Origin of the sequence: Enteroscipio rubneri (genome assembly GCF_002899715.1) — a bacterium.
Taxonomy (GTDB): Bacteria; Actinomycetota; Coriobacteriia; order Coriobacteriales; family Eggerthellaceae; genus Enteroscipio; species Enteroscipio rubneri.
The window spans coordinates 576,716-632,934 of sequence record NZ_PPEK01000001.1 but is presented as its reverse complement, the minus strand read 5'-3'; the positions used below and the strand labels follow the sequence as shown (position 1 = coordinate 632,934).

Genomic DNA, 56,219 nt, shown 5'->3' with positions numbered 1-56,219 from the left:
TTTTGTCGATTCTTCACGTCGAACGGCATCGAGGGCCTCATCAATATCAACAAGACGAGCAAGGAGGTAGCCGAGGATCGGTTGGAGACTAGATTTGAAGCCTCGGTCAAGCGGCTGGGCGGCCAGGCTTCTGCGCAGTCGGACGAACCGGTCCCTTCTGACGAGGATGGGGCGCGCGTATGAGGCGCTGCAGCAAATGCGGCGTAGCCTTCACCGGCGATCTCGATCGATGCCCGCTGTGCCAAGCTGAGCTCGAAGGCGAAGCCGAACCCTCGGTATTTCCCGTGAACGCGGTCAGGAAATCAGGTGCCGTGGCGCTCGCCGTGCTGGCGTTCGTCACCGGGGCATGCCTGATCGCCCTGCCCTTTCTGGGACATCTTCTGGACATCCCGGGCGACATCGTGCTCGCCGTTTGCGTGGGGCTCGCCTTGAACTACCTATTCGTTCGGAACATTATCGTACACAACCCGGACTTTTTACGCGTGGTAGCGCGTTACTTCCTCATCCTGCTCGCCGTCGCCGCCGCCTGGTTCCTCGTAACGGGCAATCTCATCGTCACGACGTTCGTCATTCCCGGCATCTGCCTGACGGCGATCGTGTACGACGTCGTGCTCGTCGCGGTGTTCAGGGGCACGTTTGTCTCCGGGTACGCCAAGTACCTTCTATTCGATGTCGTACTGGGCGTGGCGCCGCTGGCCCTCTCGATCCTCGGTCTCACCACCTGGGACGTGCCCGCGTATGCAAGCGCGCTTTCCGCGTGCGTATTTCTTCTCGCATTGCTCGTCTTCACACGCAGGCAGCTCCTGGCCGAGATGCGCAAATTGTTCTCCGCATAACGCAAGCTGCCCTTGGATGCGCGCCCCGCATATCGTACAATCGAACGATACCGGTTTCAACGAGGGGAAAGAGGCACGATGGCGAACGAACAGATCAGACTCGGTTTCATCGGATTCGGCAACATGGCGCAGGCCATTGCGCGAGGACTCGTCGGCGCGGGGGCGCTGTCGGGCGAGCGCATCACGGCATGTGCAGCGCACTTCGACAAACTGCAGCGCACCGCCAAGGAGATTGGCGTGAACGCAGTCGAAACGGCGGCGGAGGTCGTCGAAGCGAGCGATTTCATCGTGATCGCCGTGAAGCCTTACCTGGTCGAACACGTGATCGAGCCCGTGCGCGAGGCGTTGGCTGGCAAAGTGGTGGTGTCGGTGGCGTTCGGATGCTACTTCGATTTCTTCGAGAGGATCCTCGATCCGAGCACCCACCACATCAGCACAATACCCAATACACCCATCGCCGTAGGAGCCGGCGTCGTCTCCTGCGAGCAGCGGCATTCGCTTACCGAAGAAGAGTTCGCCGCGTTCTCGGATCTGTTCGGCCAGATTGCGCTCATTGAGAGCATGGACACCAAGCTGCTCTCGGTGGCGAGCGACGTGGCCGGTTGCGGTCCCGCGTTCACGGCCCTGTACGTTGAAGCGCTCGCCGATGCGGCCGTGAAGCACGGCATGCAACGCCCGACCGCCTACCGGCTCGCCTCGCAAATGATCGTGGGCACGGGAAAGCTGCAGCTGGCGACGGGCAAGCATCCCGGCGAGCTGAAAGATGCCGTATGCTCGCCCGGCGGCACCACCATCAAAGGCGTCACGCAGCTTGAAAAGAGCGGGTTCCGTGGCGCAGTGATCGATGCCATCGATGCCATCGAAAACGCCTGACGGATCATCAGGAACGAAGAAGGGAGCGCGCAGAGGCAGCATCCCCACACATACCATGAATCGGAAGCGCAACCTGCGCTACGATCGTGATAACGAGACCCGCACCTGGTGGCAGGAGGCGGGTTTCGCTTGTCATGCTTCGCCGATGCGCGTCTCGAACAGGGCCACGGTGCACGTTGCCTTCACGAGAATCTTGCCGTCCGGGCGAGCGATCTCCACGTCCGATACCACGGAGCGCCGCCCTTTGTGGACAACTGTGCCTACCACCTCGAAGTACTCGTCGTCGACAAGCCCCGGGCGCAGGAAATTGGCCGTCAACGACATAGTCGTATTCTGGAATCCATAGGTGTCGGCCACGCCCGTACCGGCCATGTCGGCCAGCGCCAGCAGGAATCCGCCGTGCACGGTTCCGATATTGTTCGCGGAATCCGGCCCGGGGTAGGCGCGCATCTCGAAGCGGCCCTCTTCAGCGCAGATAAACTCAGAGCGCTCGAGACCGCCGATATCGGCGACGTCGCTCTTGCAGAAGTCAAGGACAAGCGGGTCCAGCATGTCGTACCTCCTCGTTCGGTGTTGAGCATGGGGCGCAGACTCGGGTCCGCGTCGACGCGTTCGCGTCGACGCGTTGCGGCACGCGACGGGATGTCAAAGGCCTGCGGGCGGGACGAAGCGCTGCAACCGGCAGCGCATGGACGCCCCCTTGCAAGCTGCAGTCCCATCATACCGTAGTTGCTGCTTCTGGCGCTCCAGCCCGGCAGCGCCGACACCCGCATGCACCAGGACACGCGCCTCACCTGCCCACCATCGAAATGATGCTACCTGCTGCGCGCTTCCCGCCTGCGCATCGCACGCGCGTAGAAGAATGCGAGCACAAGCCCTGCCGCCGCGATACCGATGGCAATGGCCAGCGTATGGGCAAAACCCGACGCATACGCCTGCGCCTTTGCCGCACCAGCCACGGTATCTCTCAGCACATCCGCCGAAAGAACCCCGACGAACAACGACGAGCCGAGCGCCGAAGCGATCTGAACAGCCGTGGAATTGATGGATGCGCCATGCGGGTATAAGTTGGACGGCAGCTGCCCGAGCGCCGTCGTCTTCGACGGGGCCACCACGAACCCGACGCCTGCATACACCGCCGCAGAGCATAGCACGACCAGCGCCGCCGCGAAGCCTTGCGCCGAGAAGAACGCGCCCGTCTGCCCGATGAGCACAAGCACGAGGCCCGCCGGGATGAGCGGCCAAGCGCCGAATTTATCGTACAGCCTGCCTCCGAAGAACGTGAACACCGCATTGACCAGAACTGGGCCCAGCAACAGCAGGCCCGAGACGAACGCCGTACGCCCCAACGCTCCTTCGTAGTACAGCGGCAGAAGAATGCTCATCGAGTAAGAGGTCAGCATGCCCACCATCACAAGGACGATTCCTGCAGCGAAGCGCGGATGGGCTAGGGGGTGTAGATTGAGCAGCGGCTCGCTCGCCGAGAACTGCCGCCAGGCGAAGAGAGCGAGGAGCACCGCTCCACCGGCCAGAGCGACAACGGACGGCAGGACGTCATGGGTGATTTCGCCGAGCCCGAACATGAGCGCGCTCAAACCCGTCAGGCCCAAGATCACGCTCAGTACGTCGGCAGAGGCGTGCCCGGGCGATGCGCCGTCGCGGATCAGGAAGGCGCCGACGACAAGCAGCGCCAGCGCCAGCGCCAACGGAACAATGAACAGCGCCGACCATCCGAAGTACGTGAGTGCAAGACCCGAGACCGTCGGGCTCACCGCCAAACCTATGGCTATCACGCCGCTGTTGAGAGCAAGGCGGGTGCCGAGCGTCCTGCGCGGCGAGTTCGTCATGATGGCGCTCGTCACCATGGGAAAGAACAGACCGGTGCCGATAGCCTGTATGAGGCGGCTGCCGAACAAGGTTGGAAAATCGGGCGACAGCAGGGCCGCTCCACTTCCAATCGCCAGCGCTCCGACGCCGACAAAGAACACCCGCCGCAAACCGAGCCGACCGAGCAAAAACGCCGACAGCATAATGGAGGTAGCCGCGACCACCATGTATCCCACAATCAGCCAGTTCGCCACAGAGAGCGTAACATCGAAACGACGTGCCACCTCGGGCAGCGCGACGTTCATCATGCTCTGGCTGAACGAACCAGCGAACGAGCAAGCAAGAAGTGCGGGCAGCATGCTACCCGATGCCCTTCCAGAAATGCCCGCTGCGCTCATCCCATCGCCTTCCGCTCGACCGATCTCCCGATCCGCCGCAACCGGCGGATCGGGTTCCAGTCTAGCGTCAGGCGGGAAGAGTCCGGCAACCGATCGAAACCCGCAATGGTCCAGTCATCAAACCGAGCGCTGTGTGTAGCCGGCAGGACGAACGGCTAGAAGCTTACAAGGCCGAAAGTTTGCGCGACGTAAGCCACAAGAATGACTATCACCAGCACAGGCGCAACGTACTTGATCATGATGGTCCACACCTTCTCGGCCTTGAAGGGGCTCGAGCGTTTCACCTCGTCAACGATCACCTTCGGCTTGATAATCCAGCCGACGAAGACGCACGTCAACAGTGCGACGATAGGCATGATAACCGAGTTTGATATGAAGTCGAAGAAGTCGAGCAGCGACGATCCTGGCCCGAGCGGCTCGATAAACGATAGACCGCTGTAGCCCATGTTCACGATAACGCCCGCGACTGTGACGACGGCAATGACCGCGATAAGCGACTTCTTGCGGCTCCACCGCGCGCCGTCCATGATAATGGATACGCACGTTTCGGTGAGCGAAATGGCACTCGTCAGCGCTGCGAACAGCACGAGCAGGAAGAACAGAAAACCGACGATCGTCGCAGCGTCGCCCATGCCTCCGAAAACGCCGGGCAACGTGATGAACATCAGGGACGGGCCGGAATTCGACGCGACCGCTTCTCCCGATCCCATGGCCACAAAGGCAGCTGGAACAATCATAAGCCCTGCGAGGAACGACACACCAATGTCAAAGCCGCCGATGCGGGTAACGCTCTGCGTAAGGCTCGACTTTTTGTCAAGATAGGAGCCGTACGTGATCATAATGCCCATAGCCAGCGACAAGCTATAGAACATCTGCCCGAGCGCCCCGATCACGAGCTCCGGCGAGAACTTGCTGAAATCGGGCACGAGATAGTACAGCACGCCGTCAAGGGCGCCCGGCATGGTCATCGTGTAGATGGCGATGCATACCGCCATGATAATGAGCGCAGGCATCATGATCAAGTTGGCTTTCTCGATGCCGCCCTTCACGCCGAGCGACACGACGATGAACACGATAGCCATGAACAAGAGCATCCAGAGAAAGCTTTCGGTGTTGCTTGTGATGAAACCTGTGAAGAAGCCTCCATCGTCTGCGAGTGCCGCAGGACCATTGATGAGGTAAGCGGCTGTATACTTCGTCACCCATCCGCCGATGATGCAGTAATACGGCGTGATGATGAAGGGGACCGTCGCTGCCAGCACACCGATAAAGGCGTACTTCTTCCCAAACGTCCGAAAAGCGCCAATGGCAGACTGCCCGGTTTTACGTCCGAGCGCCGTCTCGAGCAGCAGCAACGATACGCCGAACGTGAAGACGAGCACGAGGTACGTCAGCAAGAACGTGCCACCGCCATACTGGGCCGCCAGATAAGGAAAGCGCCACATGTTGCCGAGGCCCACCGCGGACGCCGCAGCAGCCAGAATGAACGCCCACTTGCCCGACCACGAAGAACGCGCGGGCGCACCGGATGATGCCATGGTAACCTCCAAGGTACGTCAGAATTGCAGTTGTCTCGAAGCCCCTTCGTATTCGGACAGCAAAGATCTGCACGCGAGCACGATCCGCCATCCAAATGCTGCATTATACCGGGAAATGCATGAACGATTCATCACATTGAGCGAATAGGTTCGGATGAAAGCGGCCAAAGGCTTCAAGTGCCGCAGGGAGCAGCACACGCGAAGCGAGCCCCTCCCCTGCCCGCAAGATCGGGCGTGCATGACTCGATGCGTTCTGACGGATCGACGTCACATTCCCGCATGAGCAAACGCGAAAGAAGCTCCCGCGAGATCAGGCGAGCTTCGAAGTATCAACGGCAACAAGGTGACCGTGCTCGTCCTCGAACACGCACAGGCTGCCATCCTGGCTCTCATAGAGATTGCGGAAACTTGCGAGCCGCTCGCTTGACAGCGGATGAGCCGGCCGGTCGCCCTCTCCGTCGTCTGAAAGCGCACTGTCATCCGTCCGCTGTACGTCTTCGATCTTCTCCACGTCGCACGTGAATTCCGCAGGATCCTCAACGTGAATTGGCGCGAACTCCTCGGTCGGCGACAGAACGGCGCAAGCTGCGCTCGGCGGGTCGCACGCGGGAATCTCAGACGCAGCTGGAACGCTTACCTCGAAACACGCCGACTCCGCCTGGTCGATCACAGTCTCGACGGCAGGCTCTGATACGGCATCAGTCGGGCATCCTGCATCGCAGGAGGGATCCACCGCCGGAGCTGAAGCATCGAAGGAAGACTCGGCCATCGGACCGGGAGCATCGCTCGAAGGCGCGGCCATCGGTGCATCGCAGAGAGGTTCAACCATCGGAGCAGAAGGCGCCTCGGCAGCAACGGGCTCGACGGTCGCGACGGTCGCGACGACCGATGGAAGCTCGATCACGGGAAGCTCGATACGCTGCGACCGCCTGCTCGCGTTCTGCCCTGGTGCAGAGGGGGCGTCTTGTAGCGCAGCATCGGCATAGCCCCCCTCCACGACTTCGATTCCGGAAGGCATGATGGGCCCTGTCGTAAGGGGCGCATCGATACCCAAACGGATGGCAAGAGAGAGATTCGACTGCGCGATGGTCACAAGCTCGCGTGCATAATCGGCCACCGCGTCGCCATCGGCGGGCTCTCGCAAGAGCTTGCCGATTTCAAGAACGCGACCCCACGAGAGTGCGTCGACATCCTCCTTCATAGACACGATGCGATCCACCTCGCGAGCAACCTTTTTTTCCGTCGATGTTCCGAACACACACGCCTTCTTCCTGTAAGCAAGGCGATCATTGTACCACGTCAGTAAATGACTCGCCAGAACACAAGACCCTGGGCAGGAGCATTCTCGCCCGCAGCCTGACGTTCGCGCGCCTCAAGCACCTCGGCCACCCACGAGGCGGGACGCTGGCCTCGACCTACCATAACAAGCGTGCCCACTATTGTGCGAACCATGGAGTGCAGAAACGCGTTGCCTACCACCTTGATGGCGAGGATGTTCTCCCCTAAGACGGTTTCAGGATGGAAGGATATCTCGCGTATATTGCGGTTCGTCGGCTTTCCCTCAGCCGACGCTGCCAAGCAGAAGCTCTTGAAGTCGTGTTCACCCAACAGGTACTGTGAGGCGACCTCCATTGCCGACACATCCAACCCACCGGGCACGAACCACGAGAAATCCTTCATGAAGATAGGACTCGTGCTGTCCACGCACAGATGATAGTGATATTCGCGCGCCTGGGCATCGAACCGCGCCGAGAAGCCGAGTTTTTTCGGCTCCACCTCACGCACGCTGATGGCATCGTGCGTGAGCGCATTGAGCGAGCGGCGCAGGGAAGGCAGCGAGCGTCCGCCGAGATCAACGTCGTCCACGTCAAAGCTCACCACCTGGCCGAGCGCATGCACGCCGGCGTCGGTGCGTCCGGCACACGTCGTCTCAACGTCGCGCTTGAACAGCAGGTGCAAGGCGTCTTCGAGATCACCCTGCACGGTGAGCTGCCCGGGTTGGCGGGCGAAACCGGAGAACGGAGCGCCGTTGTAGGACAGAGTAAGCGCGAGCGTGTGATCACGCACGGGCTTTTCGGCGGTTGGTGCCGCCGCTTCGCGCTGACGCGCGGATGTGGGGGTGATGGTTTGCGTATTCATAGCCGCCATGATAAACGAACCCGGCCCCGCCGCAAGCCCGAGCCGGGTTCCGCTTGCCAAATTGTTGAAATGAGACGTTAACCGTATCCCTTCGCCTCGCAAATCGTTCGCAACGTCAGCGAGAAGCGCCATGCTCCGCGTATCCCTACGAAGCCCTCCACACCTGCGCGCCGAACAGATCTTGGATCTCGGAGCGCATGATGGGGCTCGTCGAATCCACCGATACGGGCAATTCGGCGCGGAACTTATGACCGTCGTTCTGCTGAACGAACAGCACCACGCCGTCACGGCCCGGGTATGACTTCAGAATACGGTTAAGGCGCAGGGACTTAGCCTGATCGAAATCGGCCATGGGCACGCGCAGCTCGAGGTGGGAAGGGGCCGCGTCGGCGTCGGATAGCTCGATCGACTCCACTTCGAACGCCATGATTTGGTTGCCGCGATCATTGTGCTCGAATTTGCCCTTGATCTTGACAATCGCGTCCTCTTGGATAGCGTCGGCGTTTTCCTCGTACTTGAAGCAGATCGCCTCGATGTGGCCGGTCGTATCCTCGAGCGTAAACGTAGCCATCTTCGTGCCGCGCTTCGTGAGCTTCGTCACCACATTCGAGACCATGCCCACGAATACGGCTGATTTGATCTCGCTCGTGCGCTCGGCCAAATCGCCCAGCTGGTACTTCGTCATGTGCGCGATGGCGTTCTCATAGGGGCGCAGCGGATGGTCCGAGACGTAGATCTTCATGATCTCCTTCTCGTATGACAGCAGCTGGCGCTTCGGCCACTCAACTCCGTCGGGTTCCGGGATATCCTCCTCGAAGCCTGAATCGGGGTCGTCGCCGAACAGATCGAACATGGACACCTGGCCCGCATCGCGATCTTTCTGGCGCTTCGAGGCGCTTTCCAGAAGCGGCGTTTCGTCCACGAAGAACATGAGCTGCTTGCGCGTGTAACCCGTCGAATCGAATGCCCCGCCCTTGATGAGCGCCTCGAGCGTCTTGCGGTTGTAGCACTTCGCATCAAGACGGTTCACAAAGTCGTGCAGCGAGGTGAACGGACCATTAGCCTCGCGTTCAGCGATGATAGCCTCGGCCACATTCGCGCCGACGCCTCGCACGCCAACCAAGCCGAAGCGCACGCCTTCGTCCGTGGGCGTGAACTCGGCGTTGGACGAGTTGATATCCGGGGGCAGTACGGGGATCCCCGAATGGTTGCAGCTCGCGATGTAGCGGATCAGACGATCAGTATTGCCCATATAGGACGACAGCACGGCGGCCATAAAGTCGTTTGGGTAATGAGCTTTCAAATACGCGGTTCGCATCACGAGGATGGCGTAGGCTGCGGAGTGCGACTTATTGAACGCGTACTTCGCGAACTTCTCGGCATCCTCCCAGATCTGCTTTGCAATCTCGAGCGAATAGCCGTTCTCGACCGCGCCGGCGTTCCAGTCCTCCTGCAAACCGCGCATGACGTCGATCTTCTTCTTGCCCATCGCCTTGCGCAGCTTGTCGGCCTTACCTGCCGAGAATCCGCTCATAGCCATGGATATCTGCATGATCTGCTCTTGGTAGACCATGGTGCCGTACGTCTCCTCCAAGATAGGGCGGAGCCGCTCGTCGTAATAGTGGATGGAGGTCTTGCCGCTCGCAACCTTGATATAGTCCTCCACCATGCCGGACTCAAGGGGGCCCGGACGGTTGAGGGCGATGGAGGCCACGATGTCGGAGAAGCGCGTAGGGGGAAGCCGCGCGAACAGGCTTACGTACAGCGCGCCCTCCACCTGAAACAAGCCGTCCATGTTGCCCGATTGCATGAGCTTGAAGGCGGCTTCGTCGTCGATGGGAATCTCTTCTGGGACGACCTTCATGCCAAACCGCTGCTCGATGTTCTTGCAGGCGATGGTGAGCACATCGAGCGTGCGCAGGCCGAGGAAGTCCATCTTCAACAGGCCGAGCTCGGGCGTATAATGACCGTCGTATTGCGTAATGATGCCGCCGCCCTTGGTATCGCGCTTCATGGGCACGTGATCACTCATAGGATCGCGGCAGATGATGGTGGCGCAGGCATGCACGCCCTCGCCGCGCACGTGGCCCTCGATGGACTTCGCGGCGTCAAGAACGGCTTTCACGTCCTCCTCGGTCTCGTAGGCCTTCTTGAGATCCGGGTTCGTGGCAAGGGCCTTGTCGATGGTGATGCCCAGCTCGTCGCCGATCAGCTTGCATATGCGATCGCCCGTGTTGTAGGGGTAGTCCAGCACGCGCGCAGCGTCGCGCACAGCGTTCTTCGCTTGCAGCGTGCCGAACGTGATGACCTGCGATACGTGGTCCTCGCCGTACACGTCCTTGATGTGGTTGATCACCTCTTCGCGGCGACCCTGCTCGAAGTCGACGTCGATATCGGGCATCTCCACGCGTTCGGGCGACAGGAATCGCTCGAACAGCAGGCCGTTTGACAGTGGGTCAAGCGCGGTAATGTCCATGGCGTACGCAACGATGGCGCCTGCGGCCGAGCCGCGGCCCGGCCCGACGCCGATACCCTGGCTGCGCGCCCACTCGATGTACTCCTGCACGATGAGGAAGTACGCCGGGAAGCCCTGCTGGATGATGACGCCCATCTCGTAATCGGCGCGTTCCTGCGCCTCCTGCGGAACCGGGTCTCCGTAATGCTTGACCAAGCCCTCCTGCACACGACGTCGGAAGTAGCTTTCCTCCGTCTCGCCTTCGGGCAAGGGGAACCGCGGCAGGATGGAGTCGCGCTCAAGCACCACGTTCACCTTCTCGGCCAGCTCTACCGTTGTGTCGCAGGCCTCGGGGAAGTCCTTCAGCGCCTCGCGCATCTCCTCCTCGGTCTTCATGTAGAACTCGTCGTTTTCGAAGCGCATGCGCTTCTCATCGTTCACAGCCGCGCCCTGGGCGACGCACAGCATGTAATCTTGGGCCTTTGCGTCCTCGCGCGTAAGGTAGTGGAAGTCGTTCGTAGCGATGGTCTTGAGTCCGGCCGCCTTGGCAACGTCGGTGAGCATATGGTTGAGCTCGGTTTGCGTGAACCCGGCGTCGGTGCGAATGCCCTGGTTCTGCAGTTCGATGTAGAAGTCGCCCGGCTCGAAGCAGCTGGCAAAACGCTTAGCCCACTCGACAGCGTCATCGAACTGGCGATTGTCCAAGAGCTTTGGAATGATGCCTGCGATGCACGCCGATGAGCCGATGATGCCCCGACCGTACTTCTGAAGCATGCTGAACGTCGTGCGCGGCTTGTAGTAGAAGTTGTCGACGTGCGACTCGCTGACCAGCTTCACCAGGTTGTGGTAGCCCTCGTTGGTCTTTGCCAGCAGAAGCAGATGGTAGAGTTTGGGTTTGACATCCTTGCGCAGCTCTTCGTCGGTGGTGAAGTACACCTCGCAGCCGTAGATGGGCTTCACGCGCTTGCCCGTCTCCTCCTCCACCCTGTCGCACATCTCGCACAGCTGCGGCACGCCCGACATCACGCCGTGGTCGGATATGGCCACAGCCGGCATATCGAGCTCGGCGGCTCGCTTCACCATGTCGTAGATGTGTGTATGCCCGTCGAGCAGGGAGTATTCGGTATGGTTATGCAGATGGACGAATGCCATATCTTGTGCCTCGAATCGGTTGGGATGCGCGTGGTTGTGTTTTTGGCGCGAACGCGGTGTGCCACGATGCCGATACAATGATACCAGCATCGGCGAAGCCGATAGTCGAACAAACGATGGTTTTTGCGCGGAAGCGCCGCGTGGCCGGATGCCGCAGACCCTTCAGCTTGGACCGACGTCCGCAAAAAACTCGTCGGCTCCGCAGCCCAGCACAACGAAGCAGAGCCCCCATGCGGGGGCTCTGCTTCGTTTCTCGGACGCCTTGACTTTCAGTCGTTGCGTTGCCAAGCGACCTCAAGCCGCACGTCGTCCGGCATGTTCCAGCTAAGCAGCTGCCACTTTCAGCTGGGCGTCGCACCACGCCTTGTCGGCGGGGAGCGTCGTCTTGCGCGCTTCTTCGTCGGACAGGTCGGCAAGTTTGCTTTCTATGGAGGCCAGTTGCTGGCGCACCGCCTCGACGTCGATGTCGGACGACAGCAGAGCGCGATCGGCCAAAATGATGACCTTGTCGCCCGTCACCTCCACATAGCCGCCCTGCAGCGCGTAACGCTTCGTCTCGCCGTCCTCGGCACTCTTGACATGCGCCTCGCCATCGGCGAGCACGGACACGAGCGAGGCATGGCCCTTCAAGAAGCCCATTTCGCCTTCAGCGCCGGGCACGACGACGATCTCGACCTCCTCCGAGACGAGCAACGCCCGCGGCGTCACGATGTCGCACACGAACCCAGCCATGTTACGCTTCCTTCTTCATCTCTTCGTACGCAGCATACACGTCGTCGATCGAGCCTTTCATGCGGAAGCATTGCTCGGGAATATCATCGCACTTGCCGTCGAGGATGGCCGCAAAGGAGCGGATGGTGTCCTCGAGCTTCACGTACTTGCCCGGCAGGCCGGTGAACTGCTCGGCAACGTGGAAGCACTGGCCGAAGAACTGCTGCGCCTTGCGAGCGCGGTTCACCGTGAGCTTCTGCTCTTCGGAAAGCTCGTCCATGCCGAGGATGGCGATGATATCCTGGAGGTCCTTGTAGTTCTGCAGAAGCTCCTGGATGCCCGTCGCCACGCGATAGTGCTCGTCACCGACGATCTGCGGATCGAGCGCGCGGGAAGTGGACTCCAGCGGATCGACGGCCGGATAGATGCCCAGCTCGGAAATCGAACGGGACAGAACCGTCTTCGCGTCGAGGTGCGTGAACGTCGTGGCCGGCGCAGGGTCGGTCAAGTCGTCGGCGGGCACGTACACTGCCTGCACCGACGTGATTGAGCCGGTCGTGGTCGACGTGATGCGCTCCTGCAAATCACCCATCTCGGTGGCCAGCGTCGGCTGGTAGCCCACAGCGGACGGCATACGGCCGAGCAGAGCGGACACCTCGGAGCCGGCCTGCGTGAAGCGGAAGATGTTGTCCACGAACAAGAGCACGTCCTGGCCCTGGTCGCGGAAGTACTCCGCCTCGGTGAGGCCCGCCAAGCCGACGCGCAGACGCGCTCCCGGAGGCTCGTTCATCTGACCGTACACAAGGCAGGTCTTGTTGATAACGCCCGAGTCGCTCATCTCGAGGTAGAGATCGGTGCCCTCGCGGGTACGCTCGCCGACGCCCGTGAACACTGACGTGCCGCCGTGCTCCTGTGCCAGGTTGTTGATGAGCTCCTGGATGATGACGGTCTTGCCCACGCCGGCGCCGCCGAACAGGCCCGTCTTGCCGCCCTTGACGAAGGGCTCGACGAGGTCGATGGCCTTGATGCCGGTCTCGAATATCTCGGTCGTCGTTGACAGCTCGTCGTACTCCGGTGCCGGGCGGTGGATGGGCATGTACCCCTTCACCTCGGGCATCGGCTTCTCATCCACCGGTTCGCCCATCACGTTCCAGATGCGGCCCAGCGTCTCGGGGCCGACGGGCATCATGATCGGGTGGCCCGTATCGACAACCTCGAGGCCGCGGACGAGGCCGTCCGTCGAACTCATAGCCACCGAACGGACAAGGTTGCCCGGCAGGTGCGTCTCCACCTCAAGGACGAGGTGCAACTCACCCGCCAGCGTCGTAGCATCAACCGTCAGCGCGTTGTAGATCGCTGGCAGCTGATCAGGAGCGAACTCGACGTCAACAACGGGACCGACGATGCGCACGATGCGCCCAACGCCGCCTTTGCTGGCTTCAAGCTCCTCCTTTGTAAACATGTGTTCAGCCATTTAATCCTCCAAAGCCGCAGCGCCACCGACGATTTCCGATATCTCGGTCGTGATAGCGCCCTGGCGTACACGGTTATACAATCTGGTCAGCAATTCAACCATCTCGGTCGCGTTGTCGGTCGCTGCCATCATGGCGCTTCGACGCGCGGCCTGCTCGGCGGCGGCCGAGTCGATGAGCGCATGGTATAGCATGGTGCGCACGTACGCGGGCAACAGACGATCGAGAACGGCTTCGATCCCCGGTTCGAAGATCACATCGCCTTCGAGCACCGGCTCCTCATCGGCGGGCACATCGTCGGCCGCAAGCTCGCTCTCGAGCGTTGAGGTGTCGACCGGCAGCACGGTTTCTTGGCAAAGCTCCTGCTCAACGGGGTTCTTTGCATGGTTGTACACCACGATGACCTCGTCGACATCCCCATTGACGTACCCGTCGATAGCGAACGCCGCGATGGCGGCAGCCTCATCCACCGTCGGATCGGCGGATAGGTCCGCGAACGAGAGAACCGGATCCATCTTACGGTACGTGAAGTGGCCGATAGCCTTTTTGCCGCAAGCCACCACCTGGACGCTTGCGCCTTCCGCCTGCTTGTTCCTCATGAGGCGCTTCACGTGGCGCAGTACGTTGCTGTTGAAACCGCCCGCCAGCCCACGGTCCGACGTGACGACCACCACGAGCACGTTCTTGATCTCGTCATGCTTGCGCAGCAGCGCGTTCTCGGTGCCACCCACACGCTTGGCGACGCTGGCCAGCATCTCAACCATGGAGTCGGCGTACGGCGTCGCGGCCTGCACGCGCTCATTGGCACGACGGACCTTCGCTGCCGCCACCATCTGCATGGTGCGCGTAATCTGCTTCGTCGAAGTGACGGAGTTGATGCGCCGTTCTATGTCGTGAAGGTTGGGCATAGTCTACCTGCCTTACGCCGAGGGAGCGAACTGCAGCTTGAAAGTCTCAATCGCAGCGTTCAGGTCGGCTTCGATGGCATCGGTAAACTTGCGCTCCTTCTCCAACGCCTCGACGATCTCGGGCTTGGATGCATGAAGGTACACGAGCAGCTCACCACGGAAGCGCGTGACGTCCTCCAGGGGAATGTCGTCAAGGTAGCCGTGGGCGCCCGCGTAGATGGCGATAGCCTGGTCCATGACGGGCATCGGGGCGTACCGACCCTGCTTCAGCAGCTCGGTCATATGTGCACCGCGATTGAGCTGAGCCTGCGTTGCCTTGTCCAAGTCGCTGCCGAACTGCGTGAACGCCTGCAGCTCACGGTAGGACGCCAAATCGAGGCGCAGCGTGCCGGCAACCTGCTTCATGGCCTTCACCTGCGCGGAACCGCCAACGCGCGACACCGAGATGCCGACGTTGACTGCGGGGCGCTGGCCCTGGAAGAACAGGTCGGTGGACAGGAAGATCTGACCGTCGGTGATGGAGATGACGTTCGTCGGGATGTAGGCGGACACGTCGCCGGCCTGCGTCTCGATGATCGGGAGCGCCGTCAGCGAACCCGCACCGTACTCGTCGGACATCTTGACCGCGCGCTCCAGCAGACGCGAGTGCAGGTAGAAGATATCGCCCGGATAGGCCTCGCGTCCCGGCGGGCGGCGCAGCGTCAGCGACATCTGGCGGTAGGCGACAGCCTGCTTGGTCAGGTCGTCGTAGATGCACAGCGCATGGCGGCCCGGGTTGTCGGCGGAAGCCGGCTTGCCGTCCTCGCCGTTGTACATGAAGTACTCGCCGATCGCAGCGCCCGCCATGGGGGCGATATACTGCAGAGGGGCGGAATCGGACGCGGAAGCGTTCACGATAATGGTGTAATCCATCGCGCCGTGACGCTCAAGCGTCTCCACCACGCCGGCAACCGTGGAGGCCTTTTGGCCGATCGCGACGTAGATGCAGATCATGTTCTTGCCCTTTTGGTTGATGATCGCATCAACCGCAATGGCGGTCTTACCGGTCTGGCGGTCGCCGATGATGAGCTCGCGCTGTCCGCGACCGATGGGGATCATCGAGTCGATGGCCAGGATGCCGGTCTGCATCGGCTCCTCGACGGGTTGGCGCATAATAACGCCCGGAGCCTTGAACTCGATCGGACGCATGCCATCGGCCTTGATGGGACCCTTGCCGTCGATGGGCATGCCGAGCGGGTTGACCACGCGCCCGAGCATTTCTTTGCCAACCGGGATGTCGACGATCTGACCGGTCGTTTTAACCTGGTCGTTCTCCTTGATTGCGGTGACGTCACCAAGCAGCACGGCGCCGACTTCGTCCTCTTCGAGGTTCTGAGCCATACCGTACACGGTCTGGCCGTCCTTGCCCACGAACTCGAGAAGCTCGCCTGCCATGGCAGCCCTCAGACCGTCGACGCGCGCGATACCGTCTCCAATCTGGATAACGGTACCAACCTCGCGCGATTCGACGCTCGTGTTGAGCGCGTCAAGCTGCTTGCGCAGTGCATCGTCAATAGACTGTGCGGTGATTTCAGTCACTAGCATTCACCTCCATCTGTTGATAGTTTGAGCACGTTGCGAGCGCTTTCCAACTGCGACAGGACACTGGCGTCGATACGCCTGCCGCCCGCACTCATCAATATGCCGCCGATCAGGGACTTGTCGATGCGCTCGCGCAGCACCACCTTCGTGCCCAGATCGGCCTCGGTTTTCTTCGTAATAACCTCTCGCAGATGATCGTCCAGTTCGACGACGGTGACGACGTCGACGACCGTGACGTTCAGCTTGCGCTCGAGCTGCTCTCCGTAGCTTTCCCATACGCGCGACAGCAACGCAAAATCCTTGCGCTCGGCCATGACGGCCAGAATGTCAACAAGGACCGGATTGGAGTCGGCGAACACGGCGCGCGCAAGACTCCCCCTCTGCTCGGGCGTATAGGAGCTGTCTTTCAACGCATTGGAGAATTCGACGCTTCGCGTGCGAACGATGCGTATTATGAGCTCAAGCTGGTCGCGAACCTCGAGCGCAGCAGCCTGGCCGCCTTGTTCGTAGGCTCCGTCGAGCAGCGCGGCGGCATACGTCGCCACCTTCTCCTTGCGAATCTGACGATTAGTTGGCATTGAAACTACCCGCCTCGTTCACGTAGCGCTCAATGATCTTGCGATGCTCCTCGTCGCTCAAGTCGTCCCCGATGAGACGGGAGGCGACGGCGATCGAAGTGTCGGCTACCGAGCCCTGCAGCTCGGCGATGGCCGCCTTCTTTTCCGTCTCGATGGCGGCGCGCGCCTTCTCGATCATGGCAGCGGCTTCGATCTGGGCCTTCTCGGTGATGTCGGCTTTCGCCGCATCGCCGGTGCGCTTCGCCTCGGCAACGATCTGAGAAGCCTGGCTTTTCGCTTCCTCGAGCTGCCGCTTGTACTCCTCGAGCGTCCGCTCGCTTTCGATACGCGCCTGCTCGGACTTCTCGAGGGAATCCTTGATGGTCTGCTCGCGCTTCTCCAGCATGCCGTTGAATAGCGGCCAGCCGAATTTCGCGAGGATGAACCAAAGGATCAGGAAGGCGATGAGCATGGGGATGAATTCATCCATCTGCGGCAAGATGGCGTTGATGCCGCCGCTGGATTCCTCGCTGGCGAACGCCAGCGTGGGGCACAGGGCGGTGACGGCGGCAGCGGCGCACGCAAAGCTGCCGAAGCCGCGAGCCATTCTACTTGCTTTTCTGTTCAACTCGCTTCCCTCCTTTTCTTCGTACTGATGGAATACCTGTTGGTTTGTACCAGGAATCGTGCTAGCCGATGAAGAAGAGGACCAAGCCGAGCAGTGCCAGCGCCTCGGACATGGCAGCGCCGATGAAGAAGTAGCCCATGAGGGTGCCCTTCATCTCGGGCTGGCGCGCAGCGGAAACGCACAGGCCGTACGTTGCAACACCGATGCCGATGCCGGGGCCGATGGCGGCCAGGCCGTAGCCGACGACCTTCAGTGCAGCAAGCGCAATAGTAACGTCCACAATTACCTCCTTTGTCGAACCCGGAGCCTTCCTCCGGACCCTTGCTTATACCTATCAGCTGAGATTACGTACCAGCTGCAGTACCGAAATGAACGGCGGCCTTGCGACCGCCGCGCCTCATCAGTGGGGATGGGTCGCCATGCCGATGTACGAGGCGGACAGGATGGTGAACACGTAGGCTTGCAGGAACGCCACCAGGCATTCGAGGGCATACATGAGGATGAGCAGGATGAACCAGGCGACGGCGGGCAGCGCGGTGACGAAGTCCATCTGGAAGATGGCGAACTGCAGGAACACCGTCGTGGCGAGCGAGAACACGGCGAGCACCATGTGGCCGGCCAACATGTTGCCGTACAGTCGAACAGCCAGCGTGAGCACGCGAATGACCATCGAGAAGAACTCGAGGAACCAGATGACGGGAACCATGCCCAGCGGCACGCCCGACGGCACGAGGCTCTTGATGTAGCCGAACACCCCGAGCTGCTTGAGTCCGTAGAAGTTGAAGTATACGAACGAAATGGCCGCAAGCGCCCACGTGATGCTGATGGTGCCGGTGGCCGCCTTGGCGCCGGGAATGAGGCCGACCACGTTGGCCAGCAGGATGAAGAAGAACAGCGTGCACAAAAACGGCACGTGCTTCTTGAATCCGTGGCCGATGACGTCCGCGCCAATGCCGTTGCGCACGAACTCGTAGCCGTACTCAACGGTGTTCAAGAACTTGTTGGTGGGAATGAGCTGAAGCTTCTTTCCGCTGATCAGGACGATCAGGAGGACGAGGGCCAGGATGAAGAACATGTACAGCGTGTACTGGCTTATGTCCCATCCGGCGATCGAGAACACGGTTGCCGATTCGAATGTGCTCGACAGATGCTGAGCTTCCTCGACGAAAGTGTTAAGCGCGTCACCCATACTGGATTTCCAACCTTTCCGTTACTGTTTCTTGCGCGGGCCGAGACCGTTCTTGTACACCACGTACGCAGCCGTAGACACGATGAGGGCAAGCATTTCGGCTATCCCGAACGGAAGAACGAGCGGGCGTGCCACAATCGCGCACACGATTAGCTCCACAATCAGAACGACCAGGGACACAGATACGCCCGCCAAACCATAGAGCGCGGCATTGAGCGCCGTCGCTGACGCGGATCGGCGCGATAATCGCAAGGCGATGAACAGCGGAATGAAACCGAGAAGGCCCGCACCAGCCCCTATTAGAATAGCCAGAGCCATATCTCGCTTTCTTCATCCTCTGCCTGCATGTCGTCTCCGGCCGACCTCGACCGGAACACATACTAACAGAATATGCAAATTCGTCTACGAAAAGGAAACGAAATGCCTAAAATCCGGGTAAACGACCATGAACGATCGACAAGCGCCGCGAACGGTCGCTCAGCGAGGCTTCCGCCCTGCCGCTGATGCGAGCACATGCGCATGGAACGGATTCGATAGATTAATCGTCTCACCAGATCATGAATCGAAAATGCGCATCTTCATACCCGCTTCCCGCAACATGGACATGGCCAGTTCGTCAGGATACGGATTCTGGTAGACAATCTCGTCTATGCCGGCGTTGATGAGCATTTTGGCGCACACCACGCATGGCTGCGTGGTAATGTAGATGGAGGCGCCCGTGATGTTGATGCCGTAGCGCGCAGCCTGGATGATGGCATTCTGCTCGGCGTGCAGTCCGCGGCAGATCTCGTGGCGCTGCCCGCTCGGAACGCCCAGCTGCTGACGCAGGCACCCTGTCTCGGCGCAGTGGGCGAGCCCCGTCGGAACACCGTTGTAGCCGGTAGCTAGGATACGCCGGTCCTTGACGATGACGGCACCCACCGCCCGACGCAGGCAGGTCGTACGGCTGGCGACTTCGGTTGCCAGCTTCATGAAGTATTCGTCCCAGCTGGGTCGCTCAATGGACGATTCCATAGCAGCCCTCTCTACTCGGTACCGAAGATGCGATCGCCGGCGTCGCCCAAGCCGGGAAGTATGTAGGCGTTCTCATCGAGCCGCTCGTCGATGGCGCAGGCGTAGATCTCCACATCGGGATCGGAGGCAAGCACGGCCTCGACGCCCTGCGGAGCCGCGACGATCACCATCAGTCTCACGACACCCGCCACGCCCTGCTCTCGCAGGTAGGCGATAGCAGCCGCCGCCGAACCACCCGTTGCGAGCATAGGATCGACCACGATGACGACTCGCTCGGCAATATCATCGGGCAGTTTGGCATAGTACGCGACGGGGCGGTGCGTCGTTTCGTCTCGGTACATGCCAAGATGCCCCACGCGCGCAGCGGGAACGAGGTCAAGCACGCCGTCCACCATGCCAAGGCCCGCGCGCAGGATAGGCACGACGGCGACCTGTTTGGCAACGCGACGGCACGTCGCAGGCGCGAGCGGCGTCTCGACATCCACCTCAGAAAGAGGCAGATCGCGCATGGCCTCGTAGCCCTCGAACAGCGCGAGCTCGCGAACGAGTTCGCGGAACTGTTTGGAGGGTGTGGCCTTGTCGCGCAAGATGGACAGCTTGTGCTGCACCATCGGATGGTCGATCAACCGGACGCGATCGCCCCACATACTAGTAGGCCAGTTCGGGATAGAGCGGATGAGCGGCCAAGAGGGCATCTACCTTGGCGCGGATGTCGGCGAGCCTCGACTCGCTCTCGGCGTTGAACACCGTAGCGGCGATGAGCTGGCCCACCTCGTAGAAATCCTCGGCGGTGAAACCGCGTGTCGTGGCCGCAGCGCTGCCCACGCGGATGCCGCTTGTGACGAAGGGCGAGCGGGTCTCGTTGGGGATGGAGTTCTTGTTCGCCGTCAGGCCCACGCTCTCCAAAAGCTTCTCGGCGTCCTTGCCGGTGACGTCGGCGGGCGTGAGGTCCACGAGGCACAGGTGGTTGTCGGTGCCGCCGGAGACGAGGCGCAGGCCGCCGTCCATCATGCCCTGTCCCAGACGTGCGGCGTTCTCCACCACATGGCCGATGTACTCCTTATAAGAGGGCTGCGCGGCCTCGCCGAACGCGACGGCCTTACCGGCGATGACGTGCATGAGCGGGCCGCCCTGCGCGCCGGGGAACACGGCCTTGTCCACGCGCTTGGCTATGTCCTCGTCGTTCGAGAGGATGAAGCCGCCGCGCGGTCCGCGCAGGGTCTTGTGGCTGGTGGACGTGACCACGTCGGCGTGCGGCACGGGACTCGGGTGCGCGCCGGCGGCCACGAGGCCGGCAATGTGGGCCATGTCCACCATAAAGTACGCGCCCACCTCGCGCGCGATGGCGCCCATGCGCTCGAAGTCGATGATGCGGGGGTAGGCCGACGCGCCGCCCACGATGAGCTTCGGCTGCACCTCTTTGGCGATGCGCTCGACTTCGTCGTAGTCGATGGTCTCGGTCTTGGGATCCACGCCGTAGCTGGCGAAGCGGTAGTAGCGCCCCGAGAAGTTCACAGGCGAGCCGTGCGTGAGGTGTCCGCCCTGGTCCAAGCTCATGCCCAACACCGTGTCGCCCAGCTCGAGGAGCGCTGCGTAGGCGCCGAAGTTCGCATTCGCGCCGCAGTGGGGCTGTACGTTCGCATAACCTGCTCCGAACAGCGCGCATGCGCGATCACGCGCCAGATCCTCGACAATGTCCACCTTTTCGCAGCCGCCATAATAGCGTTTGCGCGGATAGCCCTCGGCGTACTTATTGGTGAGCACGCTGCCCACGGCCTCCATGACAGCGGGCGACGTGAAGTTTTCCGAAGCGATGAGCTCAATGGAGTCGCGCTCGCGAGTAAGCTCTTGGCGCAGGGCGTCGGCGACGGCAGGGTCGGAATCGGGCAGATAGGTCAAAGCCATGACGGGCATCCTTTCGAAGGCGGAGCAAGCTGTTTTGCGTCGGTCGATATGCTAGCACATCCGCAACCGCGCTGGTCTGCAGGCGGCGCAGGAGGCCAGAAAGCGCCACTCACCCCTCTTCGAGCGCCTTGATCTTCTCGACACGACCCGCGTGGCGGCCCTCGCCGAAGGGGGTGGCGAGAAACGCATCGAGAATGGCCCGGTTCACATCCACGTCGACGAAGCGACCGGAAAGCGCGACGATGTTCGCATCGTTGTGCTCGCGCGAAAGTTCGGCGAAGCGAGGGGTGACCACGTTCACGGCGCGGATGCCGCGAACCTTGTTCGCAGCCACGGCCATGCCGATGCCTGTACCGCACACGAGCACACCGCGCTCGGCCGCGCCGCCCGCCACGTCGCGCGCAACGAGCGCAGCGTAGTCGGGATAGTCGACACGCTCATCGGAGTCCGGTCCGCGATCGATCACGTCGTGGCCTTGCGCGACCAGATAGTCAACGAGCCCCTGCTTCTGCTCGAAGCCTGCATGGTCGCTTGCGATGCTGATCTTCATATCCTGTATCCTTCCTCAGACTCCCGATCCTTCTGATACGCGCAGCAGCTCGCGTTCAGGAGCACGGCCTGGACATCGTCCGGGCGACAGCGCAGGCCCAGCTTTCGAGCAGCCGTGCATGGCGCGCATCTTCCATGCACGGTTCGAACACCGCGTCCGAAGCGCGAAGCGCGCGCAGAGCGTCCGCATCCTTCCAAAAGCCCGTGAAAAGCCCCGCGAGGAACGCGGCGCCGAGCGCGGTGGTTTCCGTATTCTGCGGACGGCGCAGAGGCGTGCGCAAGATATCGCTTTGGAATTGCATGAGAAAATCGTTCGCGGACGCGCCTCCGTCCACGTTGAGCGAGCTCAAGGCCACCTGCGCATCCGCCTCCATGGCCACGCAGAGATCGTGCACCTGATAGGCCAGGGACTCGAGTGCCGCTCGCACGAGGTGGGCCCGCGTCGTGCCGCGCGTCAAGCCGTAGATGGCTCCGCGCGCCTCGGAATCCCAATGCGGGGCGCCGAGACCCGTGAACGCAGGCACGATGCATACGCCTCCGGTATCGGGGACGCTTCGGGCGATGGCCGAGGTATCGGCCACATCGTCGACAAGTCCCAGCTCGTCGCGCAGCCACTGCAAGAGCGCGCCCGCCACGAACACGCTGCCCTCGAGGGCGTATTCGGGGCAGGGCGTATCGGGCGCCGAAGCGGCGACGGTGGCGATCAGCCCGTGCTCCGAGCGGCAAGCATCGAAGCCGGTGTGCATGAGCAGGAAGCAGCCGGTGCCGTAGGTGTTCTTCGCTTGGCCCGGCTCGAAGCAACATTGGCCGAACAGGGCGGCCTGCTGATCGCCTGCGACGCCGCAGATGGGAACGCCCGGCACGATGCCGGGGTTCGCCGTGCGGCCGAACTCGCTTGATGAAGGCCGCACCTCGGGCAGCATGGATGCGGGCACATCGAACAACTCAAGTAGCCAGGGATCCCAGCGCATGTCGTGAATGTTGAACAGCATGGTGCGACTGGCATTTGTCACGTCGGTCGCATGCACCTGGCCCTGCGTGAGCGACCAGATGAGCCAGCTGTCCACGGTTCCGAACGCCAATCTGCCGGCTTGCGCCGCCTCGCGCGCGCCCTCGACGTTGTCGAGGATCCACTTCACCTTGCTCGCGGAGAAGTACGCATCGGGCACGAGCCCGGTCCGGGCCTGGATTTCGCGAGCGACGCCCGTGCGCATCGCGAGTTCCTCGATGATGGGAGCCGTGCGACGACACTGCCACACGATGGCGTTCGACACCGGCTCGCCCGTCTCGCGATCCCAGACGATCGTGGTCTCGCGCTGGTTCGTGATGCCGATGCTGTCGATGTCGTCCGGCCCGAGGTTACGAGCTACCAGCAGCTCGGTGAGAGCGCCAAGCTGCGACGTCAGGATGTCGCGCGGGTCGTGCTCCACCCAGCCAGGCCGCGGGTATATCTGAGGGAACGGGTTCTGCACCGCATCGACGACGCGACCCTGCGCGTCGACGAGCATCGCGCGCGACGAGGTGGTTCCCTGGTCGAGCGCTACGACGTAGCGTTTCGGCATGCATGCTCCTCAATCCAATCGATCACCTCAGTATAAACCCGGGTGCGGCCCGGTTCGTTGAGGATTTCGTGGCGCATGCCATCGTACAGATGCAGCTCGACATCGCGCACGCCCGCGCGCCGCATGAGCTCGGCAGCGGCTTCGACGCCCTTGCCGCACGCCCCGACAGGATCCTCGGCCCCGGCGATGAACAGCACCGGCAGATCCTTCGGCACCCGCGACGCGCACCGCGCCGTGGCGACCTCGGCCGTGAGGTCGGTAAGCGAGGCGTAGCCGCCGACGGAGAACATCGCGCCGCACAGTTCGTCGGCACGATAGGCATCCACGACGGCGGGATCCGTGCATATCCAATCATGCGGCGTGCGCGCGTTATCGATCTGGCGCGCATACGCTCCCACGCCCATGCGATCGAGCAGCGGGCTTCGGTAAGAGCACCCCTTGCGCTTTGCCAAGAAGCGGGCGAGCGCGTTACCCGCCTTCGACAACGCGAGCGGCTGCTGGCCCGTCCCGCAGAGCACCGCGCCGGAAAGCCCCTCGCCATGACGAGCCAGGTAGGCGCGCACAATGAAGCTGCCCATCGAATGGCCGAACAGGATGCAGGGCGTCTGGCGCGAATAGCGCGCCGTCACCGTCTTGCGCAGTTCATGCACATCCTCGATGAGTATCTCCTTGCCTTCGACGGGCAGGCAGCCCAGATCGTCGAGCGACGAGACGCTTTTTCCATGACCGATATGGTCGGCGGCGCACACCACGAATCCGCGCTGCGCCAAGAAGCGGGCGAATTCGTCATAGCGCCCCACATGCTCGACCATGCCGTGAACGATCTGCACGACACCGCGCGGCGCGGCGCGCTTTCTTCCCCTGACCTCGGCTGGCTTCCACTCGATGCCCTTGATCATAGATACGCCGTCATGGGACAAGAACCCCACCGGCGCGGTTGTAACCGTGCTTTCCGCCATACTTCCCCCTCCCCAGGAGTTTGTCCCAGTATACCCGCAGCGGACACGGCAGGTGCGGAAGATCGGGCAAGGGTCCCCCGCATGGCGGGAGCAGCGTTACAGCAGCGGCCGAATATCTTCGAGGGCGATGGCGCCTTGGCGCACGACAAGAGGAGCGTCGCCGGTGCAATCGAGCACGGTGGACGCGAGTCCGCTCGTCTTGGAATCGCCGAGATCCGCCACGACGAACACGCGTTCGACAAGCGCGGGATCGAGCTCGTCGAACGAACGCGGCGCCCGGTTCCCCGAGCGATTCGCCGACGTCGTCGCAAGCGGACACCCGACCGCCTCGATGAGCGCGAGCGCCGTTGCATCGTCCGGCATTCGAAGGCCGATGGTGCCCGCCGCGGACCGGAACGAGTCGGGAACGCGCTCAGCTGCTTTCACGACGAGCGTGAGCGGACCCGGCCAGAACCTTCGTGCAAGCGCGCGAACAGAAGCGGACACATCCTCGCCGTAGCGGTCGAGATCGTCCGGATCGCCCACGAGCCAGGCGATGGGCTTGCCGCGGTCGCGCTCCTTGAGATCGTAGAGCATACCGGGGCCCTCCGCGAAATCAACGGCCGCCCCCAACCCGTACACGGTGTCCGTCGGAAACATGACCGCCTCGCCGCGTCTGAGCGAGGCGACCGCCTTGTGCAGCGCGTTCTCGTGCGCCTCCATGGACGCTCCCCCTTCCAATCGGTCGGGCAGCATTGTAGCACGCGTCCGCTTGCAGGCCGCCTGCCCGCTGTCCGCCAAGGCGTGCTTGCGCTTGATGCGCTCGAGCTTCCTGCGCCAAGGCGCGTAGAGCGCAAGCAGGAACGCGACCGAGGCTGCCCCGTGCAGAGCATCGAGGGGCAGCGCCGCGCCGAACGCGAAGAGCGCCGCAGGCCATGTGAGCGGATGGACGAATCCGACGATGTACCAGCTGTTGAGCAGCAGACCGTACAGCAGCCCCGATAGAAATCCATAAACGCACACCGCCGGCATACGGTCGAGCCATCCGCGGTCGGCCAACATGCCGGCGAGGTAGCCGACGAGCCCCCAGGCGTACATCTGCCAGGGCGTCCACGGACCCTGGCCGAAGAAAAAATTCGACACGAGTGCTGCGAGCGCACCGACCAAGAAGCCGCTGCGGCGTCCGAACACCGCGCCGGCCAGAATGCAGACGGCCGACACCGGTTTGAAGTCGGGAACAGGCGCGAACAGGACGCGTCCGGCGGCGGCAATCGCTCCGAGCACGACTGCGGGCATGATCTGACGCAGCGCGGGACGCGACGTCTCGAAGCCCGCTAAGAACACGCCGACAGCGGCGATCGCCACAACCATGGTGAAGAGCGCAGCCTGCTCCATCTGCACGTAGGCGCAGAGTCCCAGCGCTGCGGGCACCGCGATGAGCGCCGGTATCTCAAGCGCCGCGAGAACGCGGGACACGAGGGCACGAGAACGGGAAGGGCTATCGATGCCCAGCGGTTGCCCGCTCATCCGCATTGCTCGTTCCATAGGAGCGCGAAAGCGTCCTGCGCAGGGCGGTAGAACAGGTTGTTCGCAAAGAAGTCGGCAGCGGGCTCGGTGCAGGCGGCCTCGCCGTCGAATACCATGGTAACCGTATCCGAGACGAGCGCGGCAAAGGAAAGGTCATGGGTGGCCATGACGATCGTCGTCCCGGCGCGGGCACGTTCACGCAGCATACGCCCGACGGTCAGCTTCGATGGCGCGTCGAGCCCCTTCGTGGGCTCGTCGAGCAGCAGCAGCTCCGGTTCGGCCAGCAGCAGCTTCGCGAACGCGAGCTTCTGCTGCTCGCCGCCCGATACGTCGTAGGGATGGCTGGTTGCGCGTCCGGCGAGACCGAAACGCAGAAGCGCATCGTCGACGGCGGAGTCGTCATATCCGCAAGCTTTCTGCCATTCATGCAGTTCGTCGGCCACCGAATCGCATACGAACAGCGTCTTCGGATCCTGCGGCAGCAATGCCTGGCAGGCGGCCAAGCGGTTATCCACCCGCCCGCGTTCGGGTTTCAGCACGCCGGCAATCACCCGCAAAAGCGTGGACTTGCCGCAGCCGTTGCCGCCCACGATAGCATGGATGCAACCTGCCGTCGCCTCCAGATCGAAGCCCCGCAGCACCCAATCGTCCTGACGATCGTATCGCATATGGACGTCGCGCACGCACACGGCGGGTCGGGCGGCGTTTTGGGTTGGGAACGTCGCTTGAACGCCGCGCCGCGCATAAAGCTGCGGTGTCTTCGCCTTACCGCACCCAGCTACCGAGCGCAGGCGCCCATCCGCCAGCTCCACCGCATCGGTGGCGTAGTCGAGCATCGCCTCGGGCTCGTGAACGGCCACTACGACGGTAATACCCAGCTCACGGTTCACACGGAACAGCGCATGCAGGAAGTTTTTCTCGGCCACGGGATCCAGGAGCGCGGTGGGTTCGTCAAGCACGAGCAGGCGCGGCTGCATGGCCAGGGTGCCGGCGAGCGTCGTCATCTGCTTTTGACCGCCTGACAGCTCGTCGACGGATCGGCGAAACCACGGCTCGATGCCGAAGAAATGCCCCGTCTCGGCAACGCGGCGGCGCATCGTATCCTGGGCGATGCCGAGATTCTCCAACCCGAAGGCCAGCTCGTGCCACACGCTGTCGCACACGATCTGGTTCTCGGGGCTTTGGGAGACATAGCCCACGGTCGCAGCCGCTTCGCGCGCGTCGAGCCCGTCGACGGCGCGTCCGAATACCTCGAGCGACCCATACCGCCTCCCCGCCGGAACGAGCGCTGGCTTCAAGCAGCGCAGAAGCGTCGTCTTTCCGCTGCCGGTAGCGCCCACGATCAGATGGAATGCCCCTTCCTCCACCTGCCAGTCAAGCGGCCCGACAACGAGTTCCGCGTCCGGATACGAAAACGCGAGCCCGCGTGCCTCGATCGCCTTTACGGTCGCCATCGTGCACGCTCTTTCGCGCTCATCGCTAGCGGCAGGGCGACGAACGCGGCGTAGGGCAGATAGCTCCACCAAGGAGCGACTCCCTCGATGATCGGGTAGAATCGGAATTGCCCGCACGCCGCCACGGCCGCTGCCACGGACACCAGCACGAGCGCGCCACCCCATGCGAGCGCGAGTGCATCGAGACGCCGAAACCGAAAGCGCCTGTACGTCGTACGTCGCGAACCGGCGCCCCATCCCTTGGCCTTCATGGCGGCCGCCGTCTCGAGCGAGTCTTCCATACTCCACCCCATCAGCACTGAAGCCGATCGCAGGTAGCCGCGCCGTGTGCCGCCCTTCTCCGCACAAGCAGGGCGGGCAGCCGTGCAGGCGCGCTGCACCGCATCGATATCGCTGCCGCGCCGCACGAACTGCGGCACAAGCCGCATTGTCATGGACAGCATCAGGCCGATCGTTGGCGCAAAACCACCGAACAGCGCCATGATCTTGTCGGAAGACAGAACGCGCGACGCATTCGAGAACAGCGTGAACACGGTTGCCAGCATAAGGCCCATGCAGGAGCCGAACGCGAAGCTTTCGAGATAGAACGCACGAGAGCCGATGCGAAACAGCTCCGTGGAGCCAGACGCGGAAAACAGCGGGTTCGCCAACGCGACGACCACGACGAGGGGCAGCTGCCACGCGAGCGAGCGGACTGCGGTCCGCGGCCCCCTCAACACGATGCCGTAGGCGAACGCACCTGCAAACGAGATGAGCAGATACACGGGCTGCATCGCCGCCATGCAGAAGACGAGGGCAGCCGTAACATAGCAGAGCGACACCATGGGATGGAAGGCATCGAACGCTGTAGGACCCGCATCGACACGCCTTTGACGCATGCCGCCCGTTTGATCCGTCTCATCCGACCGCACCTTCGAAGCCGCAGTCCGCATGATAGGCTACGATACCGTATAGTACCAGCGCACCGAATCCCCTTTGCTGAGGACGTACGCGCTGGCAGCAACCTGGGCTTCAGCGCCGTTGACCTCGTACATCCAGCCGCTCATATCGCCATGATCGCCCGCCGCCAAGCCCTCGACGGCGCTCACATACGAGCCATAGGACGATTCCGTCACGTTCACGGAAAGGCCGGTCGCCTGAAGCGCGTCAAAAGCCGAAGCGCCCTCATCGAGCGTGACCGGCGCATCGTAGGACACGGGCGCCCCTTCGACAGCCGACGTATCGACGACAACGTTCACCGACATCGAAGCTTGCTGCGAAGCGGCGTCGGCACCTGTTTGGTTCGAAGAATCCGAAGCGGGAGCGGCGCATCCGGTTGCGCCCGCCAGCGCAAGCGCAACGAGCGCCGCCGCCACGGCCGCGCACGCCCTGCGGGCGCCGACACGCGAGCGAGCTGCAAGCGAACCCGCCGCTTCGGACAAGTCGATCGAGGAGAACAGGGAATGGAACATCATCAGAACCTCTCTTTCCAGGGCTTCCAGGTGTGGTGGAGAGGTATTCCGACTTTGCCTCGTCTGAGACGGGACGGCGCTGCCACGCGCCATCGTAGTCCGCTCATCGGCGTTTACGGTTACTGGCATAGCGCGGGATTCGCACCCGCATTCCCCTCAGACCGCCTTGTCGGCGGTCCGGCGCCGCGCCCGACGCGCTCCACCAAGCCAATCAACGAGAGGCATTCTACCATTGTTTCGATCAGGAAGAGGCGACAGAGGCGCCGACGGTCGGCGGCTTCAACGGGGAGCGCTATACTGGTGTCGATAGACGAGGCGGCGAAGGAGGGAGCGCATGGGAGATTTTTCTCAGCGGGTATTCGAAGTGGTGCATCAGGTTCCGCACGGCAAAGTTGCAACGTATGGCCAAGTGGGAAGACTTATCGGTGCACCAAGATCAGCCCGCTACGTGGGGTTCGCGCTACGGGCGAACCCCGAGCCCGGTGCCGATCACGACCGCATTCCCTGCCACCGCGTCGTGTTCAAGGATGGAAGCTTGTGCACGTCTTTCGCATTCGGCGGTCCCGACGAACAGCGTCGGATGCTGGAGGCCGAAGGCGTCTCGTTCGTCGACGAAGGCCGCGTCAACATGGAGGCGTGCCAATGGGACGGCCGGCTGGCCGGCGACGCGGACGGCGCCGGCAAACCCACCGCTCCCCCACCCAATTTCGACTGGGATGCCGAGCTGGGAGCATGATCATGGATCACGGATACGTCCACGTCTACACGGGCGACGGCAAGGGCAAGACCACAGCAGCCGTCGGCCTGTCCGTGCGCGCGGCGGGCGCGGGCCTGCGCGTATTTTTCGGCCAGTTCATGAAGAACGGGGATACCGGAGAACTCGAAGCGCTGCATCTGCTGGGCGATCGCATAACGGTCGAGCAGTTCGGCACGGGAAGCGAGCTGTCCGCCATCGATCCGGCCGCCGATGCCCGGGCGGCTCGGGCAGGCCTCGACCGAGCCCGCGCCGTGCTCTTCGACGGAAGATGCGACGTGATGGTGCTCGACGAGGCGAACGTTGCCGACTCGCTCGATTACTTCGAGCCGGGCGCGCTCCTCGAGCTCGTGCGCGAGCGGCCCGAAAACGTTGAGCTCGTGCTCACCGGGCGCGGAGCCGGCGAAGAAGTACTGGCTGCGGCCGACCTCGTCACCGAGATGCGCGCGGTGAAGCACTACTTCAACGACGGCGTCGTCGCCCGACGAGGGATCGAGTTCTGAGCATCTTCCGTCGTTGTCGGCGCGAAAGCGACAAGGAGCCCTGCGAGTTGCGACACAGCGGATCGTTGCAGGGCGAGTCGCGCGCTTATCCCTCGTATGAGCGGGCCACCGCTTGCGCGACGCGGAGGCCGTCGCAGGCGGCGCTCATGATGCCGCCTGCGTAGCCCGCCCCCTCGCCGCAGGGATACAGGCCGCTTTCCGAGGCGCCGGCCGGGGCGCCCGATACGCGTGCCTGCAGCGCATCGTCGCGCACGATGCGCACGGGACTCGAGCTGCGCGTTTCGACGCCGGTCATCACCGCGTCCGCATCCGCGAACCCGTGCAGCCTGCGATCGAGCAGAGGAAGCGCCTCGGCTATGGCGTCGGCCACGAAGCCGGGCAGGCACGTTCGCAGGTCGCACCAGGCCACGCCGCGCGCGTACGTCGACCGCACCGTCGCGCTGGCGCTGCCCGCGCGCCCGGCAAGGAAATCCCCCACGGTCTGCGCTGGCGCCTGAAAGGCCGTGCCGCCCGCCGCAAGCGCCGCATCGTACGCTGCGCGCTCCATTCGCCGCTGCAGTTTAATGCCGGCCAACGGGTGGTCGTCCTCGAAGTCCTCGGGGCCTACGCCCACAAGCAGCGCGCTGTTCGCGTTCTCGCCGTCGCGCGCCCAACGGCTCATACCGTTCACCACGACGCCGCTCTCTTCGCTGGCGGCGCACACCACCTCGCCGCCAGGGCACATGCAGAACGTGTACGCGCTGCGCCCGCTTGGCAGGTGCACGGACAGCTTGTAATCGGCCGCGTCGAGCGCCGGGTGGCTGGCCTGGTCGCCGTACTGAGCTCGGTTCACCGCTTGCTGGGCGTGCTCGATGCGCACGCCCACCGAAAAGGGCTTCTGCTCCATGACCACGCCGGCCTCGTACACCGCCTCGAAGGTGTCGCGCGCCGAGTGGCCGCACGCCAGCACAACGCGTCGCGCCGCCAGCTCGCCGAGCGCACCCGTACGCCCGTCGCGTATCCCGATGGAGGCAAGCGCACCCTCATCGAAGCGGAGTCCGACGAGCTGCGTGCGGAAGCGCACCTCGCCGCCCGCCTCCTCGATCTGGCGGCGCAACGTGCGCACGATGTCCACGAGCAGGTCGGTGCCGATATGGGGCTTCGCCTGCCAGAGGATCTCCTCGGGCGCGCCGGCGTCCACGAACCAGCGCAGCACGTGGCGCGCATTTTTATTCTTTATGTTCGTGGTCAGCTTTCCGTCCGAGAACGTCCCCGCCCCGCCTTCGCCGAACTGGATGTTCGTCTGCGGATCGAGGTCGGCGCCTGCGTCGAACGCAGCCACAGCCGCCAAGCGCTCGTCCACGTCGCCGCCGCGCTCCACCACGATGGGACGCAGCCCGGCACGCGCCAGGAAGAGCGCACAAAACAGACCCGCCGGCCCCGTGCCCACCACGACAGGTCGCGGCTCGCCGGAGGCCGCAAGTGCGTCGCCAAGCGCGGGCACCGGGAGCGGCTCGTACGGCATGTGGAACTTGACCTGCGAGTTCGAGGCTGCAGCAAGCGCCCGCTCCTCGTCCTCGACGCTCGCCAGCTCCACACCGAGGGTGGCCGCGAAGTGCACGTCGCGCTTCCTGCGCGCATCGACGCTGCGCTTGAGCACGCGCACCAAGCGCACGTCGCACTCCGCCACGCCAAGCGCGGCAGCCGCTGCAGCTCGCACGAGCGCCACGGCGCGCGCACCCGGAAGCCCTGCATCGAGCGGCAGCTTGACGTTCGCCACCTCAAGCACACCGGCCTCCTTCCACCGAACGTACGGCCGCGCGACCCGCCAGAATGCCGCTCGCCCAGGCCCAATGCAGGTTGTAGCCGCCGCAGGGCGCGTCTACGTCGAGCGCCTCGCCGATCGCGAACAACCCGGGCACGTCGCGCGCACCCATCGTGCGCGAATCGAACGAGTCCACGCCAAGGCCGCCTCGCGCCACCTGGCACCGGGCCGGTTCCGCCACGCCGTCAAGCGCGAACGGCAGCGCCTTCAACGCCGCGCCCAACGCAGGCACGTCCGCTTTCTCGAAAGGCTTCTCCGGTTTCAAGCCCGCCCGGCACAGCACGGCGCGCGCCAGCGGAGGAAGCAGCAGGCCGCGAAGCATGCCCTCGCAATCGACGGTGCCGATCGCGCCCAGCAGAGCCTTGCGCCGCGAGAACAGAACCTGGTCGACCTGCTGCCACGGCAGGTCCGGCACGAAATCGACCAGCAGGCGATCGCCTGGATGCGCGAACCGAGAAAGGTTGAACACGGCGACGCCCGACACGCCGTAGGGTCGCACTTGCAGCTCACCCCGCTCGTGCGCCTTTACGCGCCCGCCACCGGGCACAGCGGCGGGCGAGCCATCTCGCATTCCATGCTCCCGCGACCACAGGCGTTCAGCACGGCGAGCCTCGCCTGCGGCATCAGCGTCCGACGCACCCGCCCGCATATCCGCGGCTCGATCCCCCACAAGCCATAATCCGCACCGCACGCGCACGCCGTCCAAATCGCGCGGCGGCGCAGGCTTCGTGCGCAGCGCGCCCAGCACGGGCGATGGCTTCGTCACGGGAAGACTATCCGGCAACTCGAGGCTTGCGAGCGCCCGTCCTCCGACTGCGACGATCACCGCGGCGGCGTGTTCCACCGCCCCGTCCTCGAAACGTATATGGAAACGCCCTCCCGCATATCCGGGCGCGTCGACGCGTATCGCGCGGCGTCCGCACGCCTCGCGCACGCCCGAGGCAGTCGCGGCCGTGCGCAGCACGTCGAGCACGCTCGAGGCCTTGTTCGCAAATGGATAAAGACGCCCTTCGGATTCCTCGCGCCACACAAGACCCAGCTCCTTGAAGAAGGCACACACGGAATCGCCCCCGCGCCTCTGTTGGCGCGTTAGGGCGAGCAGCGCATCGCCAACGAACGCCGCATTGCGGTAGAGGCCCGCGTCCACCTGCGCGTTCGAGAAGTTGCAGCGCCCGTTTCCCGTAGCCAGAATCGAGCGCCCCACGCGATCGTCGCGCTCGAACACGACGACTTCCGCATCCGCGCCTCGATTGCGCGCCTCGCGTGCCGCCGCGACAGCAGCCGCGAGCCCAGCCGCGCCGCCTCCTATAATAGCCAGTTTCTCCATGCCCGCCATGATACCTCAAAACGCGAAGGCGGCCGACGCGGCCGCATCCAGAAAGCAACGCCGGCCCGTGCAGCCGAAATCGGCGTTTTTGCATTGTCCTCGAGTTCTGCGCCCTTCCGATACGGGAAAAAGCGCTTTTCAACCGGATCGCTCAGAGCGCTCGTTGAGAAACCCTCAGGTCGTATTGTGCCTTTCGGAGAAGGATCTCCGAAATCGCCGTCATGGCAGCGCGAAACTCGAGGACACTGCATTTTCGGGGCCTCCTCGGCAGGAGGAGGATGCGAACCTCAAGGACTTTGCATTTCGAGAGCATTTCGGATTGCTGCCCGCCCGCTCCCAACGACGCGATGCAAGTTCGAGGGCATTGCAGAACGGGCGCAGCCCCGGTATTCAATCCGGGGCTGCGAACGGCCTTTTTCTTTGGATCGGGGCTCCCGATCGGCAGGTTTCTCCTGAAGCGCTACTTGCTCTCGATGACGGGTATGGGTGTCTCGTCGGTTTCTTCCAGATTCTTCTCCCATACGTAGTGCTTCGTCTCGCGGGCGATCATACCGGAGAGCAGCAGCACGACGATGATGTTCGGCACTGCCATAAGAGCGTTCGTAATGTCGGATATGGTCCACACGAAATCGCCCACGCCGATGGCGCCCAGAAACGCGATGAGCACATACAGCACCTGGTAGGGGCGGATCGCATGCTTGCCCAGCAGATACGTGACGCAGCGGTTGCCGTAATACGACCAACCCAGGATAGTGGAATATGCGAACAGGATCATGCCGATGACCAGGATCGGCGTCCCGATATAGGGGATGGACGCGAACGCCGCGCTCGTCAGGTCGGCGCCTGCCGCGATTTGGCCGCCCTCCATGATGCCAGGGTTCGCCAGCATCGTGGACACGAGCACGATGCCCGTGAGTGCGCAGATGATGACCGTGTCCCAAAACGTACCGGTCATAGAAACGAGCGCCTGTCGTGCAGGGTTGCGCGTGGAGGCCGCCGAGGCCACGATGGGGGCGGACCCCAGGCCCGACTCGTTGGAGAACAGGCCGCGCGCGCAACCAAACTGGAGCGCCATCATCAGGCCCGATCCCACCGCGCCGCCGAACGCGGCCTTGGGCGTGAAGGCGCATTCGCAGATGAGGCAGATGGCGGGCCAGATGTACTCCCAGTTGATGCCGATGATCATGATGCAGCCCCACGCATAGGCGATGGCCATGAACGGCACGAGCTTCTCGCACACCTTCGAAATGGACTTGATGCCGCCGAAGATGACGAGCGACACCATGATGACGATGGCGAGCCCGATACCCCAGGTGGGGATGCCGGGAAAGTTCGAGGTGATGATGCCGGTCATGGAGCTGGACTGCACAGCCGAACCGATGCCGAAGGATGCGATGGCGGCGAACAGCGCGAACGCGCCTGCGCCGAGCATCGCCCACCAGGGCGTTTTGCCGTTCTTGGTGAACGCGCGCTTCCAGGCGTACATAGCGCCGCCGAGCATCTTGCCTTCATGGTCCTTCACGCGGTACTTCACCGCGGCAAACGTCTCGGAGTACTTCGTGGCGATGCCGAACACGCCGGTGAGCCACATCCACAGCACGGCGCCCGGGCCGCCGGCCAGAATGGCCGTGCCCACGCCCACGATGTTGCCCGTTCCGATGGTTGCCGACAAAGCCGTGGTCAGCGCGCCGAACTGGCTCACGTCCCCCGGCGCGTCCGGATCCTTTGTCACCGATAGCTTGATGGCCGTCGGGATCTTGCGCTGGATGAACCGCGTGCGAAACGTCAGGAACAAATGCGATCCCAACAGCAGCACGATCATCGGCGGCCCCCACACGAAGGCGTCGATGTCGTTGATCATCTGGACAATGTCCATGCAGATATCCTCTCTCTCCTTGGCAATGCGGCATGGCGCCGAAGCCTCACGCGCCGCCGCGACCGAGCATGGGAAAGGACCGGCGCCGAAACGGAGATCCTCGCTCTTACGACAGCCATGCGACCCAGGCCAGACGCCGAGCAACGAATCCTTTCGGAACGGGTACTTTCGCACGCTAAAGCAATCGGATTATAGCGACGGTAAACCTTACGGTTCGTTAACAAACGCGAAATTCTCAGCGAACGGCTGCGGGCCGCGCGGAGCGGGAGCGGTATCGAAGCAGCGGAAAGCGTGCGACGGAAGCTACTTGCTCTCTAGCTGCGGGATGGGCGTGTCGTCGGCTTCGTCGAGATGGCCGTCGTACACGTAATGGCGCGTCTCGCGGGCGATCATGCCGGAGAGCAGCAGCACGACGATGATGTTGGGTATGGCCATGAGCGCGTTGCCAATGTCCGAAATCGTCCACACGATGTCGCCCACGCCGATGGCGCCGAGAAACGCCACGGCCACGTAGATCACCTGGTACGGACGGATGGCGTAGCGGCCAAACAGGTACGTGATGCAGCGGTTGCCGTAGTACGACCAGCCCAAGATGGTGGTGTACGAGAACGCCACCATGCCGAGCACGAGGATGGGCGTGCCGATGTAGGGGATCTTCGCGAACGCCTCGCTAGCCAGCATCGCGCCGGAATAGACGGTGGGGTTCGCCATGATGGACGATGCGATATCGGGGTTCGCCAGCATCGTGGACACGAGCACGATGCCCGTGAGTGCGCAGATGACCACAGTGGACCAGAACGTGCCGGTCATCGCCACGAGCGCCTGCTGCGCCGGGTTGCGCGTGGAGGCCGCCGAGGCCACGATGGGGGCGGACCCCAGGCCCGACTCGTTGGAGAACAGGCCGCGCGCGCAACCAAACTGGAGCGCCATCATCAGGCCCGATCCCACCGCGCCGCCGAACGCGGCCTTGGGCGTGAAGGCGCATTCCAAGATCAGGCCGAGCGCCTCACCGAGCAGCGACCCGTTGAGCACGAGTATGACGATGCAGCCCGCAGCGTAAGCCACAGCCATGAACGGCACGAGCTTCTCGCACACCTTCGAGATGGTCTGTACGCCGCCGAAGATGACCGCCGAGACGAGCACCACGATAACGATGCCGACGATCCATGCGGGAACGTCCGCATTGGACGTGATGATGCCGGACATGGCGGAGGCTTGCACGGCCGAGCCGGTGCCGATAGCGGCGACGGCGGCGAACGCGGCGAATGCCACAGCGCCGAACTTCGCCCACCAGGGGGTGCGCCCGTCAGGACCGGGATCGCGCGCTCCTTGATCGTTGCGCCTGAACGCGCGTTCCCAGATGTACATGGCGCCGCCGAGCATGGCTCCGTTGTGATCGCGCACGCGGTACTTCACGGCCGCGTACACCTCGGCGTACTTTGTGGCGATGCCGAACACGCCGGTGATCCACATCCAGAACACCGCGCCCGGGCCGCCCGCGAGGATGGCTGTGGCCACGCCCACGATGGAACCGGTGCCGATGGTGGCCGCAAGCGCCGTTGCGAGGGCGCCGAAGTGGCTGATGTCACCTTTGCCTTCCGGGTCGCTCGACAGCGACAGCTTGATGGCGCGGGGCAGCTTGCGCTGGATGAACCCCGTCTTGAACGTGAAGAACAGATGCGACCCCAACAGGAGCGCGATCATGGCCGGACCCCAGACGAGAGCGTCGATTGTTTCAAGAATTTCGATCATAGCGGTTCGCCATTGTACCCGAAACCAGCCGCGAACGGCTTAAATGCAGCTCAGACACATAACTCGGAGGCTAGGTCGAGAAATCGCCCGCATAGCACAGGCGCCGATCAACGTGCTCCGCATCCGGAAGACGCCGTTTGCCACCGACCAATGCTTCAGATGTTGCCATACGGATGCAAGATGGTTACAATGCGGGGCGATGGATTCTGTTTCAGGGCGAGGTGTGATTCCTCACTGGCGGTGAACGGCCGACTGCGCGTGCAGCCACATGAGCCGAAAGTCCGCGACCCTGCAACGGCGCGAGGTGCGCGCCTGAGCAGGCTGACTCCGGTTAGATCCCGGGACCAACGGTTATAGTCCGGATGGAAGAGGCAGAGTTCGCCGTCGACGGCGCGCAGCGCCGCATATGCATGGCGAATCACGAGCCCGTATGGAATGAGCGGAATTCGTACGGGCTCGTTTCTTTTTGCGAGGCAAGAGGCGAACCCGCACCAATCGTTGTCTCGCGAAAGGAAGGTGGCTCGCTATGTCCGCAACCACGCCAAAAGATCTGGACGATCTCGAATTCTCGAACACGAACGCCTGGGACACCCGGCAGCTGGTAACGATGGCCCTCATGTGCGCAATCGCCGCGCTGCTGTCGTTCGTCCAGCTTCCGCTCATCCCGGGCGTGACGTTTCTCACCTACGATCCCTCGCTCATGCCGGCCATGGTGTGCGGCTTTGCGTTTGGCCCGGGCGCCGGCATCGCCGTGGGCGCCATTGCGGCCGTCATCCACGGACTCATCCTTGGAGAATGGGTGGGCTCGCTTATGAACATCGTTGCCACCCTGTGCTTCGTGTGGCCGGCAGCAGCCATCTACCGGCGCAAACGCACGTTCAAGAGCGGCATCATCGGCCTGCTTGTGGGCGTGCTGGCCGCAACCGCAGGCGCCGTGGTGTCGAACCTCACCATCGGCGTGGCGTTCTGGTACGGCAGCGTCGATGTCATCCTCCCTATGCTATTGCCCGCCATCCTGCCGTTCAACCTGGTAAAAGGCATCGTGAACGCCATATTGACGCTGATCGTGTACAAGGCGGTCTCGAACCTGATTACCCCGAAGAAATCCCAAGTCAAGGGCCGCTGACGAGAGTCGGCTCCCACGAAAAGCAGTAAGGAACGCACGCATGATCGAGTGCATGGAGATCGAGTTCACATACGACGGAGAGCACCAGGCGCTCGCCGGCATCGACCTCAAGGTCGATGCCGGCGAGTTCGTCTGCGTGCTGGGCGGCAACGGCAGCGGCAAGAGCACGCTGGCAAAGCACCTGAACGCGCTGCTCGTTCCCGATAAGGGGAGCGTCGTAGTGGACGGAAACGACACGGCGGAGCCTCGCCATGTCTACCGCATCCGCTCCACTGCCGGCATGGTATTCCAGAACCCCGACGACCAATTGGTGGCCTCCCTCGTAGAGGACGACGTGGCGTTTGGGCCGGAGAACCTGGGGGTGGAAACTGCCGAGTTGGCACACCGAGTGCGCGACGCGTTGCAAGAGGTCGGACTCGTCGGCTTCGAAAAGCACGAGACGTTCGCTTTGTCGGGAGGCCAGAAGCAGCGCGTAGCCATCGCGGGCGTACTCAGCATGCAGCCGAAGATCCTCATCTTGGACGAAGCGTCAGCCATGCTCGACCCGCGCGGCCGCAAAGGGCTCATGCGCGTATGCAGAAGCCTACATGAACGCGGCATGACCATCGTCATGATCACTCATTTCATGGAGGAAGCCGCCGAAGCCGACCGCGTGGTCGTGCTCGACCGCGGGACCGTTGCGTTGAGCGGCCCGCCGCAGGAAGTGCTCGTGCGCACCGACATCCTATCCGACCTCAATTTGGAGGTACCATTCGCGTGCAACCTGTCGCTCAAGCTGCGCGACGCCGGTCTGGACGTGCCCGTGCGCGTCCGCGAGGAGCAGCTTATCGAAGCGCTGCCGCGCGCACTCGCAAGCGGAAGCGCGGCGCCGGCCACCGTGGCCGGAAATGCGACGAACGTGGAAACGACGGCGAGCGCAGCGAACGCCGCGAACGAAGCAGACGAGCCCGCCATCGAATTGCGCGGGGTATCTTTCACCTATAATCCGCCAAGCAAGCGCACGAGCGCCAAGAAAGAAGGCTCCAAGACGGGCAAGCAGGCGAAGTGGGGCAATGACCCGGACGCTGTTTGGGCGCTGCGCGATATCGACTTCTCCGTGCGAAAAGGCGAGTTCTTCGGTATCGCCGGTCATACCGGATCGGGCAAGTCTACGCTCATCCAACACACGAACGGCATCCTGCGGCCCACTGAGGGACGGGTGCTCGTCGAAGGCAGAGACGTGTCCGACAAAAAGCAGGCCGCCGGCATCCGCGCCGACGTGGGCGTGGTGTTCCAGTATCCGGAAAACCAGCTGTTCGCCGATACCGTGTACAACGACGTGGCATTCGGCCCCCGCAACCTGAAGCTTTCAGATGAAGAGGTGGACGCACGCGTGCGCGAGTCGCTCGCACTCGTGCGGCTTGATTTCGATGAGCTGCGCGATTCGAGCCCGTTCGCCCTATCCGGCGGCCAGCAGCGCCGCGTGGCATTCGCGGGGGTGTTGGCCATGCGCCCGAGCATCCTCGTGCTCGACGAGCCTGTCGCCGGGCTTGATCCTGCGGCGCGCCGCGAGTTTTTAGGGCTTGTGTCCGAACTCCATCAAGCCGGCCGCACCGTCGTCATGATCTCGCACAGCATGGATGATTTGGCTGCGTGCTGCGACCGCGTGCTCGTGCTGAACGAGGGCAGGATGTTCGCGCTGGGCACTCCTCGCGACGTGTTCTTGCAAGCGCGCGAGCTCAACGATATCGGGCTGGGCATCCCCGCCGCCCAGCGCATGGCGAACAGCCTGCGGGAGGCGGGCGTTCCCATACCCGGCAACGTCCTGTACGATGGCGAGACGCTGGCGCGCGTCCTTGCCGACATAGCAGGGGGCGTCCGATGAACGTCTTCTCCTTCGGCAGCTATTATCCCGGCTCGAGTCCGCTACATCGCATGGATCCGCGCGCCAAGCTCTTGCTGGGCTGCGCGTTCATCATTGCCGCGCTGTGCGCCCGCAACGCAGCGGCGCTCGGCGTGGTGGCTGCATTCGTAGCCGGCTTCTACCTACTCTCGCGCATTCCCCTTGTCAATGCGGCGAAATCGCTCGCCCCGCTCATGTTCATCGTGGTGGTGGCATCGCTGTTGAACCTCTTTGTCGTGCAGGGCGGCGCCGTGCTGTTCGAATGGGGCTTCATCCGCATCTCAGAAGCAGGGGTCGGTTCTTGCCTGTTCATCGCCACCCGCCTCGTGCTCATGATGATGGGGATGAGCCTTATCACCATGACTACCTTGACCCTCGATCTCACGGAAGCCTTCGAGCGCCTCCTCTCGCCGTTCGCACGCTTCGGGCTGCCCGCCCACGAACTCGGAATGATCATGGGCATAGCCCTGCGCTTTCTGCCTCAGTTCGCAAGCGAACTGGCAACCATCTATCATGCACAGATCAGCCGCGGAGCCGGTATGGACGGTAGCCCGGTGAAGGGGCTGCGCATGCTGTCGTCGCTCATGATCCCGCTCTTCACAAGCGCTTTTCGCCACGCCGAAACACTTTCTGCCGCCATGGACGCACGATGCTACCACGGCAGCGCGGGACGCACTCGCCTGCACCCGTTGCGCTTCACCGTGCTCGACGCGGCGGGAGTCGGAGCGCTCGTCGCCATGACCGCCGGAATAGTCGCGGCGAACATGCTGCTGTAGCGTCACTTCCCCTGTCGCCGCGCAGCATTTTCGAAGCGCCGAGGGACGGAGGCTGTTCGATAGATAGAATGTTATCCGACCACGATCTGTTAGGAGCACGACAATGAACGGAAACGAGACCATCCTCCAGTACCTCACGAGCGTTCCCGCCTGGTACCTCGCCACAAGCGTCAATGACCAGCCGCATGTGCGCCCCTTCAGCTTCGCCGCCGAGCAGGATGGCCGCATATGGTTCTGCACGGCTACGACGAAGGACGTCTGGGAGGAGCTCGCGATCAACCGGAACATCGAGGCCACGTCGTGGTGGCCCGGCCATGGCTGGCTCATCCTCCGCGGCGAGGCCGGGCTGGACGACCGGGTGTCCGACGACATCCGGCAAGCGGGTTACGACCATCTCACCGGATTGGGAGAGCACTATGAAGGACCGAACGATCCGACGCTCGTGTTCTTCTCGGTTGAGAATCCGCAAGCATGGATCTGCAATCATGACGAATGGAAACCCGTGGCTCTCTGAGCGCAGCGTGCGGGAAAGCGGCCTTGCCTTGCCGCCGGCCGATCCCGCCAGCGCCTGTGAGCACAACAGCAGCCCCGAGCCGGTCGCGCTCCGGCGCCCACTCCGAGAAAGGCAGTGCCCATGAACGGAACGAAGACCATCATCGAGTACCTTACGAGTGTGCCGGCCTGGTACCTTGCCACCTGCGATGGAGATCAGCCGCACGTGCGCCCCTTCAGCTTCGCAGCCGAGCAGGATGGCCACATATGGTTCTGCACGGCCACGACGAAGGACGTCTATAGAGAACTCCAGGCGAATCCCAAGTTCGAACTGAGCGCGTGGAAACCGGGGAACGGCTGGGTCGTCTTGCGCGGCTGCGCGAACCTGACCGATCGGGCAAGCGCGGATGTCCGGCGTGCAGGCTTCGACCATATGATCGGTCTCGGAGAATGCTACGATGGTCCCGACGATGAGACATTGACGTTCTTCACCGTGGATGAGCCCGAAGCCTGGATATGCGACATCGATGGAAGCTGGAATCCCGTCGACATGCAACGCGCATGCGATCGAGCGTGAGAGCATGGCGAAGACTCAACGGAGGGGCCGCGCCCATTCATCCGTCCGCCTCGTTTACACTCCTTGGAACAGCTTGCCGACCGGGGTGTCGAGGCCGCCTGCGATACGCTCCAGCATGTCGACCGTCGGATTGGCGCGCCCGTTTTCGATGTCGATCAGATACTGGCGGCTTACCCCAACCATTAGCGCGAAAGAACATTGCGTGATGCCGGCCTCAACCCGCAGTCTCGCAATATTGTCACCAAGCTGGGTTTTTAATGAAGTGTTCTCCATGCCCGTTAAAGGCTAGCCTCGCTTGGACGAAAAGTCGTAAACTATAGTTTACACAACGCCAATAAAACAAGAGGTTTACGGTCGGGGATAACCGGGTGCCGATGCACTCGAAGCGAGAGAGCAGGAAGGCAGGACATGAACAGCGCATACACAGGCGAATACGAGCACCTGATGACCATGATCAAGCAGGCGGCAGCTCGTATATTCGAACTCGCGGACACCGAGGAGGAAGTCTGCACTTTCGAGCAGTCCATCTACCATGAAATCATGTACCAGGCAGCCATTGCGCAGTCAGAACAGGTCAAGCCGCCGTCCGGATGGGATCCGCTCGGCCGCTAGCCCCCTCCAGTACGCCGCTTCCCCTCCCTTTACCTTGAAAAGAGGGGCGCAATCCGAAAAGCGGGGCGTCGCCGCCCCATGCGGGCATTAATCTGAAAAGTCATAGAGGTCTTTGGTCGCATCGCGGAAGTCCGCGTACACCTCTGCAGCGACAGCCTCATCGTCGACCAACTCGAAAGCAGACGGCTGGCCCTCGTCGTCGAGTTCGGTCACCTCGAGCAGGACTACTTCGCCAGAAGAACCCACCGGTTCGTCATCTGTTAGCGGAAAGAAGAATCCGTAGCGTCGTTGCCCGTGCAGAATAAGACCGAGGAACTCGAACTCGAGGCGCTCTCCGTTATCGTCCTCGAGCACGATAACGATACCCTCTTCAACAGGAGGGCAGAAATTCGGGGCACTTCCTTCACGCATGGTCGGCTCCTTCCGGGCAGCGATGCAGTTTCGGCTCGTATCGCACAGGACCCCGAAGAGGGATCCGGTGTCTACTTCTTGTCAGGACGCTTTTTTCGTTTGGCCTTCGGCGGTTTTACCGCTCCCTTCGAGCCGCGTTCCGAGCCTTCCGAAGCGGATTGCGCGTACGTTGCCGTGCTCGAATCCGCCGCAACGGAAGACTTCGACGCTTCCTCAGCGATCGAAGCAGGATCCGCCGCCTTCTTCGGCACAGCCGCGCTTGCAAGCGCATTCGGCTTCCCAAACTCGAAGCGGCCGATCTCCGGTCCGAACTTCTTCTGGAGCTTAGCATAGCGCGGCTCGCGCGTTTTCCAAAGCGCGAACAGCGGCGTGGCTACCGCGATGGACGAGTACGAACCGCACACCAGGCCGATAACCATGGCGAACGCGAAGTCCTTCAACGTTTCGCCGCCGAACAGGAGCATGGCGAGCACGGGAATGAGCGAGGTGAGCGTCGTGTTGATCGTGCGCACGAACACCTGGTTGATGGAATGGTTTGCCATCGTCATGAACGTGCACTTCACATCGTCAGCCTTCATGTTGTCGCTCACGCGGTGGAAGACGACCACCGTATCGTAGAGCGAGTAGCCGAGGATGGTGAGCAGCGCGGCGATGGTGTTCGGATTCACCTCTCGTCCGACGAGCGCATATACTCCCATCACAAGTATGAGGTCGTGCAGCAGCGCGACGATGGCCGTCACGCCCATCTTGTATTCGAAGCGAATGGCGATGTAGATGATGATGAGCACGATGGACACGAGGAACGCGATGAGCGACGACTGGATGACGCTCGCCCCCCAGTCGGGTCCGATGGTGGTCACCTCGAAGCTCTCGGTCGAAAGCCCCAGTTCGTCGGCAACCTGATTGGCGCGTTGCGTCGCCTCTTCGGCACTCGTTGTGGTGGTGCGCACGAGGAAGCCCGCGTCGCCATCGGCCTCTGTCGTCTGGATGACGGCATCGGGCTCGCCTGCCTGGTCGAAGGCGGTGCGCATCTGCTCGGTGGTCACATCGCCCGTGCCATGGAAGGCCACCGATGTACCGCCGATAAATTCGATGCCGAAGTTCAACCCGCGCACGCCCACGATGGCGAAAGCCGCCACCACAAGCACGGCGGCCGCAGTGAGGAACACGCGCCGATAGCCGAGAAAGTTGATATCGCGTTTGATGAACTTGCCGCGCGGTTTGCGCGCTGCCTTCGCAGCTGCCTCTCCTGCGGCGCCCGCCTTGCGCGCGGCCTCCTTCTCGGAAGCCGCAGGATTCATAGCCTCGCCCGCCTCAGCTGCAGACACGCTCGCGCCTTCGGCAGCGGCGAGCGCCTTGTAGTCGCCGGCGGCCTGCTCGGCATCGCGCACGCCCCAGAACCCGGGATGCTTCACGATCGTGCCCGGTGCAAGCAGGCGGATGAGCGGCGCCTTGAACAGGAGCATCATGGCGATGTCGCAGAAGATGCCGAGTGCAAGCGTCAGGCCGAAGCCCTTGACCGAAGCGCTGGCCAGGAAGAACAGGGACAGCGCACTAACCAACGTGACGAGGTCCGCGTCGATGGACGTGACGATGGCGTGCTTCACGCCGGTGATGGAAGCCGCACGGACGCTTCTGCCCATGCGGATTTCCTCGCGGAAGCGCTCCATCGTGAGGATGGAAGAGTCCGCCGCCATGCCGATGGTCAGCACGATGCCCGCAATGCCCGCAAGCGACAGGCTGAACAGGCCGAAATGAGACAGCACGGCCAAAATGCCCAGGTATAGCACCGAGAAGATGCCCATTGCCGCCGCCGTGATAAGGCCGAGGCCGCGATAGAAGAACAGCAGGTAGAGCATGACCACGGCAAGGCCTATAAGCGCCACGAGCACGCCGGAGCGCAGCGCGTCCTGGCCGAGCGTCGGCCCCACCGTTTGGCTCTGCGCGTATTCGAAGCTTACGGGCAGCGAACCGCTCTCCAGTACGGTTTGCAGCGATTGCGCTTCCTCCAGCGTATAGTGGCCGGTGATCTTCACCTCACCATTGGGTATCTCGGACTGCACCGCCGGCGCCGACTGCACCTCGTTATCCAGGATGATGACGATCCTGCCCTTCGTAGGCGCAAGCTCTTTCGTAGCCGCGGCGAACGCCGCCGCGCCCTCGCTGTCGAGGTTCACGAGCACGGCGTAGTTGGCGCTCGTCTCGCCCTCTTTGCCGATGGTCACCTTCGTGATGTCAGCGCCGCTGACGAGGGGCGTGTACGTGCCGTCCTCCACCTCGAGGTGCTGCACCTCGCCCGAAGGGAGCGTGAGAATGCCCAAGTCGTCGCTCACGGTTCCCTCGCCGGCGTACTGACCCTCTTCTATCTTCTTCTTCACATCATTGTCGGTGAACGAATCGAGACGGGCGAACTCGAGTTTGCCCGTCTTGCCGATAGTCTCAAGGGCGTCTTCAGTATTGGTGAGGCCCGGTATCTGCACGAGGATCTGGTCGGAACCCTGCACCTGCACGACGGCCTCCGATGCACCGAGCGCATTGACACGGCTCTCGATGATTGCCCGGCTGCTCTCCATTTCCTCGGGAGTGATCTCGGCACCATCGGTGCTCTTCGCAGTGAGCACCACCGACAGACCGCCCTGAATGTCAAGACCCTGGTTGATGCGCTCCTGCGGCGGGGTGAACGCGAAAACAGACCCGATGACGAGCAGGGTCGTGATGATGAGCAGCCAGACGTTGCGCCGGTCCATCGACCGGCCTGGCCGTTTTTGCTTCTTGGCTTTCTGCGCTTTCGCCATGCGACGTTCTCCCCGATCAACCTTCGAACTTCGCGGGCATGCCAATCCGACCGCCCGCACGATAACCGATTCATTGTGCCACAAAACGGCCGCCTGGGATACCGGGGGGCTCATTATCTCCGCGAAAGCCGGAACCGATGCAGTCCATGCTCCTCCCGGCTGGCGATTGGGCGACAGGTGCTAGTAATCGCTCGCCGCTGGGCTGGCCATCCACGCCGCGTAGAACTCCTCGTAGGCGTCGGCCAGCACCGCCTCGCGCACGCGGCGCATGAGGTCGATGAGGTAGTGCAGGTTGTGGATGGAGAGCAGGATGCCGCCGAGCATCTCGTTCTGCTTCACGAGGTGCCGGATGTAGGCGCGGCTGTGGTTTCGGCACGTGGGGCACGTGCAGGCGGCGTCGAGCGGGCCGAAGTCCCGCGTGAACTTCGCGTTGCGCATGTTCATGCGGCCCGTGGACGAGAACGCCGTTCCCATGCGAGCAGTACGGGTAGGCAGCACGCAGTCGAACATGTCCACGCCCTCGCGCACCGCGCGCACGAGCGTGGTGGGGTTGCCCACCCCCATGAGGTAGCGCGGGCGGTCCTCCGGGCACGCGCGCGCCACGGGGCCCAGCGTCTCGAACATCACCTCGTGGTCCTCGCCCACCGAGTAGCCTCCGATGCCGAAGCCGCCGAAGCGGCGCCCGCCCGCAGCCAGGCTTTCCTCCTCGATTTCGCGCAGGCGGCGGATGGATTCCAGCCGCAGGTCCAGCTCCATGCCGCCCTGCACGATGCCGAAGAGCGTCTGGTCGGGCCGGACGTGCGCGGCCAGGCAGCGGCGCGCCCAGTTGGAAGACAGGTCCACGGCCTTCGCCACGAACGCGTGCTCGGCCGGGTACGGCGTGCACTGGTCGAGCTGCATGGCGATATCGGCCCCGAGCTGCTCCTGGATGGCCATGTTGGACTCGGGCGTCCAGCGGATCTTCGAGCCGTCGTAGATGGAGCGGAACGTGAGGCCGTCGTCGTCGAGCTTGAGCGTGTCGGCCAGGCTGAACACCTGGAACCCGCCCGAGTCGGTGAGCATAGGGCCGTCGTAGTTCATGAAGCGGTGCACCCCGCCGGCCTCGGCCACCACGTCGGCGCCGGGGCGCAGCGAAAGGTGGTAGGTGTTCGCGAGCACCACCTGGGAGTTCAGATCGCGCAGCTGGCCTGCGGTGACGCCCTTCACCGTGGCGCTCGTGCCCACGGGCATGAACATGGGCGTATGGAACGTCCCGTGGGCCGTTTCGTAGGAAAGCGCGCGGGCGTGGCCGCTCGTCGCCTCGCAGGCGCAATCGAAAAGGGCCATGCTAGGCCTCCGATCCGCAGGCGGCTAGGGCCTCCTCGCGCGCAGCGGCCGCCACGGCCCCCGCCTCGATGCCGCAGGCCGGGTTCGCGCACGGAGGCAGCGCCTCGGCCCAAACGGCGAACTCCTCCATGGCACCGTGCCTCACGGACGAGAGGTCAAAGCCGTCCGTCGGGTCGAGCAGGTGGTCCGTGACGAGAAACGCGTCGGCGCCCAAGCTGCAGGCGGCCAGGTCCTCCACCGTGTTGTTCCCCACCATGAGCACGTCGGCGCCAGCAAGGCCGCAGGCCGCCAGGTTCTCGGCGTAGTACGCCGGCTTCGGCTTCACGCTCGTGGAGTTCTCGAACGACGTCAGACGCGAGAAGTGCGCCGGATCGACGCCGGCCCAAGCGAGGCGCCACTCCACGGCGCGGCGCGGGAACATGGGCATGGTGGCCAGCACGAGCGGGTAGCCCTTGGCCGCCAGCGCCGCGACGGCTCGGGCACAGGCGGGGTTCGCCTGCACGCCTTCGCCGATGGCGCCGAAGTCGTGCTCGTAGAACTCGTTGAGCAGGGGCAGCCACTCCCCTTCGCCGCCTTCCACATGCGGGAAGAACGCCTCCCAGTACGCCTCGGCGTTCGCGCGGCCGTCATCGTGGGCCGCCATGGCGCCGATGCCCGCCTTGAGGCCGGCGGAGAATGCCTGCGCGTCGAGGCCCCGCTCAGCCACGAAACGCGCGATGGCCTTGAAGTACGCGCCTAGGAACTCCTCTATCTCCATGGGCAGCAGCGTGCCGTCCAGGTCGAAGAAGATCGCGCGGTAGGCGCGCGAGCCGATCCCGTCCGGCGTTGCGGGCGCGTTCGAGGCCGCCCGGGCGTTCCACGAGTCCAGCAGGTCTTCCGTGTGGGATGGCGAGGGGGCGGTGCGTTCGTCCATTGCGTTGTTCCTTTGCTCGATGACGTGCGTCGTTGTCGTCATGGTAGTATAGGCGACGATGCGAAGGAGCGTGCGAAACCCGATGAAATTGCTACTTCATGCCTGCTGCGGACCGTGCTCGCTCGAGCCGACGCGCATTCTGCGCGCGGCGGGGCACGACCTTGCCTTATATTACACGAACTCGAACATCGCGCCGGCGAGCGAGTACGCGCACCGCCTGGGCACGCTGCGCACGTGGGCCGGCAACGAGGGCCTTCCCGTGCTGGAAGGGCCCTACGCCCCGGGCGCCTGGGAGGCCTCGGCCGGGAGAGTCGGCGAGTCCGCGCTCGAGGCGGCGGGCGGCGACGTACTGCGCTGCGCGACAGAGGCTCCCTTGCGCGAGGCCCGCTGCCGCGCCTGCTACCGCCTACGCTTCGAGGAGGCCGCCCGCAGCGCCGCCGAACGGGGCTTCGACGCCGTGGGCACCACGCTGTCGGTGAGCCCCTACCAGTTCATCGACGTTATCCGCGAGGAGCTGGAGCGCGCCGCCGCGCATGCGGGTGTCGACGCCCACTTCGAGGACTACCGCCCCTTCTACGACGAGGCGGCCCGCCGCAGCCGCGCGATGGGCATGTACCGCCAGAACTTCTGCGGCTGTCGCTTCTCCGAAGCCGAAGCCGCCGCCGAGCGCGCTCAGCGCAAGCGCCAGCGCGTCGCAGAGCGCGAGGCCAAGGCCGCCGCGCACGCCGACGAACGCGCCGCAGAGGAGGCCGCCCGCGCGACCAAGCGCGCCGAGCGCCAGGCCTACGCCGAGAAGCAGGCGAAGAAGCGCGCCGCCCTGAAAGCCCTCCGCGGGCAGGAGCGTTCGGACGGATAGGCTCGTAATTTGGATTTCTTCCGCAGAACGTCCGTACAGGCTCCCTATACGCTTGGGCGGGGAGCCGTCCCCACCCAAGCGTATAGGGAGCTCGATAGCGAGCGCAGACCCCGGTAGGGCTGGAGCAAATGCAATGCGCGTCATCCTTCGATGACCGTCTGGAAGCCGCTTCCTTCTCGTGCGGTAGGGAACTCGAGGAATACCTGCCTGCTGTCGGGCATGAGAACGCCTATAATAGGCAGTTCGACGACCACCCGCGAACCGCCCGAAGGATCCACTCGCATGAAGACCTCCGACTTCGACTACGACCTGCCCGAAGAACTCATCGCGCAGAAGCCCGCCGCCGAGCGCGACGGCTGCCGCATGCTCGTCATGGATCGTGCGACCGGCGCGCTGGAAGACCGCATCTTCCGAGACATCGCCGACTATCTGCGCCCCGGCGACCTTCTGATAGCTAATGAGACCCGCGTCATGCCGGCGCGTCTTCTGGGCGCGAAGCGGGGCACGGGCGGAGCGGCCGAGGTGTTCCTGCTGCGTCAGCATGGCACGCCCCTGGAGAACCGAAGCGCACTCTGGGAGGTGCTCGTGCGCCCCGGCAAGCGCCTCAAACCCGGCACGGGCGCAGTCGTGGACTTCACCGACGCTGCGGGCAACGTAGCGCTGTCGGCCGAGATCGTGGATTGGGCCGCGCCTTCGAGCCAATCCGCATCGACCGATGGTGCGCAGAAAGGCGAGCGCATCGCGCGCCTCACCACGCAGCTGCCCTCCCTCGACGAAGCGCTGCACGCGGTGGGCCACACGCCACTCCCGCCCTACATCAAGGACTACTCAGGCGACGAGGAGCTCTACCAAACCGTGTACTCCCGTCGCGAAAGCTCAGCGGCGGCGCCCACGGCAGGCCTCCATTTCACGCCTGAGCTCATCGCGAGCCTCCGGGAACGGCACGTGCGCTGGGAAACGGTGGAGCTCGAAGTGGGCCTGGACACGTTCCGCATCGTGGACGAGGACGACCCCGAGCGCCACGTCATCCATACGGAGTACTACACCGTGCCCCAACGCACCGTCGACGCCGTTACCGAGACGCGCGAGCGCGGCGGGCGCGTGATCGCCGTCGGCACGACAAGCGTTCGCAGCCTCGAAAGCGCTTGGGACGCCGAATCGGGCGTCCTCGCGTCGCGCGAGCGAGAGGCAACCTCGCTATATATCCTACCTGGATACCAATTCCACGTGGTGGATGCCTTGGTCACGAACTTCCATGTCCCGCGCTCGACCCTCATGATGCTCGTGAGCGCATTCTCCACGCGCGAGCGCATCATGGCTGCCTACCGGCATGCGGTCGAAGAGCGCTACCGCATGCTCTCCTTCGGCGACGCGATGTTCATCCGCTAGAAAGCCAGCGGCCGCAAGCGGCGCGCGCCCTCTACGGCCTCAGCGCGTCGCCACGTACAGGAAGCAGCCGTCGCCGTCCTCATGACGCTCCGCTTCGCCGTGCTCGACCAGATACTCCAGGTAGGCAAACGGAATGGCGACGCGGCGTACGCGGCGGTTTTCGGGTTCGCCGGCCAGGCCCTGGGGCAGATATGCGTAAAACGAGCGCGCCAGTTCATACACGCTGACCGGTCCGAGCTCACGCACGAGCCCCCGAACACGGTCGAGCGGCTTTTCATACTTCGCGAACACACTGTCAATGAAGGCATTCACTTCGTCCGCGCTCGTGAACGAGTCCCGATGACTCATGAATGCGGTACGAAGGCGCATGGCGCGGATATCGTGCAAGCTTTCGAAAAAGCGCTCGAGCAACCGGCTCGACGCATCGAACTGCATGAGCCCCGGAGCGGAATCGAGCAGATGGTCGCCCGCGAAGAGGAAGCTGTGCTTCCGTTCGAGCAAGCTCGCATGCTCCACGGTATGGCCCGGCGTGTACAGCACCTCCAGGTCGTATCCTGCTATCGACAGCGCTTCGCCCTCGGGCAGCTGTCTCACGCGCTCCTCCAGCTCAGGCGTGAAATGATCACGACCCATGAGGATATCGGCCCAGTCCGAGATAGCACGATCGCCTGCGCGAAGCGCCCCTGTTTGACGAAGAAAAGCCTCGCGCGACGCTTCGGTCCACGGAACCGCCGGTCCACTGTAGAAGGCTCCGGCGCCCCGATCGAGAACGTACTGCAGGTTCTCGTCGTGATCGTCATGGAAGTGCGTCAAAAACACTTCGACGTTCTCCCAGGGAACGTCGTTGTCCTCCACTGCGCGGTCGATCGGTTCGGTACCGCACATGACAGGGTGGCCCGTGTCGATGAGCAGGGCTCTTCGACCCGGCTCGACAACGGCAAACAGGTCAAGGCGATCCGTGAAATAGAAGTTCTCGATGGCATAGCTGCTATGGAAGACGCCCGGCAGGTCCTCCTGCATGAGGAACCGATTGTAAGATGAAGCGCCTTCGTAGGGATTGATGGAGTTCGTCATTGCCCATCCTCACATTGGGACGCACAGCGCACTGCGCAGCCCGAGCGAATCGAAAAGCCTCGGCGTTGCGGCCTACCTACAAAAATGACCCCGCGCTGCGGGGCCATTTCGGCATGTTTTTGTGAATCGTGCTTACGCCTTCGTCACGTTGCTTGCCTGGAGCTTGCCATTCTGGCCGGTCGTGACGTCGAACTGGACAGCCTGTCCCTCGTCGAGAGTCTTGAACCCGTCCATCTTGATCTCAGAAAAATGAACGAAGAGATCTTCGCCGTCATTCTGGGAGATGAACCCATAGCCTTTTTCGGGGTTGAACCACTTCACAGTACCTTCCGCCATTTTAAATCCTCTTTCCTCTCCTTGACTCCTCAAGGAGGTAACACTGCGTGCTGCATGGCGGCAACACTCGCTCTCACCTCGAGAGCACACGTTCACTATACGCTAAACCGAAGCGAAAAGGGTCGGGATTCTTCCTTTTGCTGAGATTTTTACCCTTTCGTCAGAATGGGCTCGAGGTTCTTACGTTTCCGGCGCACAGCGAGCGCACACCTGTACGGCGGACAAGCATCTCGGGATATCGTGCCGGCGCGACCGCAGAGCTTTCGTGCGGTCCAGAAAGCGTCCGCAGCGCGACACCAGCGGCCTCCGCAGCTGAAGGGCCCGCGAAAGCCTATCGGCAGGAATCGCCGTCTTCCTGGCTCGGATCGTCTGGCTGCTCGCTCGCGAACGACGCATCGAGCCCGCATCCGGCTTCGATGTCGACGATGGCAGACTCGCCCGGAAGCCCCTCGTCGTCGAGCAGGTCGGCCAAGTCCTCGGGATTCTCGGGCAGATAGAGCCCGTACGCGTCCGCCAACGACCGCGCCTGCTGCAAGCGCAGATCGGCGAGCGATCCTTCGTTGGCATCGCGCAAGTATACGGAAGCGAGCGCAAGGCTGCGCACCACGAATTCGATCACGCGAGGATCGGTCCCCGACACCTGGAGCACACGCGCGACGGAATCAGGTGACAGTGACAGCAGTGTCGTGCCGTCGATATCGGTCGCCTCGCCGACGGCGTCCTCCAGCATCGCAGCCGCCGCTTTCGGATCCCCCTCCTCCCGAGCCTTGAACCAGCTGCGGCGCAGGATCTCGGCGTATTGCAGGATGATCCGCATAAGGTAGTCTTGCTCGAGCATGCTTCGTCCTCCGTTCTGTCGAACGGAGTACTCCGCCGACACTGCAGTCTTCTTCGATGTTCCGCCTTGCCGCTTCTGCGCTCGACCGCGGCGAGCCGTGCGCCCGGCCAGCAATACGGCGCTCCGAGGCTTCGGAGAGGCCCTTGCTGATCGATAGAGCACAGCAGGTCACTGAGAGTCGACCTGTCTGATTCCCAAGTGCTCGTAGGCCCGCTCGGTTGCCTGGCGCCCCTTCGGCGTGCGCACCATGAGCCCCTGTTGCATAAGATAAGGCTCGTACACGTCTTCGAGCGTATCTGTGTCCTCCGAGAGCGCGGAAGCAAGCGTGGTGAGGCCGACGGGCCGGCCGCCGAACTGCACCGCGAGCAGCTCGAGGATGCGGTTGTCCATGTTGTCGAGGCCGAGCGAGTCAACCTCAAAAAAGCTCAAGGCCTGGGCTGCCACATCCTCGTCGATGTCACCGTCGCCGCGCACCTGCGCCCAGTCTCGCACGCGTTTGAGCAGGCGGTTCGCCAAACGTGGAGTACCGCGACTACGCCGTGCGATCTCAAGCGCCCCGTCCTCGGCGATGCTCACCCCCAAAATGGACGCCGAGCGCCGCACAATGGAGGCCAACTCCTCGGGCGTGTAGTACTGCAGCCGGAACACGATGCCGAAACGGTCGCGCAAAGGGCCGGTAAGCAGCCCTGTGCGCGTCGTCGCGCCAACGAGCGTGAAATGCGGCAGATCGAGACGGATGGAGCGCGCCGCCGGGCCCTTCCCCACCACGATGTCGAGGGCGAAGTCCTCGAGCGCAGGGTAGAGCACCTCCTCCACCATGCGGTTCAGACGGTGGATCTCGTCGATGAACAGGACGTCGCCCTCCTCGAGATTCGTGAGGATGGCAGCGAGGTCGCCCGTGCGCTCGATGGCGGGCCCGCTCGTGGTCTTGATGTTGGCGCCCAGCTCGTTGGCCACCACCGTGGCGAGCGTGGTCTTGCCAAGCCCCGGAGGCCCAGAGAACAGGATGTGGTCCACCACATCGCCGCGCGCCTGGGCCGCTTCGATGAGGATGGCGAGCGACTCCTTGATCTTCGCCTGACCCAGGTAGTCGCCGAGACGCTTCGGGCGCAGGCTGCGATCGAGCGCGAGATCGTCCTCGGTGAGCTCGGCTCCGACCGTGCGCGCATGCGCTTCGCCGCGCGAAGCCGGACGAGCGTCGCCGATGGCGGCGTCCGCCTCGAACACGAGCCCCTCTATTTCGATGCCGTTGTCAGCCATGGCCGCCTATCCGTTTCATCGGCGCGGTACGCCTACGCGTTCGATCCCAGTCGTTTCAGAGCGTATTGTACCAGCACGCTCTCATCGCCGTCCTCGGGCGCGCCCTTGAGGGCCACCTCCGCCTCTGCGGAGGTGAAGCCCATGGACAGGAGCGCCTCCCGTGCGCCGGCCAGCCGCTCCGCCATAACGGCAGCGATCGGAGCTTCGTCCTCGAAGAGCCCCGCGATTCCCTGGTCGAACGAGCCCTTGAGTTCGAGGATGATACGCGAGGCTGTCTTCTTGCCCACGCCGGGGATGCGCTGAACGGCGGCCACGTCCTGCGCCTGCACGGCGGCCACGAGCGCCGCCGGCGAGAACGCCGAGAGTGCGGCGAGCGCCACCTTCGGCCCCACCCCGCCCACGCCGATCAGGCGCTCGAACAGCGCCTTCTCCTCCAAGGTGAGGAAGCCGTACAGCGCGATTCCGCTATCGCTCACCTGAAGATACGTGTGCACCTCCACCGCGCCGCCCATCTCGGGCAGCTTCGAGAGGGCCGCTTGCGACATTCCCACGGCATAGCCTACGCCAGCAACCTCGACGACTGCGGAGGAGGTCGTCTTGCCCGCCAAGGTGCCTTTCAGAAACGCGATCATCGCAGGTCCTTTCCCGAATTGGGGGAATCATAGGCCACGCACGCCGCCCCGGTGCGCTGCGCAAAGCCCTCGTGCGTCGTATAGCATATGGCCGCGGCTAGTGCATCGGCCGCGTGATCGGGCCGCGGCACGTCGTCGAGCGCGAGCAGCTGGCGCACCATGTACTGCACCTGGTCCTTCTCGGCCGAGCCCGTGCCCACCACCGCCAGCTTGATCTGGCTGGGCGAGAACTCGAGCACCTCGAGCCCGCGATCGGCGCACGCGACGAGCGCGGCCCCGCGCGCTTGGCCCGTAGCGAAGGCGCTCTGCACATTCGCACCGAACCACACGGTCTCGATACCCGCACACGAAGGCTCGAACCGTGCGACGACAGCAGCCATCTGCTCATGGATCTTGTGCAGCCGCTGGGCGAGTGGCGCGTCCTTCGATGTGGAAACACACCCATATGCGCGGCATGTCAGGTGCGGCCCGCGCTGCGCCACGATGCCCCAGCCGGTGTTCGCCAGACCGGGATCGATGCCCAAGATGGTACGTTCGACGAGCGTCATCGTCCTCACTTCTTCTGCAAACGAATGTTCGCATGCATAGTACCACAATTCGCCGTACAGAACGAAAAAGACGCGCTCGAAAGCGCGCCTTTTCTACGATCCCTCCAACCCCCGACGGTTGTTCCAGCAACGCCCGAACCGATCCAGCGAGCCCCTCAAGCGACGTCCGCCCCCACTCAAGAGACGCCCGAACGCGCTCGCTCCGCTTCAGCGACGCCCGGATCTTCCCGCTATCGCAAGCGCCTTCTTATGGCAATCGCAATCGACCATCCGAGCAGCGCCAGCAGCGCGCAGGCAGGCGCCAAGTTCACGGCACTGTCGTCGCGCGTCGAAGCCAAACGCGCGACGGAAGGCGAGACACCGCGCGCTCCTGCATTTTCATCAGCTCCTTCCGAGAATCGTCCGTCTCCCTCTCCGCCCTCGGACTCGCTTGGACCCTCCCCCGGGCCCTGGCCGGCATCCTTAAATTTCGCTACCAACGCTCGCGAATCCTCGACCTGGAACGAGTAGCTCTTCATGATTACCGAATCGGAAATATACGATTTTCAAAGATCTCGATCATCATTTCAACACTGATGTCACGACTGGCGCTCCCGATGTCATGCCCGGTCGCACAACGGACATGTTTCGAACTAGCTCGGAATCACCCGACCTCGGCGAACGCTGACCCATCGATGTTCCTGCTTTTCGCGTGGTGGGGCTTCTTCAGGTTTCGCCGGGCTTGCCAGCATCCGCCGGGTTTCGCTCGTTTTGCCAGGCTTCGCCGGGTTTCGCGTCAAAAGAGGTTGGAAGCTTCGGTTCTTGGCGGCGGGATAGTGCAAACCGTGACGATCGCGGAACCTTGCGCCGTCCTCGCTCTACAAAGACCTTTGGACGCGGTATGCTCGCTTCGATGCCAAGCTGTCTGATTTCGCAAGACAGCAGTTCTCGAGGAATGCGGGTTCTCGTGCACTAATTCTGGTTCTAAAGAATAGGAGCGTGCCATGGTGGAGACGAGCGCGGCAATCCCTGGATCGCTTGTGTGGGGCCACGCGTGCCTGGCGGCGTGCGCAGCGCTGTATCTGGCCTGGTGGTGGACGTTCTTCAATCCGAGCCTGCCGAAGGCGACGGGCGCGCTGTACGCGACGGGCGTGGGATTCATCGTGGGCGCCGTCATCCTGGGCATAGCAGTGGTCGCACTCATCGTCGCAGGCCTCGCGGGACTCGGCGCAGGCGGACGCGGCGGTTTGCCGGTTCCGGTCTGGGCGTTCGCCGTAGGCGGGATCTGCGCGTATTTCGCGCTCGTTTTCGCCACGACGAGGATCTTCGGCAGGCCCGTCACCACGGAGCTTCTGCTGTTCGTGCTGTGGGCGGCGCTCGAGTTCGCCGTGCTGAACGCCCTTGCCGGGTCGGGGGCGCTCGCAGCCGCAGCGGCTGTCGGACTTGCGGCAGCGGTGGTCGCAGTGTTCGTCGGCTGCCTGGCGTGCTACCTGCTGTACTTCCGGTTGCAGCCCCTGCCCTCGTTCGTGGCGGGTGCTCTGCCGCTTCTCGTCGTCGGCGTGTTCGCCGCGATCATGGCCGTCGTGATCGCTCGACTGTAAGCCGCCCGATACGCAGCGGACGCGCCCGAAGGCGCGCCCGTGAAAAACAGCGTGGTCGTTCGAAGAGGCCCCTATTCGTCCAACGCCTCGGCGATCTCATCGGTGATGTCCATGGC

Annotated in this window: 55 protein-coding genes and 1 riboswitch (2 of these 56 running past the window's edge); of the genes, 14 read left to right on the top strand and 41 right to left on the bottom strand. The window is 63.3% G+C overall.

What is annotated here, in order from left to right; translation table 11 throughout:
• The 3 genes from C2L71_RS02645 to proC form a co-directional block, all read left to right on the top strand.
• Window positions 1-183 carry the end of a phthiocerol/phthiodiolone dimycocerosyl transferase family protein gene (locus tag C2L71_RS02645; protein ID WP_103264204.1) on the top strand. It extends 1,173 nt beyond the left edge of the window, so the window shows 183 of its 1,356 coding nt (coding positions 1,174-1,356); its start codon lies beyond the left edge, outside the window; it ends in the stop codon at window positions 181-183.
• Complete coding sequence (locus C2L71_RS02640; RefSeq protein ID WP_103264203.1) at window positions 180-836, top strand: DUF6320 domain-containing protein; 657 nt, start codon at window positions 180-182, stop codon at window positions 834-836. Before C2L71_RS02645 ends, C2L71_RS02640 begins: the two co-directional genes overlap by 4 nt.
• Window positions 837-914: 78 nt before the next feature.
• A complete protein-coding gene (gene proC, locus C2L71_RS02635; RefSeq protein ID WP_103264202.1) occupies window positions 915-1,709 on the top strand; it encodes a pyrroline-5-carboxylate reductase in 795 nt (264 codons plus the stop codon).
• 132 nt (window positions 1,710-1,841) lie between these two features.
• Here the strand turns inward: proC and C2L71_RS02630 are convergent, their stop codons facing one another.
• The 25 genes from C2L71_RS02630 to C2L71_RS02505 all read right to left on the bottom strand — a co-directional run bounded on the left by C2L71_RS02630 (window position 1,842) and on the right by C2L71_RS02505 (window position 28,667).
• On the bottom strand, window positions 1,842-2,261 hold the full coding sequence (locus tag C2L71_RS02630) for a PaaI family thioesterase (protein ID WP_103264201.1): 420 nt from the start codon (window positions 2,259-2,261) through the stop codon (window positions 1,842-1,844).
• 263 nt (window positions 2,262-2,524) lie between these two features.
• On the bottom strand, window positions 2,525-3,895 hold the full coding sequence (locus tag C2L71_RS02625) for an MFS transporter (protein ID WP_239926247.1): 1,371 nt from the start codon (window positions 3,893-3,895) through the stop codon (window positions 2,525-2,527).
• 194 nt (window positions 3,896-4,089) lie between these two features.
• Window positions 4,090-5,472 (bottom strand): sodium-dependent transporter, encoded by a 1,383-nt coding sequence (locus C2L71_RS02620; RefSeq protein ID WP_103264265.1) that lies wholly within the window; start codon window positions 5,470-5,472, stop codon window positions 4,090-4,092.
• Between the two features lie 310 nt (window positions 5,473-5,782).
• On the bottom strand, window positions 5,783-6,730 hold the full coding sequence (locus tag C2L71_RS02615) for a hypothetical protein (RefSeq protein ID WP_103264199.1): 948 nt from the start codon (window positions 6,728-6,730) through the stop codon (window positions 5,783-5,785).
• Between the two features lie 41 nt (window positions 6,731-6,771).
• Window positions 6,772-7,611 carry a tRNA pseudouridine(38-40) synthase TruA gene (gene truA / locus C2L71_RS02610; protein WP_103264264.1) on the bottom strand — a complete coding sequence of 280 codons (840 nt, stop codon included), beginning with the start codon at window positions 7,609-7,611 and terminating at the stop codon, window positions 6,772-6,774.
• 145 nt (window positions 7,612-7,756) lie between these two features.
• Window positions 7,757-11,218, bottom strand: coding sequence for a DNA polymerase III subunit alpha (dnaE, locus tag C2L71_RS02605; protein ID WP_103264198.1), 3,462 nt, complete (start codon window positions 11,216-11,218; stop codon window positions 7,757-7,759).
• 324 nt (window positions 11,219-11,542) lie between these two features.
• Window positions 11,543-11,950 carry an ATP synthase F1 subunit epsilon gene (atpC, locus tag C2L71_RS02600; RefSeq protein ID WP_103264197.1) on the bottom strand — a complete coding sequence of 136 codons (408 nt, stop codon included), beginning with the start codon at window positions 11,948-11,950 and terminating at the stop codon, window positions 11,543-11,545.
• 1 nt (window position 11,951) lies between these two features.
• Window positions 11,952-13,403 carry a F0F1 ATP synthase subunit beta gene (gene atpD / locus C2L71_RS02595; protein WP_103264196.1) on the bottom strand — a complete coding sequence of 484 codons (1,452 nt, stop codon included), beginning with the start codon at window positions 13,401-13,403 and terminating at the stop codon, window positions 11,952-11,954.
• Entirely contained in the window at window positions 13,404-14,309 is a 906-nt protein-coding gene (gene atpG / locus C2L71_RS02590; protein WP_103264195.1) for an ATP synthase F1 subunit gamma, read from the bottom strand.
• A 12-nt stretch (window positions 14,310-14,321) separates the two neighbouring features.
• Window positions 14,322-15,893, bottom strand: coding sequence for a F0F1 ATP synthase subunit alpha (gene atpA, locus C2L71_RS02585; protein WP_187143231.1), 1,572 nt, complete (start codon window positions 15,891-15,893; stop codon window positions 14,322-14,324).
• Window positions 15,887-16,468 (bottom strand): ATP synthase F1 subunit delta, encoded by a 582-nt coding sequence (gene atpH, locus C2L71_RS02580; protein WP_103264193.1) that lies wholly within the window; start codon window positions 16,466-16,468, stop codon window positions 15,887-15,889. Before atpH ends, atpA begins: the two co-directional genes overlap by 7 nt.
• Window positions 16,458-17,054, bottom strand: coding sequence for a F0F1 ATP synthase subunit B (gene atpF / locus C2L71_RS02575; protein ID WP_103264192.1), 597 nt, complete (start codon window positions 17,052-17,054; stop codon window positions 16,458-16,460). Before atpF ends, atpH begins: the two co-directional genes overlap by 11 nt.
• Window positions 17,055-17,136: 82 nt before the next feature.
• A complete protein-coding gene (gene atpE, locus C2L71_RS02570; RefSeq protein WP_013980437.1) occupies window positions 17,137-17,355 on the bottom strand; it encodes an ATP synthase F0 subunit C in 219 nt (72 codons plus the stop codon).
• A 120-nt stretch (window positions 17,356-17,475) separates the two neighbouring features.
• Entirely contained in the window at window positions 17,476-18,264 is a 789-nt protein-coding gene (gene atpB / locus C2L71_RS02565; RefSeq protein WP_103264191.1) for a F0F1 ATP synthase subunit A, read from the bottom strand.
• 21 nt (window positions 18,265-18,285) lie between these two features.
• Window positions 18,286-18,582 carry a hypothetical protein gene (locus C2L71_RS02560; protein WP_187143229.1) on the bottom strand — a complete coding sequence of 99 codons (297 nt, stop codon included), beginning with the start codon at window positions 18,580-18,582 and terminating at the stop codon, window positions 18,286-18,288.
• Window positions 18,583-18,819: 237 nt separating this feature from the next.
• Entirely contained in the window at window positions 18,820-19,278 is a 459-nt protein-coding gene (locus C2L71_RS02555; protein WP_103264190.1) for a deoxycytidylate deaminase, read from the bottom strand.
• Between the two features lie 11 nt (window positions 19,279-19,289).
• On the bottom strand, window positions 19,290-19,925 hold the full coding sequence (gene upp / locus C2L71_RS02550) for a uracil phosphoribosyltransferase (RefSeq protein WP_103264189.1): 636 nt from the start codon (window positions 19,923-19,925) through the stop codon (window positions 19,290-19,292).
• A 1-nt stretch (window position 19,926) separates the two neighbouring features.
• On the bottom strand, window positions 19,927-21,183 hold the full coding sequence (gene glyA, locus C2L71_RS02545; RefSeq protein WP_103264188.1) for a serine hydroxymethyltransferase: 1,257 nt from the start codon (window positions 21,181-21,183) through the stop codon (window positions 19,927-19,929).
• 109 nt (window positions 21,184-21,292) lie between these two features.
• Entirely contained in the window at window positions 21,293-21,733 is a 441-nt protein-coding gene (rpiB, locus tag C2L71_RS02540; RefSeq protein WP_103264187.1) for a ribose 5-phosphate isomerase B, read from the bottom strand.
• A gap of 55 nt (window positions 21,734-21,788) precedes the next feature.
• Window positions 21,789-23,294, bottom strand: a complete 1,506-nt coding sequence (gene glpK, locus C2L71_RS02535; RefSeq protein ID WP_103264186.1) for a glycerol kinase GlpK — start codon at window positions 23,292-23,294, stop codon at window positions 21,789-21,791.
• Window positions 23,273-24,253: an alpha/beta hydrolase gene (locus C2L71_RS02530; RefSeq protein WP_103264185.1), complete on the bottom strand. Its 981-nt coding sequence runs from the start codon at window positions 24,251-24,253 to the stop codon at window positions 23,273-23,275. Before C2L71_RS02530 ends, glpK begins: the two co-directional genes overlap by 22 nt.
• A gap of 96 nt (window positions 24,254-24,349) precedes the next feature.
• Complete coding sequence (locus C2L71_RS12250; protein WP_239926245.1) at window positions 24,350-25,759, bottom strand: L-threonylcarbamoyladenylate synthase; 1,410 nt, start codon at window positions 25,757-25,759, stop codon at window positions 24,350-24,352.
• Complete coding sequence (locus C2L71_RS02515; protein ID WP_103264184.1) at window positions 25,756-27,213, bottom strand: ABC transporter ATP-binding protein; 1,458 nt, start codon at window positions 27,211-27,213, stop codon at window positions 25,756-25,758. Before C2L71_RS02515 ends, C2L71_RS12250 begins: the two co-directional genes overlap by 4 nt.
• Entirely contained in the window at window positions 27,201-28,091 is an 891-nt protein-coding gene (locus C2L71_RS02510; protein ID WP_103264183.1) for an energy-coupling factor transporter transmembrane component T, read from the bottom strand. The genes C2L71_RS02515 and C2L71_RS02510 overlap by 13 nt, the downstream gene beginning before the upstream one ends.
• Before the next feature lie 60 nt (window positions 28,092-28,151).
• Window positions 28,152-28,667: a DUF4430 domain-containing protein gene (locus C2L71_RS02505; RefSeq protein ID WP_103264182.1), complete on the bottom strand. Its 516-nt coding sequence runs from the start codon at window positions 28,665-28,667 to the stop codon at window positions 28,152-28,154.
• Window positions 28,668-28,998: 331 nt separating this feature from the next.
• Between C2L71_RS02505 and C2L71_RS02500 the strand changes: the two genes are divergently transcribed.
• Window positions 28,999-29,400 carry an MGMT family protein gene (locus C2L71_RS02500; RefSeq protein WP_103264181.1) on the top strand — a complete coding sequence of 134 codons (402 nt, stop codon included), beginning with the start codon at window positions 28,999-29,001 and terminating at the stop codon, window positions 29,398-29,400.
• Between the two features lie 2 nt (window positions 29,401-29,402).
• Complete coding sequence (locus C2L71_RS02495; RefSeq protein WP_103264261.1) at window positions 29,403-29,921, top strand: cob(I)yrinic acid a,c-diamide adenosyltransferase; 519 nt, start codon at window positions 29,403-29,405, stop codon at window positions 29,919-29,921.
• An 85-nt stretch (window positions 29,922-30,006) separates the two neighbouring features.
• Here the strand turns inward: C2L71_RS02495 and C2L71_RS02490 are convergent, their stop codons facing one another.
• From C2L71_RS02490 to C2L71_RS02475, 4 genes are all read right to left on the bottom strand, one after another.
• Complete coding sequence (locus C2L71_RS02490) at window positions 30,007-31,689, bottom strand: NAD(P)/FAD-dependent oxidoreductase (protein ID WP_103264180.1); 1,683 nt, start codon at window positions 31,687-31,689, stop codon at window positions 30,007-30,009.
• Window positions 31,682-33,052: an NAD(P)/FAD-dependent oxidoreductase gene (locus C2L71_RS02485; protein ID WP_239926243.1), complete on the bottom strand. Its 1,371-nt coding sequence runs from the start codon at window positions 33,050-33,052 to the stop codon at window positions 31,682-31,684. Before C2L71_RS02485 ends, C2L71_RS02490 begins: the two co-directional genes overlap by 8 nt.
• A gap of 460 nt (window positions 33,053-33,512) precedes the next feature.
• The gene (locus tag C2L71_RS02480; protein ID WP_103264178.1) at window positions 33,513-34,928 is read right to left on the bottom strand and encodes an alanine/glycine:cation symporter family protein; all 1,416 of its coding nucleotides are present in this window, start codon (window positions 34,926-34,928) and stop codon (window positions 33,513-33,515) included.
• A gap of 303 nt (window positions 34,929-35,231) precedes the next feature.
• Complete coding sequence (locus C2L71_RS02475; RefSeq protein WP_103264177.1) at window positions 35,232-36,680, bottom strand: alanine/glycine:cation symporter family protein; 1,449 nt, start codon at window positions 36,678-36,680, stop codon at window positions 35,232-35,234.
• Window positions 36,681-36,883: 203 nt separating this feature from the next.
• Window positions 36,884-37,058: riboswitch (FMN riboswitch) on the top strand.
• Between the two features lie 148 nt (window positions 37,059-37,206).
• On the opposite strand from C2L71_RS02475, the gene C2L71_RS02470 reads away from it, so the two are divergent.
• From C2L71_RS02470 to C2L71_RS02450, 5 genes are all read left to right on the top strand, one after another.
• Window positions 37,207-37,806, top strand: a complete 600-nt coding sequence (locus tag C2L71_RS02470; protein WP_103264176.1) for an ECF transporter S component — start codon at window positions 37,207-37,209, stop codon at window positions 37,804-37,806.
• Window positions 37,807-37,846: 40 nt separating this feature from the next.
• On the top strand, window positions 37,847-39,670 hold the full coding sequence (locus C2L71_RS02465; RefSeq protein ID WP_103264175.1) for an energy-coupling factor transporter ATPase: 1,824 nt from the start codon (window positions 37,847-37,849) through the stop codon (window positions 39,668-39,670).
• Window positions 39,667-40,464 (top strand): energy-coupling factor transporter transmembrane component T family protein, encoded by a 798-nt coding sequence (locus C2L71_RS02460; RefSeq protein WP_103264174.1) that lies wholly within the window; start codon window positions 39,667-39,669, stop codon window positions 40,462-40,464. The genes C2L71_RS02465 and C2L71_RS02460 overlap by 4 nt, the downstream gene beginning before the upstream one ends.
• A 103-nt stretch (window positions 40,465-40,567) precedes the next feature.
• The gene (locus tag C2L71_RS02455) at window positions 40,568-40,978 is read left to right on the top strand and encodes a pyridoxamine 5'-phosphate oxidase family protein (protein WP_103264173.1); all 411 of its coding nucleotides are present in this window, start codon (window positions 40,568-40,570) and stop codon (window positions 40,976-40,978) included.
• Window positions 40,979-41,098: 120 nt separating this feature from the next.
• The gene (locus C2L71_RS02450) at window positions 41,099-41,533 is read left to right on the top strand and encodes a pyridoxamine 5'-phosphate oxidase family protein (RefSeq protein WP_103264172.1); all 435 of its coding nucleotides are present in this window, start codon (window positions 41,099-41,101) and stop codon (window positions 41,531-41,533) included.
• Window positions 41,534-41,587: 54 nt separating this feature from the next.
• Here C2L71_RS02450 and C2L71_RS02445 read toward each other — a convergent pair whose 3' ends face one another.
• Window positions 41,588-41,806 (bottom strand): helix-turn-helix transcriptional regulator, encoded by a 219-nt coding sequence (locus C2L71_RS02445; protein WP_103264171.1) that lies wholly within the window; start codon window positions 41,804-41,806, stop codon window positions 41,588-41,590.
• Window positions 41,807-41,941: 135 nt separating this feature from the next.
• On the opposite strand from C2L71_RS02445, the gene C2L71_RS02440 reads away from it, so the two are divergent.
• On the top strand, window positions 41,942-42,145 hold the full coding sequence (locus C2L71_RS02440; RefSeq protein WP_103264170.1) for a hypothetical protein: 204 nt from the start codon (window positions 41,942-41,944) through the stop codon (window positions 42,143-42,145).
• Between the two features lie 87 nt (window positions 42,146-42,232).
• On the opposite strand, the gene C2L71_RS02435 is transcribed toward C2L71_RS02440, so the two are convergent.
• The 4 genes from C2L71_RS02435 to C2L71_RS02420 form a co-directional block, all read right to left on the bottom strand.
• Window positions 42,233-42,556 (bottom strand): DUF1292 domain-containing protein, encoded by a 324-nt coding sequence (locus C2L71_RS02435; RefSeq protein WP_103264169.1) that lies wholly within the window; start codon window positions 42,554-42,556, stop codon window positions 42,233-42,235.
• Window positions 42,557-42,627: 71 nt separating this feature from the next.
• On the bottom strand, window positions 42,628-45,351 hold the full coding sequence (secD, locus tag C2L71_RS02430) for a protein translocase subunit SecD (RefSeq protein WP_103264168.1): 2,724 nt from the start codon (window positions 45,349-45,351) through the stop codon (window positions 42,628-42,630).
• Between the two features lie 180 nt (window positions 45,352-45,531).
• Window positions 45,532-46,677, bottom strand: coding sequence for a tRNA guanosine(34) transglycosylase Tgt (gene tgt, locus C2L71_RS02425; RefSeq protein ID WP_103264167.1), 1,146 nt, complete (start codon window positions 46,675-46,677; stop codon window positions 45,532-45,534).
• A gap of 1 nt (window position 46,678) precedes the next feature.
• The gene (locus C2L71_RS02420) at window positions 46,679-47,590 is read right to left on the bottom strand and encodes an HAD family hydrolase (RefSeq protein WP_239926241.1); all 912 of its coding nucleotides are present in this window, start codon (window positions 47,588-47,590) and stop codon (window positions 46,679-46,681) included.
• A gap of 82 nt (window positions 47,591-47,672) precedes the next feature.
• On the opposite strand from C2L71_RS02420, the gene C2L71_RS02415 reads away from it, so the two are divergent.
• Together C2L71_RS02415 and queA are read left to right on the top strand one after the other, a co-directional pair.
• A complete protein-coding gene (locus tag C2L71_RS02415; RefSeq protein WP_103264166.1) occupies window positions 47,673-48,446 on the top strand; it encodes an epoxyqueuosine reductase QueH in 774 nt (257 codons plus the stop codon).
• Between the two features lie 282 nt (window positions 48,447-48,728).
• Window positions 48,729-49,835: a tRNA preQ1(34) S-adenosylmethionine ribosyltransferase-isomerase QueA gene (gene queA, locus C2L71_RS02410; RefSeq protein WP_103264165.1), complete on the top strand. Its 1,107-nt coding sequence runs from the start codon at window positions 48,729-48,731 to the stop codon at window positions 49,833-49,835.
• A gap of 39 nt (window positions 49,836-49,874) precedes the next feature.
• On the opposite strand, the gene C2L71_RS02405 is transcribed toward queA, so the two are convergent.
• The 6 genes from C2L71_RS02405 to ruvC all read right to left on the bottom strand — a co-directional run bounded on the left by C2L71_RS02405 (window position 49,875) and on the right by ruvC (window position 54,523).
• Entirely contained in the window at window positions 49,875-50,909 is a 1,035-nt protein-coding gene (locus C2L71_RS02405; RefSeq protein ID WP_103264164.1) for an MBL fold metallo-hydrolase, read from the bottom strand.
• A gap of 132 nt (window positions 50,910-51,041) precedes the next feature.
• The gene (locus C2L71_RS02400) at window positions 51,042-51,245 is read right to left on the bottom strand and encodes a cold-shock protein (protein WP_015539962.1); all 204 of its coding nucleotides are present in this window, start codon (window positions 51,243-51,245) and stop codon (window positions 51,042-51,044) included.
• Between the two features lie 331 nt (window positions 51,246-51,576).
• Window positions 51,577-52,083 (bottom strand): hypothetical protein, encoded by a 507-nt coding sequence (locus C2L71_RS02395; RefSeq protein WP_187143226.1) that lies wholly within the window; start codon window positions 52,081-52,083, stop codon window positions 51,577-51,579.
• A gap of 168 nt (window positions 52,084-52,251) precedes the next feature.
• Entirely contained in the window at window positions 52,252-53,343 is a 1,092-nt protein-coding gene (gene ruvB / locus C2L71_RS02390) for a Holliday junction branch migration DNA helicase RuvB (RefSeq protein ID WP_103264163.1), read from the bottom strand.
• Window positions 53,344-53,375: 32 nt separating this feature from the next.
• Entirely contained in the window at window positions 53,376-53,975 is a 600-nt protein-coding gene (gene ruvA / locus C2L71_RS02385) for a Holliday junction branch migration protein RuvA (protein WP_103264162.1), read from the bottom strand.
• Window positions 53,972-54,523 (bottom strand): crossover junction endodeoxyribonuclease RuvC, encoded by a 552-nt coding sequence (ruvC, locus tag C2L71_RS02380; protein WP_103264161.1) that lies wholly within the window; start codon window positions 54,521-54,523, stop codon window positions 53,972-53,974. The genes ruvA and ruvC overlap by 4 nt, the downstream gene beginning before the upstream one ends.
• 983 nt (window positions 54,524-55,506) lie before the next feature.
• Between ruvC and C2L71_RS02370 the strand changes: the two genes are divergently transcribed.
• Window positions 55,507-56,103 carry a hypothetical protein gene (locus C2L71_RS02370; RefSeq protein WP_103264159.1) on the top strand — a complete coding sequence of 199 codons (597 nt, stop codon included), beginning with the start codon at window positions 55,507-55,509 and terminating at the stop codon, window positions 56,101-56,103.
• Between the two features lie 71 nt (window positions 56,104-56,174).
• Here the strand turns inward: C2L71_RS02370 and C2L71_RS02365 are convergent, their stop codons facing one another.
• Window positions 56,175-56,219, bottom strand: the 3' end of a protein-coding gene (locus C2L71_RS02365) for a YebC/PmpR family DNA-binding transcriptional regulator (RefSeq protein WP_103264158.1). Its footprint extends 756 nt past the window's final position; the window shows 45 of its 801 coding nt (coding positions 757-801); its start codon lies beyond the right edge, outside the window — the gene reads right to left on this strand; its stop codon occupies window positions 56,175-56,177.

What these genes read in the sequence shown, in the direction of transcription:
- C2L71_RS02640 (WP_103264203.1), top strand. Translation starts at nt 180, where the DNA reads ATGAGGCGCTGCAGCAAATGCGGCGTAGCCTTCACCGGCGATCTCGAT.
- proC (WP_103264202.1), top strand. Translation starts at nt 915, where the DNA reads ATGGCGAACGAACAGATCAGACTCGGTTTCATCGGATTCGGCAACATG.
- C2L71_RS02630 (WP_103264201.1), bottom strand. Translation starts at nt 2,261, where the DNA reads ATGCTGGACCCGCTTGTCCTTGACTTCTGCAAGAGCGACGTCGCCGAT.
- C2L71_RS02625 (WP_239926247.1), bottom strand. Translation starts at nt 3,895, where the DNA reads ATGCTGCCCGCACTTCTTGCTTGCTCGTTCGCTGGTTCGTTCAGCCAG.
- C2L71_RS02620 (WP_103264265.1), bottom strand. Translation starts at nt 5,472, where the DNA reads ATGGCATCATCCGGTGCGCCCGCGCGTTCTTCGTGGTCGGGCAAGTGG.
- truA (WP_103264264.1), bottom strand. Translation starts at nt 7,611, where the DNA reads ATGAATACGCAAACCATCACCCCCACATCCGCGCGTCAGCGCGAAGCG.
- dnaE (WP_103264198.1), bottom strand. Translation starts at nt 11,218, where the DNA reads ATGGCATTCGTCCATCTGCATAACCATACCGAATACTCCCTGCTCGAC.
- atpC (WP_103264197.1), bottom strand. Translation starts at nt 11,950, where the DNA reads ATGGCTGGGTTCGTGTGCGACATCGTGACGCCGCGGGCGTTGCTCGTC.
- atpD (WP_103264196.1), bottom strand. Translation starts at nt 13,403, where the DNA reads ATGGCTGAACACATGTTTACAAAGGAGGAGCTTGAAGCCAGCAAAGGC.
- atpG (WP_103264195.1), bottom strand. Translation starts at nt 14,309, where the DNA reads ATGCCCAACCTTCACGACATAGAACGGCGCATCAACTCCGTCACTTCG.
- atpA (WP_187143231.1), bottom strand. Translation starts at nt 15,893, where the DNA reads ATGCTAGTGACTGAAATCACCGCACAGTCTATTGACGATGCACTGCGC.
- atpH (WP_103264193.1), bottom strand. Translation starts at nt 16,468, where the DNA reads ATGCCAACTAATCGTCAGATTCGCAAGGAGAAGGTGGCGACGTATGCC.
- atpF (WP_103264192.1), bottom strand. Translation starts at nt 17,054, where the DNA reads ATGGCTCGCGGCTTCGGCAGCTTTGCGTGCGCCGCTGCCGCCGTCACC.
- atpB (WP_103264191.1), bottom strand. Translation starts at nt 18,264, where the DNA reads ATGGGTGACGCGCTTAACACTTTCGTCGAGGAAGCTCAGCATCTGTCG.
- C2L71_RS02560 (WP_187143229.1), bottom strand. Translation starts at nt 18,582, where the DNA reads ATGGCTCTGGCTATTCTAATAGGGGCTGGTGCGGGCCTTCTCGGTTTC.
- C2L71_RS02555 (WP_103264190.1), bottom strand. Translation starts at nt 19,278, where the DNA reads ATGGAATCGTCCATTGAGCGACCCAGCTGGGACGAATACTTCATGAAG.
- upp (WP_103264189.1), bottom strand. Translation starts at nt 19,925, where the DNA reads ATGTGGGGCGATCGCGTCCGGTTGATCGACCATCCGATGGTGCAGCAC.
- glyA (WP_103264188.1), bottom strand. Translation starts at nt 21,183, where the DNA reads ATGGCTTTGACCTATCTGCCCGATTCCGACCCTGCCGTCGCCGACGCC.
- rpiB (WP_103264187.1), bottom strand. Translation starts at nt 21,733, where the DNA reads ATGAAGATCAGCATCGCAAGCGACCATGCAGGCTTCGAGCAGAAGCAG.
- glpK (WP_103264186.1), bottom strand. Translation starts at nt 23,294, where the DNA reads ATGCCGAAACGCTACGTCGTAGCGCTCGACCAGGGAACCACCTCGTCG.
- C2L71_RS02530 (WP_103264185.1), bottom strand. Translation starts at nt 24,253, where the DNA reads ATGGCGGAAAGCACGGTTACAACCGCGCCGGTGGGGTTCTTGTCCCAT.
- C2L71_RS12250 (WP_239926245.1), bottom strand. Translation starts at nt 25,759, where the DNA reads ATGAGCGGGCAACCGCTGGGCATCGATAGCCCTTCCCGTTCTCGTGCC.
- C2L71_RS02515 (WP_103264184.1), bottom strand. Translation starts at nt 27,213, where the DNA reads ATGGCGACCGTAAAGGCGATCGAGGCACGCGGGCTCGCGTTTTCGTAT.
- C2L71_RS02510 (WP_103264183.1), bottom strand. Translation starts at nt 28,091, where the DNA reads ATGCGTCAAAGGCGTGTCGATGCGGGTCCTACAGCGTTCGATGCCTTC.
- C2L71_RS02505 (WP_103264182.1), bottom strand. Translation starts at nt 28,667, where the DNA reads ATGATGTTCCATTCCCTGTTCTCCTCGATCGACTTGTCCGAAGCGGCG.
- C2L71_RS02500 (WP_103264181.1), top strand. Translation starts at nt 28,999, where the DNA reads ATGGGAGATTTTTCTCAGCGGGTATTCGAAGTGGTGCATCAGGTTCCG.
- C2L71_RS02495 (WP_103264261.1), top strand. Translation starts at nt 29,403, where the DNA reads ATGGATCACGGATACGTCCACGTCTACACGGGCGACGGCAAGGGCAAG.
- C2L71_RS02485 (WP_239926243.1), bottom strand. Translation starts at nt 33,052, where the DNA reads ATGGAGAAACTGGCTATTATAGGAGGCGGCGCGGCTGGGCTCGCGGCT.
- C2L71_RS02480 (WP_103264178.1), bottom strand. Translation starts at nt 34,928, where the DNA reads ATGGACATTGTCCAGATGATCAACGACATCGACGCCTTCGTGTGGGGG.
- C2L71_RS02475 (WP_103264177.1), bottom strand. Translation starts at nt 36,680, where the DNA reads ATGATCGAAATTCTTGAAACAATCGACGCTCTCGTCTGGGGTCCGGCC.
- C2L71_RS02470 (WP_103264176.1), top strand. Translation starts at nt 37,207, where the DNA reads ATGTCCGCAACCACGCCAAAAGATCTGGACGATCTCGAATTCTCGAAC.
- C2L71_RS02465 (WP_103264175.1), top strand. Translation starts at nt 37,847, where the DNA reads ATGATCGAGTGCATGGAGATCGAGTTCACATACGACGGAGAGCACCAG.
- C2L71_RS02460 (WP_103264174.1), top strand. Translation starts at nt 39,667, where the DNA reads ATGAACGTCTTCTCCTTCGGCAGCTATTATCCCGGCTCGAGTCCGCTA.
- C2L71_RS02455 (WP_103264173.1), top strand. Translation starts at nt 40,568, where the DNA reads ATGAACGGAAACGAGACCATCCTCCAGTACCTCACGAGCGTTCCCGCC.
- C2L71_RS02450 (WP_103264172.1), top strand. Translation starts at nt 41,099, where the DNA reads ATGAACGGAACGAAGACCATCATCGAGTACCTTACGAGTGTGCCGGCC.
- C2L71_RS02445 (WP_103264171.1), bottom strand. Translation starts at nt 41,806, where the DNA reads ATGGAGAACACTTCATTAAAAACCCAGCTTGGTGACAATATTGCGAGA.
- C2L71_RS02440 (WP_103264170.1), top strand. Translation starts at nt 41,942, where the DNA reads ATGAACAGCGCATACACAGGCGAATACGAGCACCTGATGACCATGATC.
- C2L71_RS02435 (WP_103264169.1), bottom strand. Translation starts at nt 42,556, where the DNA reads ATGCGTGAAGGAAGTGCCCCGAATTTCTGCCCTCCTGTTGAAGAGGGT.
- secD (WP_103264168.1), bottom strand. Translation starts at nt 45,351, where the DNA reads ATGGCGAAAGCGCAGAAAGCCAAGAAGCAAAAACGGCCAGGCCGGTCG.
- tgt (WP_103264167.1), bottom strand. Translation starts at nt 46,677, where the DNA reads ATGGCCCTTTTCGATTGCGCCTGCGAGGCGACGAGCGGCCACGCCCGC.
- C2L71_RS02420 (WP_239926241.1), bottom strand. Translation starts at nt 47,590, where the DNA reads ATGGACGAACGCACCGCCCCCTCGCCATCCCACACGGAAGACCTGCTG.
- C2L71_RS02415 (WP_103264166.1), top strand. Translation starts at nt 47,673, where the DNA reads ATGAAATTGCTACTTCATGCCTGCTGCGGACCGTGCTCGCTCGAGCCG.
- queA (WP_103264165.1), top strand. Translation starts at nt 48,729, where the DNA reads ATGAAGACCTCCGACTTCGACTACGACCTGCCCGAAGAACTCATCGCG.
- C2L71_RS02405 (WP_103264164.1), bottom strand. Translation starts at nt 50,909, where the DNA reads ATGACGAACTCCATCAATCCCTACGAAGGCGCTTCATCTTACAATCGG.
- C2L71_RS02400 (WP_015539962.1), bottom strand. Translation starts at nt 51,245, where the DNA reads ATGGCGGAAGGTACTGTGAAGTGGTTCAACCCCGAAAAAGGCTATGGG.
- C2L71_RS02395 (WP_187143226.1), bottom strand. Translation starts at nt 52,083, where the DNA reads ATGCTCGAGCAAGACTACCTTATGCGGATCATCCTGCAATACGCCGAG.
- ruvB (WP_103264163.1), bottom strand. Translation starts at nt 53,343, where the DNA reads ATGGCTGACAACGGCATCGAAATAGAGGGGCTCGTGTTCGAGGCGGAC.
- ruvA (WP_103264162.1), bottom strand. Translation starts at nt 53,975, where the DNA reads ATGATCGCGTTTCTGAAAGGCACCTTGGCGGGCAAGACGACCTCCTCC.
- ruvC (WP_103264161.1), bottom strand. Translation starts at nt 54,523, where the DNA reads ATGACGCTCGTCGAACGTACCATCTTGGGCATCGATCCCGGTCTGGCG.
- C2L71_RS02370 (WP_103264159.1), top strand. Translation starts at nt 55,507, where the DNA reads ATGGTGGAGACGAGCGCGGCAATCCCTGGATCGCTTGTGTGGGGCCAC.